We start from the raw sequence: 57,671 nt of genomic DNA, 5'->3' as shown, positions 1-57,671 counted from the left end.
CTCGCTTACGGTGGAGAAGCCGTCCCCGACCTTCATCGAATCCTGCAAAATGCCGATCAGCGCCAGTGCGATCTTCGCGGCATCGCGGCTCCGTTCGGCGTGGGAGAGGTATATAAGCGTATTTAACGTGTTGTAAATAAAATGCGGATTGATCTGCGACAGCAGCAGCTCGATCTGCATCCTTTGCTTCGTTTCCTCGTTCTGCAGCGAGGCCGCCATATGCGCCTTGATCTCCGACACCATTCGGTTAAACCCCCCGCCCAATATTTCGAGCTCGTCGCCGCTGCGGATCGCGATGCTCGTATTGAAATCCCCTACCGACACGCGCTTCATGGCGCTCACCAGCCGGGATATCGGCTTCGTAATGTTGAAAATAACCGGAAGAATAAGGATCAGGGTGAAGACAAGGCTCGAAATAATGATCCAAATGTAATAAACGAGAATCTTGTTGATTTTGTGAAACAGCTTCTCCTTCGAGATGATTGCCGCCTGTTTCCAGCCTTCCTTCATGGAGCGGTTCGTGATGACGATATAGTCGTCATTCTCGGCGTACGGCCGTTCCGGGTCGGCGAGGCCGCCTTGAATGAGCACCGTATGGTCGGCCGCCGTTCTCTCTGGGCTGCTGACGATCGGCGCCCCGTCCTGATTCAGCAGCCGAATCTGCTCGAAATCGCCGCGGCTGTCGTTAAACACGTTCTTCAGCTCCGGATAATAAATGTCGAGCACGAGCGTGTAATGGGGCGACGTCAGGCTCAGCTCGTTGCGGTAATTGACGACGTAGCTGATTCCGGTTTGCATTTTGCTCAAGTGAAACGAATCATGGGGCACCGAGAAGCCCTTCTGGACCCGCTTCTCCTGCAACCCGGTGAACCATGGCTGGCTCAAATACTGCTTGTAATAGTCGTCATAGCCGGAAAAGGCGGAAAAAAATTCGCCGTCCCCGCGCACGATCAGCACGTTCGTGACGGTCGAATTGAGCGCGATGAACCGCTGCAGCTTCTCCTGGATGGCGACCTTCTTGAAATATTCCTGCTCCAGGCTCATGCCCGGCGCCTCGAGCAGCGATTCGTTCAGCTCCGTGTCCGTAATGACGTACTCGGCCGTCTTCGCAACCTGCTCCTGCATTTTCTGGATTTGGGACGAGATTTGCTCCAGCTTCGTCCGGCTGTCCTTGACCGACTGCTCCCGGATGATGCCGATGACGTATTGGTACGTGAACAAGCCGCTTAACAGCAGCGACAGCGAGACGACCAGCGCCGTGCTGGCCACGATTTTCGTCCTTATTTTCATCCGCATCGCCGCTTACCCCCGCCCTTCGACGTAATCGAGCGGATTGACGCCCATTTTTTTGCGAAACACCTGGCTGAAATATTGGCTGCTGCCGTAGCCGACCATTTCGGCGATTTCGTAAATTTTGTGCCTTCCCGCCAGGAGCAACTCGCCCGCCTTCTTCATTCGCACCTCCGTCACGTAGTCGAGGAGCGTCCGGCCGGTCTCTTCCTTGAAGAGATGCCTCAGATGGTCGCCGCTGATCCCGAGCTTCCCGGCGATGCTTTCGGTCGTCAATTCGTCCGAATAATGGTCGTGAATAAACGCAAGCGCTTGACGAATCTTCTTCGAATAGCGGGCGGTGGAATGACGCTCCGCCTCCTCCCGCGCCTCGCGGTACATCGCGGCGAACCAGTCGCGGATGTCGGCAAGCCGGTACCAGCAAGCCGGATCGATCCGGCCATCGGCCATCAGCTTGTCCGTCGCGGCCAGGCCGTGGCTCGCCCTGAATTTGTCCAATACGCGAAGGAGCTCGCGGCAAACGGCCGTCAGCGCTTCATCGCCGGCGGCATGCAGGAACAAGCTTTCCATCGTGGCGCTTACCGACGCGGGATCGCCGCCTTCCAGGCTGGATGCGGCTGCATCCAGCAGGGCGGCGGGAATCGGTTCCGGCTCCTCGCGCGGGGGGAGCGTCTCATCGGAAAACCGGATTTGACTCCGCCCCGTCCGCGGCATCCTTCGCCGCAGCCGCTCCAGCTCCTCGAACGCGTCGCCCAGCTCCGTCAGCCGGGCGAAAGGGCGGGAGAGAACGATCGACGCGGTCTTGCCGTTTTGCGTCTCGAAATTTCCTTGAATGGACCGGCATGCCCCGGTCAGCCCCTCCCTCAGCTCCCGCCGGCTCGGCATTCGCTTCACGGCCAGCAAGACGGCGAACTCTCCCGCCTTAAGCGGCATTAGTTCCACCGCCGCAACGGTCGGATGAGGCAGAGGGAGCAGCCGCAGCTTCGCCGGAGCCGATCCTCCCGCCTCCTCCATGATCGGCAGCACGGGAAAGGGCCGATCCTCCTTCAGAAGCAGCAGAAGCAGCTCGTCGCCGAGGCTCTTCGCGAACTGCGTCAGCCGCTCGATCTGATGATCGGCCGGGACGCGACCGGCGAGCATATCGGCTAACAGCTGGCGCCGGATCATCCCTTCGCGCTGCCGCTCATGCTCAAGCTCCTGCCTGATCCGGTCCAGCTCCTCGGTCAGGCTCTCCGCCTGCACGTCATGCTTCAGCATATAGTTAACGACGCCAAGCTTCACCGCCTCGCGCGCGTATTCGAATTCCTTGTAGGACGTCAACAGGACGACCTTGACCGGAAAGCCCGCTTCGAGCAGCCTTCGGGTGAAATCCAGCCCGTTCATGACGGGCATCCGGATGTCGACGAACACGAGATCCGGCTTCAGCTTATGGCATAGCTCCAGCGCCTTGGCGGGATTGGCGGATTCGCCGGCAACCTCGAAGCCATGCGCCTGCCAATCGATCAACTGCTTCAAATGCCGTATCGCCAAAATTTCGTCGTCGACGATCACGACCTTATAAGGGTTCAACGCCGATCATCTCCTTCATGTTAAGTTCCGGCGGCCCGCACCCGCGCCTAAGATAGCGTTTACATTTTCGCGCGCCGACTCCTGTCGCTGCGGGACTCACGCCGCCCTCCCCTGGGAGGCCGGCAAGGTATTGCTATTCTAACATCCCGTCCGGGCGGAAGAAACAGCAAATTCATGGATCGGCGCACAGCCGATTCCGCACAGCCGTTGCGCGCGAAGTCGAAGCGGCTGCTTCAGCTTCTCCATCGCTTTGGAGAGGCTGCTCCATGTATTTTCGGGCCGAAAAATGGGTTCCGCCGCTCACACTCGCCGCCCCGGGCCGGAATATGCTTGTGTAAGCCAAAATCATTGCTTGTATAGAAGCCTATATGAAGGATGTGGATGTGAGCTATGAAACCGAATTCACCCGGCTATTCCGGCCTATTGCGCCGCAGCTCCCGGCAGGCGCACCGTTTCATCCGAAAGCTCGGCTGCAAGGAGAACGAGCGGCTCCATTTTATTTTGGTCCACGACGCCATTGGCGCAAGCGGCCGCAGCCATTCCGCCTCCCGCAAGCCGGCGTTCGCCCTGAATAAGGAACTCGGAGCGATCGAACCGCAAGTGTCGCAAATGAAGCTCGTTACAGGCACTGGCCAGCCGGTGCACGTGTTCAGCGCGAACGCGAAAGGTTACGCGGTATTCATGGAAATTAACCGGAGGGAGGAGAAGAGCGGCGAAATCAACGGCATCCGGGCGCAGTTTATCGACGTGGACCTGAATAAGATCGCCGCGGAGGCGGACACGATGGAGCAAGCGAAGCGGATAGCGGAGCGGCTGCGAGCGGATCGCGCGGAGAAGCTCGCCTCCGTCGAGATCACCCGGTCGAAGCGAGGAAAGTACCGGATCGTTGCCCGGCGGACGAAGGCGAGGGTGGGCCGGCTGAAGACCGCGTTTCTGAATCGGTACCGCGACCGCTTCAAGGACGCGATGATCGTCGAGACGGGCAACGGCTTCCACGTTTATTGGGCGATCGAGGGCGGCAGCCTCGCGAAGTTCGTCCCCCTTCAGCAGGCGCTGGCGGCGAGGTTCGGGGGCGACCCGCTCATTACGAACCTGAAGAGGGTCATGCGCATTCCCGGCTTCTACCATATGAAGGACCCGAAGGCGCCTTACCTGGTCCGGGTCGTCCATTGGGGGAGGAAGAAGCCGTTTACGCAGGAGGAATTGGCGAAGAGGTTTGCTTTAAATACTGGCCGCTGACGGCTTCAACCCCGTTTGATGGGAAACGGAGGCGGCAGGTCTAAATTTTAGATCTGATTGCGGAAAATAGGTGGTTTTAGGGCAATCAGGTCTATTTTTTAGACCTGATTTCGTTATAATGGTGCGGAAGACGCCTGTTGGGCGGGAAACGAAGGCATCAGGTCTAAATTTTAGACCTGATTGCGGAAAATTGGTGGTTTTAGGGCAATCAGGTCTAATTTTTAGACCTGATTTCGTCAATATGGCGCGATAGCGGCCTGTTGGGCGGGAAACGGGGGGCCTTTTGATAACTAGCGCCTTCGCTCATTAACCTAAATACAAGAAAAAGACGACTCCAAGCCGCGTGAGCCTGAAGTCGTCTCCTCTTCTATTTCCAAATCCGGTACCGGCCGCTTAACGCGAGCAGGGCGAACAGGTACAAGCAGTTGTCGTAATACCGCCTGACCCCGGTCCGGACGGGCGTCCGCCAGAACAGCCGGACGGCGTCCTCCGCATGCGGCCCCGCCGCGGCGAGCGAGGCCATCGCGTTCGCGGCCAGCAGGCCGACCGGATGAAGCGACTTCTCCTCGAACGGCTCGCCGTCGATACGGTACCTCCGATAGTCCTCCGGGCTCTTGTCCGCGAAGAACGCCTGGATGCGGTTCACGATCCCGACGAGCCGCTCATCGGCCCCGAACCATGCGCCGTCCAGCCCGATGTTGGCCGCCACGCGGTAAGAATCGCTGAAGAAATGGCCGTAGCCCTTGTCGTTGTTCGGCGTGCCGTCGTAATGGGCGTACTCGGGCGCCAGCCCGGTCTCCGGATGGCAGGCGATTTGCAGGTAGGACCTGCTCGCTTCCGCCGCCTCCTTCCAGAAATCGCGATCCTCCGGATACGCCCACAAGGCGAACAGCTCGTAAAAATGCGGCAGGTGGTACGACGGGTCGGAATATTCGCAGTCGGGTATGAATTTGATCAGTTTATTTTGCGGATTCCACATCGGGTATCCTTCGCCGTCCTCCCCTCTGTGGAGGCAGGTGCGCAGCAAATCCCGCGCCTGCTTGCCGTAATCGAACGGCGCGGGTCCGTCTCCCCATCGATGGGAGGCGAAGAACAGCGCCATGGCGAAATATTCCTCGCCGTCCGGCGCCGGACCGTTCGACCGCCGGGAGCCGTCCGGATTGCACGACCACGCGAAGTAGCCGGCATGGAGACCCTCCGTCATGTACATGTACGTATGCGTCCAGTTCCAGAGCCGGTCGAACACGTCCTTCCGGCCATACTGAACGGCCATCATCATGCCGTAGGACATGCCCTCCGAACGGACGTCGAGATTGCCGGTGTCGAGCATATAGCCCAAGTCGTCGCCGACCGGATAGTATATGCGGGTATCCTCGTCCCCTTCGAACAGCGCTTCCCATACGTCCTCCAGCCTGCGGGCGATCTCCTCCTCCGGAATGCCGAGCTCCGCAAGCGCGTTGCGGTATCGCCCCGTATAATAAGCACCTTCCGTTGCAACAGCCATGTTATCCCCTCCGTGTTATCGATAGCGGCCGGTGAATTCCCTATTCAATTCATTACTAGCCGTTACTAGCCTTTGTTAGCCTTGTTAACCTCCTTGTTAGCCCCGTTAACCTTTAACGCCGCCAACCGTCATGCCCTTCACGAAATATTTCTGCAGAAACGGGTACACCATAATGATCGGCAACGATGCGGCGATCGTCATCGTCGCCCGGATCGAGAACGGCGTGACCGCGTTCGCGTCCTGGCTGCCGGCGCTTGCGAACGCGTCGCCCGCCGACTTGGCGGACATGGACGCATTGGAGTTTTGCAATATTTTCTGCAGCTCGTACTGCAGCGTGCTCAGATCGATGTTCGAGGAGTTGTACAAGAACACGTCGAACCATTGGTTCCATTGATACACTCCGGTAAAGAGCGCGACCGTCGCGAGCACCGGCGTGCAGAGCGGGAGCACGATGTGGAAAAAGTTCCGGTACTCCCCGGCGCCGTCGATGCGGGCCGACTCCAGGATGCTCTCCGGCAGCCCTTCGATGAACGACCGGATAATGATCAGGTTGAACACGCCGATCAAGCCCGGCCATATATACACCCAGAAGCTGTCGATCAAGCCCAGATCCCGGATCAATAGAAAGTTGGGAATAAGGCCGCCGTTAATGTACATCGTCAGAATAAAGGCCACCGTCACGAACTTCCGCAGGACGAATTCCTGCCTGCTGATCGTATAGGCGACCATTGCCGAGCAGAATACGGTCGCCACCGTGCCGATCACGGTCCGCAGCACCGAGATCATCGTCGCGTGGAAGATCGTCGCCTCGGCCAGTACGTACTTGTAGTTGTCGAGCGTCCATTCCCTCGGCCATACGTAGATGCCGCCTTTGATCGAATCGTTGGCGTCGTTCAGCGAGACGGCCAGCGTGTTCAGGAACGGGTACAAGGTCACCACCATAAGCAGCGTCAGAAACGTATAGTTCGCGTAATCGAACAGCCGGTCGCCAAGCGCCATGGGCCTGCGTTTTTTGTTTTTCCCCGCTACTTCCGCCATCGTAAGCCTCCTCTCTAGTACAGCCTCGCTTCGCCGAGACGCTTCGAGACGTTGTTCGCGACGAACAGCAAAATAAAGCTGACCACCGTCTTGAACATGCCCGCCGCGATCGACAGCGAGAAATTGCTTTGCGCGATGCCGTATTTCAATACGAATATGTCAAGATTCTCGGAATAATCGACGTTCATCCCGTTGCCAAGCAGGTATTGCGGCTCGAATCCCGATTCCATCAAATAGCCGATATTCATAATGAGAAGCACGACGATAACGGGCTTGATCCCCGGCAGCGTAATATGCCACATCCGTTTGAACCGCCCAGCCCCGTCCATCTCCGCCGCCTCGTATTGCGCGGGATCGATCATCGTCATGGCCGCCAAATAGACGATCGTGTTCCAGCCTACGTCCTTCCATACCGTCCCGGCTCCGAAGATGGTCCAGAAATATTCCGGAATGCCGAGGAACAAGACGCCTTCCTTAATAAAGCCTGCCTTCATCAGCAATTCGTTTATGATGCCGTCCGGCGACAGCGTGCTTTGAATAATGCCCGCCGCCACGACCCAGGAGATGAAATGCGGCAAGTAGCTGACGGTCTGCACGACCCGTTTGAACATAACCTTCCTGACCTCGTTAAGCAGCAAAGCCAGCGCGATGGCGGTGACGAAGCCAAGCACCAGGTTAATCCCGCTCATTGCGAGCGTATTGCGCAATACCCGAATAAACCGTTCATCCTCGAACAAAAAGCGGAAATGCGTAAGGCCCGCCCACTCCTGCTCCCAGAAGCCGAGCGCCGGCTTATATTTCTGAAACGCGATCGTCCAACCCCACATCGGCATGTATTTGAATATAAACAGCCAGATCAGGAAGGGGACGCTCATAACGACCAGCGCCCGCTGCTGGAGCAGCAGCTTGAAAAACCTGGCCATGCCTGCCGGTTTTTTCGCGATCGCACCGGTGGCTGGTATGCCCGCCGTGTTATTCTCCATCGTTCTCTTTCTCCTTCCAGCGCGAAATCGGAGCAACTCGGGCAGAAGAAAGGCCGGCCCATCGCGCGATGAGCGAGAAGCCGGCCTCTCCTCTATTCGTTACTTGGCTTGCTCGACGAGCTTCTTGATTTCGTCCGTCATGAACTTCTCGTAGCCGGCCGTGTCCAGCTTGCCGAACTCGCCCATATATTCGGCCCATACGCTTTCGAATTCCGCCGGGCTTGCGAGCACCAGCTTAGGGAAATATTTTCTCGTAAGCTCGGTTTTCTTCGTTTCGTACATTTGCGGCTCCGAGCCCTGCTCCTTCGGAATGCCCCATGCCGGGAACCACGGACGCTCATCCGGCGCCGCGAACAGCTCGGCATACGTCCTTACGCCGTATTTGTCCAAAATCGTCTTGTCGGCCTCGGTGAGGCTCATCTGGAAAACTTCCGGCTGCAGGCCCGGCGCGTACGCGTTGCCGTCCGCAAGCGTGGAGTTGGTGCCGTAGTTCGGCCAGTTCCAATCGTAATATTTGAAGCCGAATTCCTCGCGGAACGCTTCGTCGATCTTCGCGATTTGCTCGGCCGTGCGGTAGAAGCGGCCGTTCTCGTCGACCTCGTACGTCTCGCCCTTGATGCCCCAGCTCTTGAGAATCTGGTTCTCTTCCTTCAGCAGGTTATCGAAGTATTGGACGATCCGCGCCGGATCCTTGGCGCTTACGGTAATGCCGATGCCGCGGTTCTTGACGAAGCCGGGAGGATCGAGGTATTGGTCCTTCTCGCCGTCGAACGTGACCGGCAGCGGGAAGTAGACGAAATCGTCCTTGGCCGGATCCTTCTTCGCCGCGTCCTTCAGCACGTTCTGCGCGTTGCCGATCTGCCAGCCGTAATCGAAGAAGCCCAGCACCTTGCCGGAGGTCAGCTTCGCCAAGTATTGGTCGTAGTTGTCGACGAACGAGGCTTTGTCGAACAAGCCTTTCGCGTTGAGCTCGCTCAGCTTCTGCAGCCAGCGCTTCGTCGCGTCGCTTGCGGAATACGTCTTCGCTTCGAACGTATTCATGTCGACGGTCACTTCGCCGTCGTTCGGATAGCCCATCAGATGCATCGGCGGATTCGTCGTCGCGAAGAAGCGCCAGTCGTGCGTCAGCGAGACGAACCCGGTCAAATCCTCGTCCGGATGCTTCGCGACGTAATCTTCGATCAGCTTGAAGTATTCATCCATCGTTTTGATTTGCGGATAGCCGGCTTCCTTCAGCACCCGGCGCTGCACCCAGAACGCGCCCTGGTTAATGTTCGGGTCCGGGTTGTATTCGCCGACGACGTTGGAGAACGGAAGGAAGTAGATTTTGCCGTCCTCCGCCTTCATCTGGTTGAAATACGGCCCGTATACCCGCTTGATGTTCGGCCCGTGCTGCTCGATCAAATCCGTCAGGTCGATGAACGCCCCGGCGCCCAGCACCTCGTCGATCGCGGCGTCCGGATATTTGTTGGACGCGATCATCGTGCCGATCTTCGTATTCAGGTCTCCGACCAGATTTTCGAGCTTGAAGTTCACGCCCGTCTGGTCTTCGAGCAGCTTGCCGATCGTCGTTTCGTTCGTGTTGACGTCCTTGGCCGCTCCCGCGCCGTTAAAGATCGTGAACGTCGCTTTTTCCTGCGTTTTCTCTTCGCCGCCTGCCGCGTTGTTCGCGCCGCCGCTTGCGCCGCTGCCCGCGTTACCGCCTTCCGTATTGCCGCCGTTCCCGCTCGAGCATGCCGCCGCAACGACGGAGAACAGCATCATGACGGTTACGACGAGCACCATCGATTTCTTTTTCAAGGTAGGTCAGCCCCCAGTTCTTCGTATTTGAAAGCACTTTCATTGTATGATCCGGAGCAGACTTTGTTTACCCTATAAACTAAAGGATTTATTACAGAAATTATAGTTCATGCCCGCCGGCCTCTACGGGAATGGCGATTTGGACGCTCGTTCCGCGGCCCGGCTCGCTCTCCAGATCGAAGCGGAACCGGTGGCCGTAGATCATTTTCAGCCGGTAAATGACGTTCTGCACGCCGATCCGCTCGCCCAGCTCCTCGTCCTTCTCCATGTAACGATGGAATTTGCGGACTTGCTCCGCCTGCATGCCGATGCCGTTGTCCCGAATGGCGAAGACGAGAAAATCCCCTTCCCTCCCGATCCGCAGATCGACGTCGCCTCCCTGCTTGAGCTGCTCGATGCCGTGCATGCACGCGTTCTCGACGAAGGGCAGGAAGACGAGCTTCGGAATGAGGCAGGCGCCGGCGTCCGGACGGATGCTCACCTCGTAATTCAACCGGTCGCCGAACCGGTATTTCTGGATTTCCAGGAAGCAGTTGATGAAATCGGCCTCCTCGTTCACCGTTACCTTGTCCTTGTTCCAGGTGAGCGAGCTGCGGAACAGCTTGGCCATGTTCTGAATGATTTTGGCCGTCTCGGTCTCCTTCTTGATGACGCTGCGCATCCGGATCGTTTCGAGCGCGTTGAACAGGAAATGGGGGTTGATCTGGCTTTGCAGCGCGTTCAGCTGCGCCTTCTGGCGCTCGAGCTCGAGGCTCTTCTTCTGGATGTCCGCCACGTACACGTCGTTGATCAGGCTCTCGATTTGCAGCGTCATCCGGTTGAATTCGCCGGTCAGCTGCCCGATCTCGTCCCGGGTAACCTCCTGCGGAATCGTATCGAAATGCTGATTCTTCACCCGCTTCATATGCTTTAGAATCGTCCCCAGCCGCGCGGTAAGCGACCTCGATATCCAAACGATGATGGAGGTGGACGCGAGCAGGTTGATCGCCGCCAGCCAGATGACGAACTCCCTCGAACGCCGGACCTCCCGGAACACCTCGTCCTCCGACACCCGCCCGACGATCTGCCACCCGTCAAGATAGCTGCTGACGGGAAAGGCGGTCCGAAATTCCAGCGTGCCCGCCGGGAGATCGACGGACGCGTAATCGACCGGCTTCCCCGGCCGTTCGACGGTATCGTCCGTCGCATACTCGATCGTCCCTTGCCCGTTCAATAAATAAACCGTCCCCCCGACGTTCAAATTCGCGAAGATGTGCCGGACCGAGTCCATTTTGAGCTCGATCTTCAGCACCTTCTCCCACTTGTTCGACGAGTCGAAATAATTCATGCGGCGAACGATGCTGAAGGCGGCGAGGCTATTCTCCTCCCCGTCCCGGACAAGCAGGTCCTCCCTCGGCGACTTGACGAGCAGCGGCCGGTTGGCCGAACGGTCCCCGAGGCTCTTGTACCAATCCAGCTCCTTGACCTCGTCCGATAAATAGCCGATCCCCCCGGAGTGCAGCAGCGTCGGGTTGTCCAAATAAATTTTGATGTTCTGGACGGATGTATACACGGGCGTATAGCTGTTCAGGATGCGCCGGAAATACGAGTCGTACGCCTCGATGTAGCTCGCGGGATTGTCGTATTCCGCCTCCAAAATTTCATTCAAATTATTGTCCGTAAAAAAAACCGATGAAACGTTCACCGCATCATCGATTTCCGCCCGGAATTCGTTATTCATCTGCTCCAAGGCCCGCGAAATGTCCTGCATTTTTTGCTTCTTCACGTTTTCGCTCGTCACCTGGTAGAATACTACGTTGGTCAGCACCACCGGCAAAAACACGCACAGGATGTAGACGATCATCATTTTGTTCCGCAGCCGGATATGGTTTAAATTGAACAATCGCTTCACTTCGGTCCCCCGCCCTCGCTTATCGCCACTTGTTCCGGTACTCGGTCGGCGTCGTGCTTTCGATTTTTTCAAACTGGGTGACGAAATACTCCGCGTTATTGAACCCGACCTTCTCCGCGATTTCGTAGATGCGCAGATCCGTCTGGCGGATCAACCGCTTCGCTTCCTCGATCCGGAGCCGGAGCAAATAATCGTTGAAGTAGACGCCGTACGCTTTCTTGAACAATTGCCCGAGGTAGACGGGATTCATATAAAACCGGCCCGCGATCGACTTCAAGCTCATATTGCTCGCGTAGTTGGCGTCAATATAGGCTTTGATCTTCTGTATGCCGCCCCTCAGCGCCTCCTTCCGCCGGCCGGCCATCCATTGCGAGCATTCCGTTACAAAATCCGCGAACAGCCGCTTCAGCTCGCGCATCGAAATGTTCAGGTCCTGCCAGGCGATGATCGGCGCAAGCGTGCGGAGCGACCGCTTGTCCGCTTCCATCCGCGCCAGCATCTCCAGAATGCCGGACACGCACCGGTGAATGCTCGCCTTCACGGCCTCCGGCGCGAGCAGCCGGTTCCGGAATTCGCCGAAAATTCGGTCGACCGCGCGGGCCATGGCCGCTTCGTCCTTCTCTTCCATCGCCTCGTTCAGCTGCTGGCAGAAGGAGCCGTCCAGCACGACGTAATTCAAGGAACTGCGCCGCACGTTCTCGTAAATAAATACCGTCTGCTCCTCGTCGGTAAATTTATAGAGCAGCGCGTCCTTGGCGCTTTCGTACGCGTCTCTCAGGCGCGCCAGGCCGTCTGCCGCTTGGCCGGCATAGATGAACACGGGCAGGCCCGTCGCCCCGGCCAGCCGCTTCTGCAGCGCCGAAGCGAACTGCCCGATATCGCGCCCCGCAGGCAAATGCGCCGCCGGAATCGCGAGGCCAAGCCGGTCCCGGTGCTCGTGCACATGCGCGCCGACCACGGCGGGACAGAGGCGGGCGACGGCATGCCGCACCTCCTCGATCATCCTCTCATTCGTTACGTCCCGCGCCCGATCGTTCCACGGATGCGCGTCGTTGACCTCGACGAATACGTAATAGACGGGGCTGCCCGGCGGAATGCCGAGCCAGCTTCCCCACTCCGGAACTTGACGCTCGTCGTACTCCCCTTTGATCAGCAGCGAGACGGCCTCGCTCTTCCTCAGCTGATCGCTTTGCCGGTGCAGGACGGCCTCTCGCCTCAGCTTATCGCGCAAGGCAATCAGCGCTTCCTGCAGAGCGGCCTCGTCGATGGGCTTAAGCAAAAAATCGCATACGCCGAACTTGACCGCCTGCTGGGCGTAAGTAAATTCGTTGTAACCGCTTACAACAATAAAGCAGGTAGACAGCCGCTCTTCCTGCACAACTTTGCGAATCAGCCCTAAGCCGTCCAGCACGGGCATCCGGATATCCGTAATGACGAGCTCCGGCTTCTCCCGCCGGATGATCTCCAGCGCGTCCTCCCCGTTGCCCGCCTCGTCCATGACCTCAAACCCGCAAGCCGGCCAGTCGATCAGCTCCTTCAGCCCTTGCCGGACAAACTCCTCGTCGTCTACCAGCAGAACGCGATACATGGGCGGCTCCTCCTCGTTTCCGAATTCTTCGGCTCAATCCATCGATTTCATTCTATCATCGCGTCTTTTTGTTTGCTATACTCGAATAAATGACGAGAAAGTAGAAATAATGGAAAAAAAAGAATAGAAAAGGTTGGGGACAATGGAAACGGCTAACGAACATGCCATGAACAATTGGAAACGAAATATTGTGCTTTTCTTAAGCGGCCAGACGATATCGCTCTTCGGCTCGTCGCTCGTTCAGTATGCAATCATGTGGTATATTACGCTGACGACGCAGTCTGGCCTTATGATGACGTTGTTTATTATTTGCGGCTTCCTCCCTACCTTCTTCCTCTCCCCCGTCGCGGGGGTATGGGCGGACCGTTATAATCGGAAAATGCTCATTATCGCGGCGGATGCGATGATTGCGGCCGCGACGCTGATCCTAGCCCTCGTCTTTCTCTCGGGCTACGACGAGAATTGGCTGCTGTTCGTCATGGCCGCCGTGCGCGCCCTCGGGACGGGCATCCAAACCCCGGCCGTCGGCGCCATATTGCCGCAGATCGTGCCGGCGGACCAATTGACGAGGGTGAACGGCGTCAACGGGACGCTGCAGGCGGTCATGATGTTCGTCGCGCCAATGGTCAGCGCGGCGCTGCTCACGATGGCTTCCATCGAGGCGATCTTTTTTATCGACGTGGTCACCGCGGCGCTCGCGATCGCGACGCTGCTGCTCTTCTTCAAAATCCCGGTGCACAAGAAGGCGGCCGAGAAGCAGACGACCAGCTACTTCGGCGATTTCAAGGAAGGCTTGGTCTATATTAAGAACCACGCCTTCCTGAAAACGTTCTTTCTGTTCTTCGCCGTGTTTTTCGTGTTGATGGCGCCCGCCGCCTTCTTGACGCCTCTGCAGGTTACGCGCAGCTTCGGCGACGACGTCTGGCGGCTGACCGCCATCGAAATCGCGTTCTCGGTCGGCATGATGGCCGGCGGCGCCATCATCGCCTCGTGGGGAGGCTTCCGCAACAAAGCGTATACGATGACGTTCGCCAGCCTGATCATGGGCGTCTGCACGTTTGCCCTCGGCGTCGTGCCCGTTTTCTGGATCTACCTGATCTTCATGGCCGTGTTCGGCGTGGCGATGCCGATATTCAATACCCCGACGACGGTGCTCATCCAGGAGAAGGTCGAAGAAAACTATTTGGGACGCATATTCGGCGTATTCGGGATGATTTCGACGTCGATGATGCCGATCGGGATGCTCATTTTCGGTCCGATAGCGGACGTCATCAAGATCGAATGGCTGCTGATCGGAACGGGGCTGCTCATCCTGATCCTGACGGCCTTCCTCGGCCGCAACAAGGTGATGGTCGAATCCGGGAAGCCGGCTTCGGAGGAAGCTAACGCATAGCAGGAGCCATAAGAAAACCCCGTACACTCGTACAAATCGAGGATACGGGGCTTTCTTTATCTGCAGCGGCGCGAATCAGACGTTCAATTGGACATCGATTCACTCTCTTCTGACGCTTCCATTTCCTCTTGACTCTTAAAAAGATGAAGGAGTTCCTTTATTTTTATTGAACGCTCGGGCAGACCATGATCCGCTAGCTGTTGGAGTGATTTCAAAAACCCCTCACTCCATATTTCATTCTTTTTGTTCAACATTTCCTCAAGACGTTCTTCGGCGTAATCGTAACTTCTATAGTGCGCTTTGATCAGAATTTCCCGGTAACGACTCGTTGTATCGAAAGATAACAGGCTGCTTTCCGAATCGTTCCTATCGTTTTTAATCTTCTCTATATCTCGCTCGATATAATCCACAGGTATGTAAGTAATTAAACTGGCGTATTGCCGTAATTGCATTAATTCATCCTCAAGCGGGTTGCCCATCAGAAAGGCCGAGATTCGCCAAATAGGTTTATCTTTAAACCACTTTTCGATCCTTTTTCTTAACTCCTTCCTCTCTTCTCCATCCTTGAGAATGTCCGTGACCGCTTTGGCCTGCTCATCGTGCATGTTAAACCATGCGTCGGCTGTTAGGTTTTCGCGAACATATTGCTTGATATCATTTTTGAAACCCGGGTCGCCAGAAGCTCTAATCCCGTAGGCTTCGGCCGCAAGGGTCAACCGATCCGGATGATTTATGATTAAGGAGTACACTTTCTTTGCAGATTCGCCTTCAAGCAGTATCCGCATTAAATCGTCCCGAAGATCCTTGACCGAAGAATGAGCGCGAGACGTTCCGTAGCGATTAAGGAAAAAAGACAATAGCTTGATGTTAAGCTCGTCCCGCTCACGGTCCAGATTCCATTTGATCTTATTATTCGTTTCTTCGAGGTTGCTCTCGACAACCATTGCCTCGTAAAGATCCGCGGCCGCTTCCTGATTGCCTGTAATAAGGATCTCGTAAAAGGCGTTTAATTTCCTCTGCGATATTTTGCGATTGGACACGGAATACATAAAGTAGGTTTCAAAATGCACATAGGAGCCTATGCGTTTCAGCTTATGTTCCCCTTCAACCGTCTCTTTGTTCAGCAAAGCGGGAAACATGCGTTCCAGCCAAGGCGAATAACTATCGAATTGCTTCTTTACTTTCTCCAAAGCCGCTTGTTTTTCCTGATTTTTTGCATTTAAAGCTCCTGTGAACAAGCTCCTGTGGCTATAAATGCAGGCGAACAACTCCGGATTATCGATTTTAATAGCCAGCAGACTAACCAGATCCTCTACATATACCTCCTCCTTAAGCAGAGGAAGATGGACCTGTACGATATTAACCAGCCGTTCGATATTTCTTGGCGTGAAGCTAAACTGCACGTGCAGGTCCCATAAGTATCCTTCGTCAAGCTTGGCTCCGTTCATCGCAAGAATAGGCTTAAGCTTTCTTAGCAGCAATCCGAAAAGGAGAACCGGGTCGGCTCGCGGCAAATAAAGCGGAACATGGATGAACTTTTCAAGATATTTTAGTCCGGTCCTTGTTTCGTAATCTTTGGAGTAGAGCTGAGACAAGGACTTTGCCACAACCTCTTCATCCATCGCGATGACAAAGGTCGTGTTAGGAAAATCGGCAATTAATCTCACAAGCTTAAAAATCATTTGAATTTCTTTATTATCCAGACGATCAATATCGTCAATGAACACAAGCAGAGGAATACTTCGCCTCTTCAGCGTTTCAATAATGCTCTCCCTCATCGATTGCGCATCGATATAGTCTTTTGAAAATTCGGGATTGCTCGTAAACTCCTTAAAATTGACGATCATCCCGGGCGGTCTTACGCTGAGCGGCGTAAGATATTTCATGTAATCCGAAAGCAAGCGGAGCAAAGTCGTTTCATGGCTATATTCGCTGCTTAATTTATTGATCAGTACTTTCAAAAACTCGGGAATGATATTGTTTTGATCCTTTCCCATATACCATGGGTGGAATCTTATAATCGTCACCTTGCTTTGATCCATGTAGTGATTTTCAATAAGATCGAATACCGAAGACTTGCCTGTCCCCCACGGCCCGTACAACCCAATCGTCAATGCATGGTTTGTTGGACGGGCTAATCGTTTGTTCAGCATACCGGCCATATGGCGCGCAAACTCGTCCCGATTCAGCTCATCCTGATCGTTGCCGAGCGACGGTCTAGCATGAAAACGATCTTCTTCCTTTTTCTCTTGATCGGAACTTTTATTTTCGTTTTTGGTTCCGTCGTATGATACGCTTATTAGAAAAAAGAGCGATAGATAGTACATCATAAATAAGATGATGGTTGAGTCGTATAGATCCGACCAAAAGCTCCCTGAGAACCATCGGTATTGGTCGTTAATAACGTAGTCGGTTATCATTCCAACAATAAACGCCGGAAACAGGCACTTCAATAGTATCGTTCTATGCTTCAGTCTACGCAGTAATTGCCGGAACCCCCACCCGATCGCGGCAAACAGCAGCACATAGAGTATAAGCACGAACTGCGTTTGATAATCGTTCAATTCGGTTATCAGCAATGGATGCAAGGTGATTCGTAAAAAGATGCAAATGAAATAACTTATTAAAATAGCGAATATCGAAAGCATAAATAACCTTTTTTTGCTTCTGTTCAACTTAACGCCCACTCCCGCAATGATTTGTTGTTAAATGACAGGACAATTCTTCCGCAATCCCAAATACATGGTAGCATGGCCAAAGAAAATCGGGAAGATCAGTCTGAATCAACGCCTGTACCAAAATCGAGCGAGAGCCGCTTAAAGGGCTTACTCGAGTAAAGGAGTCATTCCAAGCATGAACGAAACCCAAATCGACCGAATCGCTTCCTTGTTCCCTTGCTTCGCCGGCGTCCCGGGCGACGGCTGGGCCTCCGCCGAAATCGTGACCGCCGGTCCCGGCACCCCGCATGCCGTCCGGGAAGGCCGCATGCTGCGGCATGCGATGTTTATGATGAGCGGCGCGATTCGGGTGTATAAAATCAGTCCGGCGGGCAGGGAGATCACGTTGTACCGCGTGCGGGGCGGCCAATGCTGCGTGCTGATGATGGCCAGCATTCTCGGCGAAACCGAATACGAGGCGTCGGTATCGGTCGAGGCCGACACCGACGTGCTGCTGCTGCCCGTCCCGTTGTTCCGGAGCTGGATTGACCTATACAAGCCGGTCAGGCAGTACGTCTACAAGCAAATCGTCGAGCGGATGACGAACGTCACGAAGCTGCTCGAGGACATCGCGTTCCGCCCCGTCCCCAGCCGCCTGGCCGAATATTTGCTCGAAGCGTCGGCGGATCCTCGCCTTCCCTCCTTGCCGGTCACGCACGAGATGCTCGCCATCGAGCTCGGAACGGCCCGCGAGGTCGTCAGCCGGATCTTGAAGGACTTTGCAACCCAAGGCGCGATCGCGCTCGGCAGGGGCAGGATTACCGTAACGGACCGCGGCATCCTGATCGCGATAGCGGAGCATGCCGTGTGACTTGTGACTTTATCACGGAAGACTTCGCCGTAATCCCCTAAGATCGGTATAGATCCATTAAACCGAACTTAGGGAGGCTATCCGATGAACCCATATTACGACCGCTCCAATCTGAGCCGCATTCCCGATCTCATGGCGTTGTCCCCGCGTGCCGCCGCGGCCTACTTGTCCTTCGAGAAGGAAATCTATCAAAGTTCCGAAGTGCTGCCGCCGCTAACGAAAGAACTGATCGCCGTCGCGGTCGCTCACGTAACGGGCTGCCCCTATTGCATCGACGTCCACGTCCAAAAAGGCAAGGCGCTCGGAGGCACCCGGGAGGAAATATTCGAGGCGGTCCTCGTCGCCGCTTCGACGCGGGCCGGGGCCGTTCTCAGCCACGCCACGCATGCGCTGTCCGCGTTCGAGGAGCCGGAGGATCCACCGTCTCCGAAGCCGTCCGGCGGGCAATCCCCGCCCGATTGTTTCTGTTAAGCGGCGGATAATCCTGGAACCAAAGCCAGTAACGAAGAACGACCCCGCGGGGTCGTTTTTTTATTTTTTTATGCTGCCCGAGTCTATCAATTTAGCCATATACAGTTAGTCCCAATCCGCTAAAATTGATATACTGGTAGTGATGCAGATGAATAGGCTGCCTGAAACAGGCTTTCGAGGAGATTGGAGGTTACCGGGTTGGGAAAAGAAGATTCGTTGCAGCAGAAGAAGAAAAACGAAGCGCATCTTAGCCAATTGGCTTCCGTTGGACAAATCGCCGCCGGAATCGCGCACGAGGTCAAAAATCCGCTGACGGCGGTAAAAGGTTTTTTGCAGCTGTTAAAGGAAAAAAACGAAGAGCGTTACATCACCATCGCCGAGGCCGAGCTCAATAACGCGCTTGCCATCCTGCAAAATCTGCTCCAGGTGTCGAAGCCCGACATGGACGAGGAACCGTTCGAGCGGCTCGATTTGACCGTTGAGCTGAATTCGGTCATCCAATTGTTCCAGGACCAATTCTACCGGGTTACCGTCATCAAAAACCTGGAGAACCCCGGCACGTACATAAACGGGAAGAAGAACCAGCTGAAGAGGGCATTCTTCAATCTGCTGAAAAACGCGTTCGAAGCCATCGAAGGCAAAGGAACGATCGTCATCGGGCACGAAGCTTCCGAAGACACGGTTACGGTGACCATCCAGGACAGCGGAAGCGGCATTCCGAAGGAGAAGCTGAATTTGCTGGGAACCCCGTTCTACACGACGAAGCAGAACGGCACCGGCATGGGCCTGACCTTCGTTTTTTCCGTCATCTATCAGAACAACGGGTTCATTGAAGTGGAGAGCGAAGAGGAGAGCGGGACCGTCTTCAAAATTTCGTTCGCCAGGGATAACGGTTCGGCGGAAACGAAAGAGAAGCCTCGGTTGACGCTTCAGAAAACAACGGAATTAAAAGATTTTTTTACCGTCAACCGGGATAAATTCGAAGAGCAATTGCTGCTCGAAGCCGTGAACGTCCGGGACAAAATCGACGAGATTATGGGGATCGGCAATATCAACCTGTTGGAAAACGCCCACAAGCTCGTGCTCTACGTCGTGGAAGGCCGGGAGCACGAGGTCGTCCATTTCGCCAAGACGGAAGGCATTATGTGGGCCAAGCATTCCCTTACGCTCGCCTTTAAGCTGGAATGGATTCAAGCGGTCCGGCGCGTCATGTGGGATTTCCTCTTCCATTTCAATCGCGGGAAAGAGGAGCTTCAAGCCAAAGAGCATTTTTTCGCGCTTGAGAAACGGATCAACGAGCTGATCGATCAATTTCTGAATCATCTCTTCATGAGCTACTCGCAGTTCAAGGACGATTTGATCCGGACGCAGCGCGAGATGGTGGAGGATCTGTCGGTTCCGATCATCCCGTTGACGCAGCACACGTCAATCCTGCCGCTCATCGGCCCGATCGACGCCACGCGGTCCATTACGATCGAGGAGAAAGTCATTAACGAAATCGGCGCGAACCGCATCAAGACGCTGATCATCGATCTGTCGGGCGCCGTTCATATGGCTCCGGAAGTCATTCACAAGCTGATGAACGTCATTGACGGCGTGAAGATGATGGGCTGCGAAGTCATCATTACCGGGCTGCGAGCGGAAGTCGTCCGGTTAATTATCGGGCTGGGCCTTACGTTCGAGAATAAAGCGATCACGAAGGGCACGCTGCAGCAAGCATTGGAGGATCATTTATCTTGAAACGGCCGACGCAAAAAGGATCAAGAGGCATCAAGCCGCAATCGGCGATGCCTCTTGAATCGTATCTTGGGCCGCTTGCGCCTAGCGGCCGCCCCTCATCCCTCCGCCTCGGCCTCCCGCCGGCGCGCTCGTGACGCCCGATTGGTTCATATACGTCACGGGATCCGCAACGGTCACGCTGACGATTGGATCCCCTTGTTCATACTCGCCTTCCGAATAGAGCCCCTCCGATTCGCTGCCTGTCGAAGCTCCCCCCGCATACAACGTATAGGTCGCACCATCTAACAGATCAGGTGACGAGATCACGACGGTCTCGTACGGCTTGCTTGGCGCGAAGGTCGCGATCGTCTTCCCGTTCCCGTCCTGCAAATGGACGAGCTTGCCCGCTTGCTGCACCGAAGAATACTGCATCATGACCGAATGCTGCGCCGATTGCTCCGAAGGCGCCTGCGACATGCCCGCGCTGCCGGCCGCGATCAGCAGTCCGCCGCTTATTTCGAAGGTGCCGTCGTAATCAATCGCGCCGTTATTGCTTGCCGTCGGCCCGTTCACGATCACCGTTCCGCCTGTCATGGCGATGGAGCCGTTCGAATCGAGGCCGTCTCCGTCCGAGTCGACGGCAACGAATCCGCCTTCGATTCGCAGCGCGTTATTCCCGTCCGCGCTGAAGCTGTTCTGTCCGGGACGGCCGCCCACGGACGAGCCGTCGTTGCCGCCGCCGATATTGATGCCGTCGTCGCTGGCCTTCACGCGCGTGTCGCCTCCGGTTATCGTAATCAACGCGCTCTCGACGCCTTCGTAGCTTTGGCTGATCGCCGTCCGGCCTCCGCTGATCGTGATGGAGGCGTCGGCGTGCATGCCGTCGTCCCCGGAGGCAATCGACAGCTGCCCGCCCGACAAGGTCAGGCTGCCGTTGCTGTGAACCGCATCGTCGGCCGAATCGATGTCGATTGTGCCGCCGCTGACGGCGATGGCCGCGGCCGCCTTCAGCCCTTTGGCGCTTTGCGAATCGCTCACGCCGCTGCCGGAGCCGCCGCCCGTGGTAATCGTATATTGGCCGCCGGCGATGGCGAGCGACGTCTGCGCCTGCATGCCGTCGGCGCCCGCCTCGATCGCGTAGCTGCCGCCCTCCAGGACGATATAGCCTTTCTCGGCGTCGGTGTCGTTGGTCGTCTTGATGCCGTCGCCGCCCGCGCTCACGGTAATCGTGCCATCCTTCACCGCGACCATGTCGCGGCCCGCGATGCCGTCGTCCGCGGCGCGAACGGTAATCGCTCCGCCGGTAATGACCAGCTCGTCCTTGCTCATCATGCCGTTATTGTAATTGCCGTATACGGTTAACGCGCCCGTTCCGTTGATCGTCAGATCGTCCTTGCTGAAAATCGCGGCATTCGGCTCGTCCTCGTCCGCGTTCGCGTTCGCGTAGCTTTCGCCGTCCTCGACGACGTTGTCCGTTCCTTCCGCCAGCGAGATGACCGTTTTGTACGCCTGCTTCACGTAGATCGGCGCATTGTCCGAGCTGCGGATCTCCGCCCCGTTCAAGACGAGCCGGACCGTTCCTTCCCGCTCCAGCTCGACGAGGATCTGGCCGTCGTCCAGCTTGCCGCTGACCACGTAGACGCCGGGCATCGCGATCTTGATTTGACTGCCGACGACGGCCGCCCCGGTGCCGGTGACGCTGGCCGAGTCGCCGTTCAGCTCGATGTAGTTCGGATTCCCGCTCTCCCAATCCGTATATTCGTCATCCGCGTCGTAAGCGACCGCGCTTACCGCCGCGGCCGCCGTCTGGACGCCGCTTGCGGCGGTAGCCGATTCCGTACTTGCCGGCGCCGTCGTCGCCGCCGCCGTATCTGCCGGAACGGCCGCGTTGCCGCTGCAGGAAGCCAATAATATCGCGCCAACGAGCGCCGCCGCGAGCTTGACCGCATTCTTGTTCCTATTCATGCCGTATCTCTCCTTATCCTGACGCATTCGTCCTGTCTTCCCGTCCTTCGGAAGATGGTTATAAGGTAACAAACGAAGCTGAACCATCCCTGAAGCGTAACTGAAAGCTTACTGAATGCGGCAAGGCGCGCTTGGATGCGGAAGAGACTGCGGCGGCAAATGCCGCTTTAATTTCCTTTTAGCAGAAACGCGTTGCCGTCCTCGTCGTAAAACTGGGCGAAGCTGCCCCACTGCATCTTTTGCGGCTCGCTCTCGAAATTTACGCCGCCCGCTTTCATCCGCTCGTACGTCGCGTTGATGTCGTCGCACTCGAAGACGATGGACGCTTTCATCGACTCCCAGCCCTTCATCATTGCCCGGGGATACAGGACCAACGCCGATTCCGCTCCCTCCGGAGCGACCTCGATCCAGGCGCCGCCGGGGCCCATCGGCGTTTCGCGGACAAGCTTGAAGCCGGCCTTCTCCGTCCAGAACGCTTTGGCCTTCTGCTGGTCTTCGTTATATACGGCTGTCGTTGCGATTTTTTTGATCATTTTAAGCTCCTCCTTGTTTGGCTTCGATCGGGTTACATTTGCCACTGTAGCACGGCCGCTTACCGCTCGTCTTGTAAAAAAACGACATCGCCGGAATCGTGAAACCTGGCCGCGCTGCGGCGCACCCAGTTCTTGTACTGAACCGGCGTAATGCCGAGGCACTGCTTGAAGTCTTTGGAAAAATGGGAATAGTCGTAGTATCCGAACTCCAGCATGCATTCATGCAAATCGAGCTCCGGATCGAACAATAGCCGGAGCCTCGCCTGATTAAAGCGCGCGATCTTGTTCAGCTTCTTGGGCGCCAGGCCGGTCAGCTCCGCGCACCTCCGCTCGAACTGCCGCTGCGAGTAGCCGCTGTCCTTCGCGATGATCGCGACGTCGCTTGCGACCGGCTCGCGGTACAGCCGGTTCAGGGGGCGGATCATTCGCTCGTCCGACCGATCGGGCGCGAGCGTCCCGAGCAGGAACGATTCGAGCAGCCGCTGGGCGGCGTCCAGGTCCGTCGCGTCCTCCAGCTCGCGTTCAAGCTCGCTCAGCAGCGCGGCCTGTCTTGACGATAGCGCGTCCCCAAGCGGAACGAATCGGTCGTTAAAGCCGCGGACCGGCTTGTCCGACAGCGCGGCCAGTCCCCAAGGGAGCAGCCGGACGCCGAACAGCCGGACTTCGCCCTCCGCGTACAGATGATGGTACCGCGACAGCATGCCGATAAAAAAAGCGCGGGGAAGCGGCCGCCCCTGCACCGAATAAGAGGCTCCGTAATGAAAAATCATTTCCTGGCAGCCGTCGGGCCATAGCACCTCCCCGACTTCGTTCGCGCGGTAGGCCCGGTTTAACCGCCAGACGCATTTGATATGCGGGGCCAGAGCATCCGCCGGCCGCCGTTCTTCGTAATTCATGAACGTTCCTCCCTGATGTCGCTCGGCTTGGCGGAAGATTTGCGGGTCCACCGCCGATACCCTGCCAGCGTAATCGCCAGAAACGCGCCGTAGATGAGCGCGGCGGCCGCGATATTCCCCGGCTCCAGCATCAGGCTGTCGCCGATGACGGCGAAGAGCAGCGCGGCCGGCACTTTCCCGAGCGAAGAAGCAAGGGCATATATGGCAAAGGATACCCGGCCGAGCGCCGCGTATACATTGACGGCAATCGAAGGGATGAACGGAAGGAGCCGGGCGAACACTATCATCAGGAAAGCGTTGCGCTCGAACAATTGCGTGAACCGGTCGAGCCGCCCGGAGCGCCGAAGCAGCTTGCGCCCCGCGTCGCGGTAGCCGTACCGGACGAAGCCGAACATGAGCAGCGAAGCCGCCGCGGAGCCGGCCCAAGTGAGCGCGCCCCCGATCCCCGGGCCGTACGCCGCCCCGATGACCGCGCCGACGACGGGATAAGGGATCACCGGGAACAAGGCGGTCAGAACCGCGGCGAGCGCAACGGGAAGGACGGTCTCCCGGCTCCCGATCCACGCCAGTATCCCGTCCCGGTACAAATAAACGCATACGCTTGCAGCCGCGTACAGCAGCGCCGGCGATAACTTCTTCACCATGCGGCGTTATCTCCAATCAACATCCTTTTCTCCTCCAATCGGGATCAACCGCGATTTCCGCGAAGCTTGCTTCGATCCATGGCCTAGATCCGTTCATTCGCACTCGCCCATCCCCTTCTGCCTCACTCTTTTCGAACAAACTAGCTTCTCACAAGAGCATACACAAAATTTGGCCGTCCGAACAAGCCTCTCGCCTCATACGCGAACCAAACTAACTTTGCACCGCAGCCTTCGACGGGCGCGGTTCGCGAGACACATCAAAAAACCGCATCCTTCGAAGGATGCGGTTTACGCTTGCCTCAGGCTGGCTTTAAAAATTGTTGAAGATCGCGTCGGCCGTTACTTTCCCGTTCGCGATATCGCCCGACGTGAAGCCGGACACCCTATTGCCCACTTTAAACTCCTTGCTGACCAGCTGCTCGGAAGGATCCGGGGCGTTCGGGCCCGTAATGCCGTAGGTCGTGTTCTCCGTTACGGTAACCCATAGCTTGCCGATCCGGAAGCTTTGGCCGTCGGCGCTCACTTCTTCGATGACGCCGTCGATGTTCACCCGCTGCTTCGCCGACGTTGCCGGCGGCTTGGCGCCCCCATCCACGACGCCGCCGCCCGGCGCGTTCGTGACCGCCGGGTCGGGAACGGTGCCGCCGCTTCCGGTCTGATTGACCGCATAGATGCCGAGGGTCAATACCGCGCATGCCGCGATGCCCGCCGCCCATGCGACCGCCTTATGTTTCTTTGCCGCTTGATTCGCCGTTTTCATCGAATTCTCCCCTTTTCCATTATCGTTATCGGGTTGTTCCAGCCCTTCCCGGCTCAACCGCTCCAGCGTGCGCTCTTGAAAATCTTCGCTCGTCTTCACTTTGGACATGGCCGACTGGTAATCCGATTTCTTCATCTTCACGTATCGCCTCCTATGATTCCTTTCAGCTGATTTCGCCCGCGCGCCAGCCAAGTCCCTACGGTCGCGGGCTTGGCATGAAGAAGGTTCGCTATTTCATCGAGCGAATAGCCCTCGTAATAATGCAGGTGAATCGGAATCCGGTATTTCTTCTCCAAGGACAATACAGCCTGCAGGACCATGTAATCATCCTTCGGAAGGTAAGACAGGTTGTCCGGCATGGGGCTCCGGGTTCTAAACCAGCCCGTCTTTAGCAGGTTTTTGCATTTATTGATCGTCGTCCGGATCAGCCAGGCTTTCTCGTGCTCGGCGTTCTCAAAGACGGGGGACTTCCGGAGATAGGCGAGGAACGTTTCCTGCGCCACTTCCTCCGCGTCGGCAACGTTTTTGAGATAGGCGAAGGCGATCTTCACCAGGCTGTCGGAGTAGTTGACAACGGCTTTGCGGACGGATTCATTGAGCTCAGATGAATCGTGCACCTTATGTCCCCCTTTCACAAGAAATACAACCGAGCGGGCCGATATTTTTCATGCTGCGCCAAAAAATTCGGGAACTAGGTGTTACCCGGCATTCCCTAACAGTATACCCGCTTCCAGCAGGCGGCAACGGTCTGCCGGAGGCACGGCAAAGCCCCTTGGTCCGCATGGGGCCAAGGGGCTTTAGAAACATTCAGCGTCATTGCCGCGCCGGAGCGTTCATCACGGTTACGAGCTCGTCCAGAGGCCGATCGAGCGTAATCGGGTCGTCATCGTTGAATTTGCTGTTCAGCCAGTAGACGCGGCCTTCCTTAACCGCGGGAATCGACTTCCAAAGCCCGTTGTCCGTCAGCGACGTCTGCCGCTCTGCCGTCTCCTCGGAAGTATCGGTGGCCGCGTTACCGCTCGACGACGTCGCCGTTCCCGCAGCCGACGATCACTTTGCTTGACATTCCAACGAACAGCCCGTTCTCGACGACGCCCGGAATGCCGTTGAGCCGAGTCTCCAGCAGACCGGGGTCATGAATGGCGCCGAACGCGCAGTCCGCGATGTAATTGCCGTTGTCCGTCCGGAACGGCTCGTCCCCTCTCGTCCGCAGCACCGGCTTGCAGCCGAGCTCGCTTACGTGCCGGAGCGTCATTTCGCAGCCGAACGGCACGATTTCGACGGGCAGCGGGAAATCGCCGAGACGGTCGACGAGCTTGCTCTGATCGACGATGACGATCAGCTCGCGGCTCGCCTTCGCGACGATCTTCTCGCGCAGCAGCGCGCCGCCGCCGCCCTTGATCAAATGGTTGTCGGCGTCGACTTCGTCCGCCCCGTCGATGGTCAGGTCGATCTCACCCGCCAGGTCGGCGAACGAGAGAATCGGGATGCCAAGCTCCCTCGCCAGCGCCTCCGATTCGATCGACGTGGCGATCGCCTTCACCCGAAGCCCTTCCTTGACGCGCGCGCCCAGCTTTTGTATGGCCCAATACGCGGTCGAGCCCGTGCCGAGTCCGACGACCATGCCGTCCCCCACGTACTCGACCGCCCGCTCCGCCGCTATCCTTTTCGTTTCCATATGCGACCAACCTCTCCTCTGCTTTTACCGCTATTATACGACAAGCCGGTTCGCAACAAAAACTCAGCGCCTCATGGCGCTGAGTAAGTCAGCCGGCCTATCCTCGCGGTCAGCCAAGTATGAAGCGGCAGGCGTTACTCCCCGCGAATTTGGCGCCACATCGTCACCATGTCGATCCAGCCGCGGTGCTCGGTTATTTTGCCGCCCGCTACCCGGTACTGCCGGTAAAGCGTAACGTCGATCGTACGGCCCGTGGGCGCGGTTCCGAAAAACATCCCGAGATGCGTCCCTTTTACGGTCATTCGAACGAGCACCTTGTCCCCTTGGCCGATCATTTCTTCCACCGTGTAACGTTTGTCGGGAAACGCGCCCAAAATCGTTGCGGCGAATTGCTTCAAGCCTTCCTTGGACTGGTAGCTGAGCTCCGCGTAATCGTCCGACAGGAAGCGGTCCGCGCAGTCCAGATCGCTGTCGTTCCAGAACGCCTCGATAAATGCGGCAACCGTCTCCTTATTGTCCTTCTCCGCCGTTTGCATCATCCATCCTCGCCTTTCTTCGGTTATTTGGTTTGGAGCTGCGGCAGCAGCGTGCCCGTATCGAACCAGCCCGAGTTCCGGATCATTTCGCCGTCCGCCATTTGAAACTCGCGGAAGTGGGTGACCGTCACGGTTCTTCCCGTCGGCGCGTGGCCCGCGAATTCGCCCGTATGCTTGCCGGTAATCAAGATTCTGGCGACGACCTTCTCCCCTTGGGCAAACAGGTCGTCTACCGCATAGACCCGGTCCGTGAACGCCTCCGCGATTTGCGGGGCAAAAAATTGATCGGTGCGGTGCAGCTCGCCGGTTTGGGACGCCCGTTCCATGTACGCGGATACGGCCTCCGCGTTTTTTCGTTCCGTCGCGTTCATTCGTTAACAGCTCCTTTTCGTTGTTTCGTTATTGCCATTAAGTAATACACGTTACCTTTAGGTCACATATCGACGAAAAAAATAAGCTTCGTTTACCGTCAGTTCGCCGTCGCGGCTGTGGCCTTCAGCTTCTGAACCAACTCCGCGAAATTCGCGACCGCGCCCTCGATCCGGCTTCGCAAGCCCTCGTCCAGCGGCGCGCCGTCCGGACCGAAGCCGTTCGTCCCGTAGCCCGCCGATATCCACTCCGGACAATTAATGCCGTGAAGATTGCGCACGATCGCCTGCAGGTGCCCGAGCGAGCTTACGCCTACCGGACCGCCCGCGGCGCTGACGGAAAGGACCGGCTTGCCGGCGACTTGGCCCGCATTGATATAATCCAGCGCGTTCTTCAGCGCGCCCGACACGGAGCCGTGGTATTCCGGGGTGGCGAGGACGAGGCCGTCGCTGTCCGCGACCGATTCCGCGACGAGCCGGGCGTTCGGGTGAAGCTCCTCGCTGTCGGGCGAGTACAGCGGCAAAGTCAATTGCCGTAAATCCAGGAAATTTGTTTGCAGCCCGCGGGCCTTCAACAGAGTCTCGACGTACCGAAGAAGCTGCGTACTGGCTGCGTTTGTGCGGTTGCTGCCCGCGATCAATGTTATTTTCATATTCGATCTCACCTTTCGTTATCAATAAGAATCATTGCATACTCGGGTCTGCCTGCCGCCGGCTGACAAACAGACTTGGCTGTGGTAACATGTGACTATATAGTCACTTTTGTTACCTTGATGATACGTTACCATTTGGTAACATGTCAAGAGGGGCAAAGCATCTTTTATTCGGGCTGCCCGATTGGAGGCGTTCGCGATTGAACAACGACATATTCAAGGCGCTTGCGGATCCGAGCCGCCGCACGCTCCTCGATCAGCTTCACGCTTCGGACGGGCGGTCGCTTAGCGAGCTTTGCGCCCCGCTCGACCTGTCGAGATTCGGCGTCATGAAGCATCTGAACATCCTGGAGGAGGCCGGTCTCATCACGACGAGAAAAGTTGGCCGGGAGAAGCTGCATTATTTGAACGCGGTGCCCATCCGCCAAATTTACGACCGGTGGGTGAGCAAGTACGCGGAGCCATGGGCGATCGGACTGACCGCCCTTCAAAACGAATTGGAGCGTGAGACGCATATGGACAACAAACCCCGCCATGTGAACCGGATTGCCATCAAAGCCAGACCTGAGCAAGTATGGGAGGCGCTTACCGACCCGGCCAAGACGTCGAAGTTTTGGTTCGACTGCGCCATCCGTTCCGCCTGGGAGGCCGAATCCCCCTTCGAGCTGTGGAACGGCGAGGAGAAGAAGGCGGAAGGGACGATTCTCGCCATCGATCCGCCGCGCAGGCTCGTCTTGAGCTGGCGCTTCGTTTCGCTGCCGGGAACGGAGAACGACGCCCCTTCTCGCATGACGTGGGAGATCGACCCGCATGCCGAGCTTCCCGGCGTGACCCTCGTCACCGTCGTGCACGACGAATTCGAACGGGCGGCGGCCACCGCGGGCATTCTCGAGAACGGCGTGCCGATCGTGCTCTCGGGCATGAAGACGTTCCTCGAAACCGGGACGACGCTCGGCGGCTGAATGGGATAACCGGCGTAGATGTCCAAAGAAAATAAAGGATTGGACTGGACAAAAAATAAACAGCAGCGGACTAAGACATGGAATAATAGAGTCTTAGACTGCTGCTGTTGGCATTGAATCGTTTAGCTTAATGAGTCATGTGGAATCCATCATTCACAGTTTCTTTCTTTAGAAGATGACTTAAATTCCCGGCTTGCTAACGGGCGCCTTGGCTTCCCTTTCCAGCAACTCCAGCATCTGCGCAAGCAGAGCGATGCCTTCCGTCTCCGCGTTCTTCGCTTCCTTCAGCAGTTCGATCGACCGGGTCGCCGCAGCTTCGTCCCCAGGAACACCGCCGTGCGGGAACGGGAACATGTCACGCATAATTGACAGGTTGCCGGCGACGATGGCATACTGCGCTGCCGCCTGGCGAGCCAATTGGCGCAGCGACTCTTCGCCCGGCTCCGTTCCGTTGTCCGCCAACTCTTGCAAGAACTGTACGGCAAATTCGCGCGCATCACAAACTTTGCCCGTATTGACGGCATTGCCGAACGGATTGGCCATCCTCTGCTCAAAGGCGTGTATCCAGGCATCGAACGCAGCCAGGCCGTTGGCGTGTCCTGCGCTCTCCTCCGCCGGAAACTGCTGTACATGCGCATGCTCAAGCGCAAGCTTCAACGCGCCCCGTAGCATCGTTCGACGATCGACGGGTTTCGAGTCTGTGATCGTCAGCAGATATAGCTCCGTCACCTCGCCGCGGCCCAGCTTCTCATAGGGCATTTCGCTATCGCGGCGAACATCGCGGCATTGCAGCATGCGGGTCTCGTCATCGTAACCGTAGATGACGCCCCATTCCGGGATGAAAAGGTCCCAGCTTAATGCCGGGATGCCTGCGTCCAGACTCGTCTGGATCATCTCCAGTGCCGTCTCGAGCTCCTCCGGTGTCGGCGAAACATGGTTCTGCCTTCCGGTCGTCCGTACGGTAAAACCCAGATTCCGCAGCGCTTCCGCGTGCCGCAGCTGCCAATCGAAAAAGGAATAACTGCCGACCTCAACCTCCTCGCGATCGATGATGATCCGGAACGCATGCGCGGTTAAGCCCATGATGTCCGTGCGGGACAGATCCTTTTTGTCTGTGTACTGTATTAGGCCATAAATGCTCTCGGTATCGGTATTGCGGCTCCATGTAAAATCGTTTCTTGGACTTCCTGCCACTACTCATCACCCTTCCATGCGATCCGAATGCTCGGTGGTGCCAGCAGCTTTCGCTTCGGCTTGCCGAGTTCCCTTCGCTTCTCAATGTACATGCTGACATGGACGCGGAGTCTTTCGTGCTGTACCTTCGTTCGGGCGCGGGAGATGCTGTTGTAGATGCTGGCCACCGAGGTATTGAGCAGCACGGCGATGTCCTGAGGCGGTAGCCGATCCAGGAAAAAACGTTCGAATACGTCTCGCTCGCGGCTCGTCAGACAATGCAGCAGGCTTCGAATGCCGTCAATCAGCTCCTTACGCAACAAGGCTTGCGACGGGTCGGTCGCCTGTTGTGCCGACTCGAGCGCCCTTTGCCCAAGTCGAAACAAAACCTCATCGATGTCCAGCTGTTCCGTTTTCCGCTGTACAAAGCGGACTGCCGTAGCGTCGCTTACAGTGGATGGTGCGGCCCCCCCGCGATGGGAGAATCCCGTCCAAGCCGTGAACGGCCGCTCCTTGCCATGGGGGCCTCCCCGGCGAAGCTTCATGTACGCCTCGTTGCGCACGATCCGCGATAACCACGGGGCGAAGCGCTTCTCGTCCACGAGCGAACCCAGCTTGAGAAAAGCCTTCACCAGCGCTTCCTGCACAATATCCTCGGCCAAATACGTATCCCGGGTCAGCATCTGCGCCACGCCGACCGCCTTCGCCCGATGCCGGCGCACCAACTCGCCGAAGGCATCCGGGTCGCCTGCCCTTGCCCTGGCCACGAGCTCCTGCTCGGAGTTTGGCTGCTTTTCCGCTTGCAACGTTTTCCCTCCTTCGTCCATAGGAGTTAGATGCCGGGGTGATAGGATTTCTAACCGGAAGGTGTTGATATTGTAGTATTTTCCTGTAATTCATTTAGCGCTATATTATCGAACTTTGCTCACAACTGAACTTTTTAAATATTCGTGCATTCATTGAACTATCCTGCCGTTACTGTAATACGCCATTGATCGAAAAAATAAATAAGCTCACCAGCTAGTGGCAAGCTTATCATTACAAAATCGACTTATGGAAATTTCATGATCTCGAAGTTGCTACCGTGGCTGCGTGTGCAGAACGCCGAGGAACATGCTGCCAAGTTGATCGATCGAAACCCCGGTGTTAGTCTTCGATTGCCTGATAGACCATGGTCCAAAAATCGTGGATTAGATGCGCCGAATTCGGGGCGGACATCCCGACCTGGGTGAGCAGGATTCCGGTGAGCTGTTTGTCCGGATCGGCATACGCCGAGGTGCCGCTTCCGCCGTCCCAGCCAAACTGACCGATGGAAGCGTAGTCGCCGCGGTAGGTGCGCACCGCCATCCCGAAGCCCCAGCCGCCGTGCTGCCCTTGGCCATACGACAAATGGACGTTGTTTTTTGCCAAGTCGTCTCGGAATGCTTGTTGCTCGGGCGTGAGGCGGTTCGTGGTCATCAGCTGGACGGCGGGCCGGGACAGGATCCGTTCGGTCCCGTGCATCCCTTGGTTCAGCAGCATCCGTAAAAACGCGTCATAGTCATCGACGGTTGAGAGCAGTCCGCCGCCGCCTGCTTGGAACGCCGGAGGCTTACTGTAGCGTCCGCCTGCGGCCTCGTCCCACACGATGAACCCTCCGGTCTGAGGATCGGGGATGTAGGCGGGCGGCAGCCGGTCAATCTTGCCCTCGGGCACGTAGAAGCCGGTGTCCTTCATCCCCAGCGGATCAAAGATGCGTTCGTTCAGGAACGTCTCGAATGTCTGTCCCGTGACCCTGGCAACGAGTACGCCGAGCACTTCGTTGCTGATGTGGTACTGCCACCTCTCTCCGGGCTGATAGCTCAGCGGGAGTGTACCCAGGCGGCGCATCCACTCATCCGGCTCGGGCAATACCTCTTGCGGCGTGTCGTAAATCCCCACCTCGAAGATCGCGTTCTGGATCGGGGAGCCCATCAACGTCAGATCCACTCCGATTCCGAACGTAGAGGTCAACAGGTCCCGCACGGTGATCGGCCGCCGCGCCGGCACGGTTTCGTCCAGCGGGCCGTCAGGTCGTTTCAGCACCTGCCGGTTGGCGAGTTCGGGAAGCCATTTGTCTACTGGGTCGTCCAGATGCAGCTTGCAATCGTCGAGCAGGATCATCACTGCCGCGGCCCCGACCATCTTGGAAGTGGACGCCATCCGGAAGATCGTGTCCCTTCGGATCGGCGCGCCGTCATCATGGCGCATCGTGCCGATCGCTTCGACGTGCGTCTCGCCGTTCCGGCTGACTAGGGCGACGAGCCCTGGAATCTTCCCGGAATCGACATGTCTTGCCAGCACGTCGCGCATTCTGCGCAGCCCTGTTTCGGAGAAGCCGCTGTTCTTTTGCTCCATCATCTTTTTCATTTTGTTTCCCTCTCTTTACTTTATTATTAGCCCTATTGTTTTAAACCATTTACATACCAACCAATGGTATGTAAATGTTGAAAAATAAGCTGCCTTTCGGCAGTTTAGTTATCTATGTTGACTTCTCTAGCTGACAAACGAAACAGTTCCTCGAATCGTTGAAACATTTGCTCATCGAACATCTCAAGCCCCAGGCCTTTCAATATTTCATCGAAAAACCTTACCTTGCGCAACATTTTCTCGGGCGACGTTTCGATGACTGCCGGGTTCAGCCACAGGTTGGTGAGAATCAACAACACTTCGCTAAGCTCCCTTGGATAGTCGGTTCGGATCGAGCCGTCTCGCATACCTTGTTCGATAATGGGCTGGATATAGACAGGTACGGCTATTTCGACGATGTGCTCGATCTGGGCCGCCAGCAGCTTCGGATTGCGCAAAAGGTTCGGCGTCGCCGATGCCACTTCGTTTTGGGCGGGATTGTTGAGGGAGACGCGGGAAATTTTGCGGAGCTTCTCCAGGCCGTTTAGCTCCTTGTCGTCCCGGACGCCGGACAACATCTCGTCAACGCCCTTGAACAAATGGTCGGTAACGGCCTGCATGATCTCTTCCTTCGACTTGAAGTGATGATAAATAGCCCCTTTTGTCAGCCCGCCCAGTTCGTTGATGATATCCTGAATGGAGGTCTGCTCGTATCCTTTTTGGATGAACAGGTTAAGCGCCACGGTCACGATTTGGTTGATCGTTTCTTCCGGATATTTATTTCTTGCCATTCGCCCTCTCCTTTCATACATTCGGTTGGTATGTAACAAGTTTATCCGGTCTTCCTTTTAATGTCAACCCCCAAAAATCAAATCAAAAAAAAGCCGGGGATTCGGCTTCCCCGGCAAGTCCGTCACTTCGCTTCCTATTTACGGCGTCGTCGGCGAAACTACGGCTCCTTTCGCCATGCCGTCAATGCCGAATTGGCCGTTGGTAAGCTCATTTCCGGAATCGGAATAGTTATTTGCGGCCGGCTTGGAAATCGTATAACTTTGACCAAGTACCAGGTTACTAAGGCCCCAACCATCAGACCAGGCGTGAATGAGAACTTGTGCGTAGGAATCAAGCACCGATACTGCCGAGGCAGAAATCAACCCTTGCGCTTGGACGGCCGGGTCATGAATGTGCGCGAGAAAATCCTGCATATACGTTACGGCATCCTTCGGCTTGTTTTCATCCAGAAGACGATTGATGATCTGCAATCGATACGACAACTCTTTGCCAAAAGCCGGCTTGATTTCTTTCGACGCGACATAACGCCGTACAAGCTCCGTCATCGTCTCTGGCGCCGGGCTGCTGTTGATGGCGTACGTTCCGTTCAAATACTGGTACAGCCAGTCATACATTAAACGCAAGCTCGGATCCTTGCTTACCCCCAAGTTGTACACTGCATTATTACCTTGATAGTAAGCTCTGAAACCATTTTTCATCAGGCCAGTTCTAACGCCGCTGTCCAAGTATTCGATAAACCGCTCGCGGAGTACGCGATCTGTCAGCATCCCGTCATCAAATTCGATTTCATTTCCCATCCCGTACCGCTTTGCATTATTCGCAGCATCTTCCAGACGGTCGGAATCCATTCCGCCAAAGAAGTAATTCGGCTGGTAGGCGGCAGCGTCCACCCCGACGTCTTTCCACATAAACATTTTGTAAGCCCAGGAGTGTGGAATCCAGAAAACCTTATCATTCATGGCATGCACTTATTCCGTCACCATGCGAACCATGTCCGGTCCCGATTCGGATACGTCGATTTGTTCCGGCATCCAGTATATGCCGACAAGCTCAAGATTGGAGTAGCGGGCAGCCTTCCATCTTTGCTGGACCTGATCCAGCCACCACTACACCGCTTTTTTCCTGTTTTCAAACGCTTTTTCTTTGCCTGCGACAGAGTCGTTGAAATTTAAGGAACCGCTGCCGTCAATATCGCCAAAATCGGTTAAGGAGTCCCCAATTTTTCTTATCGTTGGAAACATACATCGATACCGACAGCGGCACGAGGATCGAGTTCGTAGGATAATCTTGAAAAAAATGAGCGGTTATCCTCCATATCGACTTTTTCTTCCTTAGATCGAATACGACTTCGCGCGTTTTTCCGCGCAGATGCCCTACCCATGCCGGGTCATTCCTATCCAATGCGCCGTATTTTCCGTCCGTAAGCTTGTAGCCGGGAGGCCTGCCGCGAGATTGCGGAAATTCGATATCGATTTTTCGAACCGGGTATGGATCAAGAAAGCGTCTTCAATATACGGTTCGGTCGACAAATATTTCGTCAGCGCCCGGAGCGCTTCCGCATACATGTTCAAGCTGTACGATTTCAGCTTCGAAAGCACGAATTCCGTCCGCTCCACCGACTTGCGGATCGCTTCCCGGTTGAACGCCCCGATCTGCTCGTACGCGTAATCCGAAAAGCGGTTCGCCAAAAAGAGCGAAAACGGAACGATCACGATCGAAAAGCAAATGCAGCTCAACAAAAAAATGCGTACGTATGTCGCTCTGAACGAAATCCGAATGATGCCCACCGCCTTTAGTTCATCGATGCCGTCGCTGCCGCCGACGATAGACTTCCGGGGAACTCTCCGCTCCCGGAAAACAATATTAAATAAGAATTCGTTTCCAATTGGCAGTATCCTGCCAAAAACGAATCTTGTGCCAATATGAACTCGTCCACAATTATTCTCCCGGTCAAATACATAGCCGGGCCAAAAAATCCATGCTCGCCTTGCGGCAGATGTACAAGCCGCCTGCTATCGCCTCGGAATACGATACTCTATCAACCATTGCGAGGTGAAGACATGAGAAAGTTTACGGCAATTTTAAGAGGAAAGAACGAGGTGCCGCCGGTCAGGACCAACGCGACGGGAAGCACGCTGTTTCAGCTGAACCGCGCGGGCGACGCGTTGTTCTTCAAGCTGACGGTCCGCGACATTCGAAGGGTCACGGCCGCCCACATCCATCTTGGGCCGAAAGGGGTGAACGGCCCCGTCGTCGCCTTCCTGTTCGGCGACTCGCCCTTCGGCATCACCGTACGGAAAGGCGTCGTTACGGGCCGATTAACCGCAGCCAACCTGATGGGGCCGCTCAGCGGCAGAACGATTGCCGACTTGGTCCGCGAAATCAAAAACAACAACGCCTATGTCAACGTGCATACGGAACAAAATCCGAACGGCGAAATTCGTGGCCAAATCTTTAAAAACCCTTGCTGAACGTAAAACGAAAAGCCCGGCCGCGCGGCCGGGCTTCTTCTATGGCGGCTTCTCGCCCATCTCGATTTACGCGTTCCACAGCCGAATAAGCGTCTGGGCATCCGTATTCAGAGCGGCTTTCCCGACATCGGTCACATGGCGGCTCATCGTTTTGTTATTCAAGTGCTTGACGAAGCTGCCCATGTGCTTGGCCGCTTCTTTGGGCTTTCCTTTCCCGAGATGATGCCCAGCCTGCTTCAGCGCGTTCGCGAGCTGGTTCACGAGGGGACCCTTTACGTCCCCCGAAGCCTTGTAACGCTTGAGCAATCGCTCCATCGCGCCTACGCTCGTCGTGACCTCAAAGCGGATCGTCTCCGTAAGCTTATTGCCCGCCCGGTCCTCGATCGCAACGGTCGCCGACTTCTCGCCGAGTTTACCGGCCATGTCGATTTGCAGATGATCGCCCGCAGCTGGATCGAGACCGTATGTCTTGCCGTCAATGGCGATCGTTGCCGAGGCGATTCCGGACGAAGAGGCCCCCACGTCAAAGGCCAGGTACGCGTCGTCCTCGAACGAGTCCCCATCCCGCAGCCGTTTCCCAGCCGCAGTGAGCGTATAAGTTGGGAGATCCTCTTCTCCCACGAGAATCCCTTGCGACGCGTTGCCCGATTCATCGACGTTTCGAATGAAAAGGGAATACGACACGCCTTGCTCGATGCCCGAAATGACCGCGGTTTGCACGCCTCTGTTCACTTCGGCGACGCTCCCGACCGGCTGCCCTTCGCGAAGCAGCGTAATTTGCGTTTTGGCGGCATCTCGATCATAAGGACCGTCCCAGCTCAGCTTGAGGGCATCGTCCCCGCGGATAACGCGGACATGGTCCACCTCACCGGGAGGATCGTTATCGTCCTCCGGTTCTGTCGTAGGGGGCGGCGCCGTGAAGACGGCCGGATCCCCGAACGTGAATTTGTCCAGGTTATACAGCCAGTCGCCGCCTTTGAACAGCAGGAAGACGATTTGCTTGCCCGTTACGGGAACGGTCACGTCCGCCGAGAACAGCTGGAAGTTCTGCCAGCCGCCGGTGCCGGATACGGCAGCCGTCGCGATAATCGGCCCCTTCATGCTGCCGATTCTAACCTCGATCGTCCCTCCGCCCGTGGCGCTTGCGGCTTGCACGTGGAATTCGGACGGGCTCGCGCTGCCGAAATCGACGTAGTTGTACATGGCGTACGGATTATTCGGACCGTACAGGCCCGCCAAATACGTTTGCCCGCCGCCGCTTTCCCTGCCAAAGCCCGCGCCGTTCGTCGCGTCTTCCGCCTCCAGCTTGCCGTAGGCGTCTCTATCCTTGCCACGCGCCGACGTGAACGCGAACCAGTCCAGGTTGCACGGGAAGTCGCTCCCGTCCTTGCCGCGGAAGACCAAATACAAGTCGCGGACGCCCGTCGCCGCCGAATGATCGATCGGGGCCATTACGTCCACCCACTCGTTCCAATTGCCAAGCGCCGGAATCTCGATGACGCCTGCCGTCGGCCCGTCCGGCCCGTCCAGCCTCACCTCGATCGTGCCGCCTTGGTTGCCGCTCGCCGCGCGGAGCGTAATGCCGCCAGCGCCGGAGCCGAAGTCGAGGTCCGAATAGGAAGCATAGGCGCCGTTGTGAATGGCGTCCAGATAGCCCCCTTCCTCGTTCTTGCCAAGGCCCTCGCTGCCGTCGTAGCGCTCGGCCTGCAGCTTCGAGTAAGGATGGGTGTCGGTCGGATCCGAGGCGGTGAATCGGAACCAGTTCAAGTTGAATAAATAGTCGTCGTTCGTTTTCTTGAACACCAGGTAAACATCGTGGGTGCCGGTCACGGCAATCGGATTTCCTTGCTCGTCCTGCAATGGGGCGACCGCATCCATGAAATAGTTCCAGCCGCCCGTTCCTTCCACGTTCAAGGTGCCGACCTTGTCGCCCTGCAACGAATCGAGCCGGATTTCGATTTGGCCGCCGCCCGTTCCGCTGGACGCCCGGGCGATGAACCCCATCGCCCCGCCGTCGCCGAAATTCACGTTTTTGTACGCGGCGTAGTGGCCGGGCTGAATGCCTCCGAGCTGCGACGTGCCGTCGGCGGAACCTTCCATCACGAAGCCGGTTCCGATGTTATAGGCTTCCGCTTCGATTCGGCTATGGGCGTTTTTGACCGCGTATTGCAGCTCGACGTCCATCGGCTCGACGACCGTCAGCGCTTCGACGGCGCCGGAGGACGACCACGATTCGTACGTTCCGGCAAGCAGCTGGCCCGCCCAGTTGCCGTCGACGATATTGGCGGCGTTCCGGTGGCTCCAGGCCATCTCGGCATTGAAGGCAAGCCAGTAATCGAACTCTTCCTCGAACGCCTCATGCGTCCCGCCGGCTTCCGCATTCAGCGCTTTCTGCAAAAAGCCCAGATTGCGCATCAGGATCGTTTTGCCGCCCTTCAAATCCCCGTTCGGGCCCTCGTAGTACAGCAGTCCGTTGGCATCGACCATATGGTTCATCGTATGACTCGCCGCTTTCACGGCATCGTCCAAATAAGCCGCGATGCCGGTTGCCTGATAGAGACCGACGGCCGCCCCTATGTACGTGCCTTGATTGTAATGAGTCGCCCCGCCCTGAACGCCGCTTGCGACCTCGATCCGGTCATAGATTAATCCGTTTCCGTTCGAAAGTCTCGTTTTGCCCCAGCTGAAAATACGGACGGCCGCATCCAAATAATGCTCGTCCTGCGTAATATTGTACATATAGACGGCCGCTTGCGCCGCGGGGAAGTTGATGCATGAATTTTTGGTCGTATGCTCCGAATTGAGCCACCAAATGCCGCCCCCGGCAAACTCGTCGTCCCACTGGGTATCGTACACGAAATCGAAATAATATTTGGCTTTGTCCAAATACCGTTGTTCCCCGGTTAATTGGTAAGCTCTGGCCGATCCCATCGCCCACCACATAATGTCGTCGTTGAACGGATTGTTCGTCCAATCCTCGCCGTGAATGGCGACCGCGCCATCGAATATATCGTCGATCTGGGTTCTAAGTTCGGCTTTCAAATCCGGATCCGACGTACGGACATAGGCGTCCATCACCATTTCCCAGAGCTCCGCCTCGACCCAGAAGCCTTGATGGCTGTTGCGATTCGAATTAGCCCAAAAAGTGTTCGCGGCCGGATCCCAGAACATGTCGTTGAACGCCTTGATCGCCGTGTCCGCGTCGGATGCGTCGAACGCGTGAACTCGTTCCGCCCCTAGCGGGGACAGGGACGAACAAATGAGAGAAAGGATTGCGGAAAGCACGATCAAGGGGGACAGCATTTTCTTCTTCAACCTCATGACCTCAATAGCCTCCATTCCAATAGTAGATTCACCCATATTTAAAAGCGCTTACATTACCAATTTAATGTCATGTCATCTGAATGTCAATATATCATTTAAATAAATAATAGTAAGTCATTATATTATCTATAAAAATTTGCTGCGCTACGAAAAAAGACGACGAAGGGAGCCAACCCCTAACGTCCCCATTTTTTTCCTAGCGCACCTCGTTGCTCTTCGGCAATACCCTATCGGCAAGAAATGAATATTTCATTAAATAATAACAATAATGAGAAGGAGTTCGAAGACATAAAGACAATCTTTTAAGTATGAAAGTCAAACCTAAGGAGGAAATCATGGGTAGATTGGTGCATTTCGAAATTCACGTGGATGATATGGATCGCGCGAAACGGTTTTATGGAGAAGCATTCGGCTGGACGTTCGAGGATTGGAGCAGCTATGCCGGCATGCCTTATTTTGGCGCTGTGACGGGCGACGCCAAGGAAATGGGGATTAACGGCGCCTTGATGCAGCGTCAAGGACCCTCCCCGGAACCGGGCAGTGCAATGAATGGCTATGCCTGCACTATGGGTGTGGAGGACTACGATGCTGCGGAAGCCAAAATTCTTGCCCTCGGCGGCAAGGTCGCATTGCCCAAGTATGCGCTGCCCGGAATGGCGTGGCAAGGGTATTACATCGACACGGAAGGCAATATTTTCGGCATTCATCAGCCGGACGAGAACGCGAAGTAGAAATTTTGCCAAGTCGTCATTTTCGCGCATAGCAAAACCCCGACCTCATGCGGTCGGGGTTTTCGTAATGGAGGCGAATCGTGGATATGCAAAACCAGAATACGCCGGAGTGTACTCATTAGTAATCTGGGAAACGCAGGACAATCCCATCAGCAACAGAACTTCAGCTTATTAAATTAGGCTAGTTTAATAGTAAATATAGGTGTACATACTAAGTGTAATTGAATATACTCTAACTAAACAAAAACCATTGATGTATTTGTATTTTCAAGTGTAAAAGGTGGTGTAATAAATGACTTACGTTTTTACTTATGAGCACTTTGATACTTCGGAAGGACGCTTAGTCTTTATCCCCAAGCTAAATCCCTATGACTATGAAATACAACAACTTATCCTAGAAGCAGAGCGGAATATAGGGGCATTAGCTAGATTGGGATTAAAGAGCCATCCGCTAAAACCTACAATTCTTCGTAACTCTCTCGTTAGAACCGCGCATTTTACAACTAAAATTGAACAGAATAAACTGGATTTCAAAGAAGTCGAGCAGCTTTATCAAAACTACAAGAAAAATCCGCTTACCATAAAACAAAAGGCACAATTGGAAGTTAAGAACGTTTTTGACACCTATGAATATCTTTATCGTTTAGAGCCTAACAAGGATTTTTCCGACATGGATGAACCTGTGCTAAAAAAAATTCAACATACTTTAATGAAAGACTTAACGGGTTATCCGGACGGTTATAGAAATATATCGGTGGCACTTCAAGATGGCGATGGTCATATCAGTTATCAACCTCCTCCATTTAATGAAGTCCCGCGTCTTATGCAAGCTTATTTCTCTTGGTTATACACGAGTGTCACCGGATTTGCGAATCCCTATGAAACGGAAAAAATAGATCACGAAAAGAAAGTTCATCCGTTGATTATTTCCGGGATCACCCATCATTTAATAGGCTATATACACCCATTTCCTGACGGCAACGGGAGAACGGCCCGGGCTTTTTCAACTTTGGTTGGCCTCATTCATACCGACCTCGCTACAATTAAGGATGCATTTAGTGTTGAAGAATTTTTCGATAAAAGAATCGAGGATTATTACGACACCCTTACGACTGCAACCCAAGGCAACCTAAAACCTTTCATCCTATTTTACCTTGATTGCGTTAATGCATCGCTTACCAAAGTTCTTAAAGAGCTTCAACGTTACGATCGAATAAAGCATATTCGTGAATTATTGGGAAAAGGGCATGTTAGAACCATGTTCGAGTTGATCTGCAGAATGGAAGACGGGGAGGTATTTCATCGACAATTGTTTGACGATACCTTAGAAGCTTCACCTTCGAGTATTGCAAAAAACATTGCCAGATTGAAGGATCTGGGCGTCATACAATCAGGAAGCAGCCGTGGAGAATATATCGTTTGCATCGCGGATTAATTCAATGATCCAATCTTCATATTTTGAGCACTGCTCCTCCTCCGTGGGCAGTGCTCATAATACATTAACGCCCAGTCTGTTCCCCATAACGCTCCAAATCTTGAAGCAGCTCAGCGATCCACAATTCCTGATGAAGCTTTATCCCCTTGTCATTCATAGCTGCGGCTAGCGCCGCATCCCAATCGTATCGGCCTTCCAACAGGCGCAGCCGCTCATTTTCGCTCATCGGCATCCCTCTGTCGGCATATCGTAGATATTGAGCGGTATCCATACGCCAAGCATGGAACGAGTCCGGATAGCGAAGCTGCAAGCCGCAGGCAATGCCCAACCCCGCAGGATCAAGGTCCCCTGAATAATACAAATCGATCCTCACCGGTTGACTGAGCAATGCATCCAGTAATTTAATTACAGCTGTCGTGGGCTGGCCATTCCCGCAAACGAGAATAGGAGGAACAATATGGCTCGCTCTTGTTCCATTAAGCTTTTGAGCATCCGCATCCATCAGCTCGGCAAATACAGACGGGTTCTCGACCATGTGAATGCGCCGATAATGCAGCTTCCCGCCTCTCTCCAAGGACAACTGCTCCACTTGCCTGAGCGTTAATAGGCGCTCCTCCCTATTCCCAAAAAGCTCCGGGGCGTAAAGCATAACCTGAGAGGAGAGATCATCGTCGGCAACGCCGCCGCGGCGGTACCCTTCACGGATCAAGATCGCTTGCGAATTGTCTGCAGGGGGAGTATCCGTAAAATCAAGTTGGTTGTCTTCCGACAAAGCGGCAAACGACTGTTCCTGAATGGCCGTCAGCCCCCACCAAAACAAGCGTCCCAGCGGGTTTCTCCAATCCATTGCGTGCGCGTCGCCCGTAATTTCCGCCGCCAGAACGGGAAGCCGTACAGGCTTGTTGCCTTGTGCCGTAATGATTCGGTTTAATGCAGCCAAACAATGCTTCAGACAATGCCGCGCATCCTCCGGCGACTTGGCGAACACGATCCTCAAGGTTCGGAAACCGGGCGAGGACTCTTCCATGAGCCCCTCTGCCCAGCGTACCGCAGCTTTATCGGCTGCGCCCGATTCTGCAATAGCGGCTTGGATAACCCCTCTCCATTCCGCGTTCATCCGTTCGGTCTGCTCGCGGCGCGTAAGAACAGGCTCGCCGTTTAACAGCTCGAGCAGCTTCGGGATCGTAAGCTCGAACCTGCTCTCCTTCAGCAGCCGATCGAACTTCTTAAGCGAGTATCGCTTCGTGTCCCCTTTTACCGGAGGGCTGTACGTCCTATAGAACCCATCAAGCGCATGACGTTCGACATCGCTAATGTTCGTGAGCGTCACATACCCTCTCGCCCCCTCCTTGGAGGCCGTGTACTGTCGTTCGACCAGCTTCAAAAAACGCTCAAACCCGGGCTTTCCGAAATAATTTCGAATCGCTTCCTCTTCCTTCATGACTCCAAATCGCCCCCGTGAGCGGCAATCGGTTCAAGGCGCCGTCCATCCCAGCGGTAGCGGAGAACCGTTACGTAATTGGCATCCTTGGGTCTGTAGATCTCGCAAATGCCAAGTTTGGGAACCGTATCGTAACAGCCCCACAGCACCTGAGAAGTCATCATATAATCGAATTCCATCTCTGTCAGCAGCCCGAACAAATCGCGAATGTTCTCATCGTCGACGCCAGCGAACGCTTCGTCAAGGGAAATGATTTTGGGCGCATCGGGGCTCGCATCCGCATAACGCGAATAGGTAGCGGCAAACAGCGGAATGTACATCGACATCGCCTTCTCCCCGCCGCTCAGCACGTTGAATCTTGCATCCGTCAGCTCACGGTACTGCGCTTCATCGCCTTTCTTGTATCGAAGAGCGAACTGGAACCATGAGCGATAATCAAGCATCTCGTAAATATGCTTGCGCAGCGCTTCCCTCTCCTCGGCCGCTCCTTGCTTGGCCCATTGGACGCGGGATCGAAAATGTCCGACGAGCCGCTCAACCTCATCGTCCCGAAGCAGATGCGCGTCCCGGCGGAGCAGCTCCACCAGTTCGTCGCTGTTCATTTCAGACTCCGACTGCGCCGCTTTCGGCACCCATTGCAGCTGCAGCTTCAGACCGCTCGACGTGTCGCGTTCCGCCATCAGCCTGTTCATCGTTCTAAGCCATAGCTCGGCGCGTTGAATGCGCTGGCGAATCGACTTGCCCACGCTGCGCAAAATGATTTCCTCAAACAACTCCCGGTCCTTCTCGCTAAGCAGATTTTCCTGCTCCGTCAGCATATCCCCCATCTCCGCGAGCAGCGCTGCGGGCTTCTGCGGACGGGTCCGGTCCCTCATCGATAACAGCGTAATGCGCCCCGTCTCGCTAATGTCGGCTTCCAGAATGTATTCGGCCAGCAGATGCTTCGAGGCGTTGAAATGATCCTGCAGCACACCGCTCAGCCTCTCCTTGTTCGATCGGGATACGGCGGGTTCAAGCTCGGCGACGATCGATCTGCATGCCGCCAGCCAGTCCGCTGCCGCATCGCCGTCCAGTTCCGAATCCGCAGCTTCCGGAACGAGACGCAGCCGCCACTCGGCGAGGAAGTAAGTTTTTCTCTTCTCCAAATTGTCATCGGCCGCCTGCTCCCGCTCTGCCAGCCCCGACCGCCTCTCTTGCAGCACCGCGATGCGCGACGCACTGGCCACGATTGCCTCCCCAAGCTGCTCGCGCTCCTTGGCAAGCTCTTGACGCCTCGTCTTCAAGGCGCTGATACGACCATACAAATCGCTGATTCCGAGCTCGTCCATCAGCTTGCGCAGCTGCTCCACCCTCACGCGAAGCGCATATTGCTTATCGAACAGCTCGTCCCTCAGCTCCTCTTCCGTCTCGGCTATTTCCGCTTGCTCTCTCGCATCCGCTTCGTACCGTATCGCTTCCTCGCTCCGCTGCCTGTATTCCCGCCAATCGGATTGCAATTGAGAGATTCCTTCGACATATCCGCCGACGGCTTGGCTGGCCTCTTGAAGGTCTCGGAGCGATTTGAGTCGCGTCCACCCGGCAGTCAACGCAATGAACGCTTGCTTCAATTCCGCCCATAATTGCTGCTTGATCCGCAGTTGATCAGCCAGCTTATTCTCTTGTTCCAGCAGCAGCCGGAAACGCGTCGAGGCTTCATATTGCTCGGACCACGCCCGCCGAAGCGCCGCGAAGGATTCATCCTGACTCGGGAAACGCGACAGCTCTTGCTGAAGAGTCTGTATGGCAGCTTCCAGCCCGGCGATCCGTTGGCGCAGCTCGGCTAAGGCGCCCTCGCGAATCGCAATCTCCTGGTTTAACCGGGAAATCTCGGATTGCTTGTACTGTTTACGAGCTTCTTTGCCAATATACTGCGCCCGATGCGAGCTCGGGTCAACCTTGCCGACGATCGAACCAAACTGGTAATAGTCTCTGCCGACGACTAGCGTCGACTGTTCTCCCGAAAGCAAATCCGGATCAAATCCTTCGCCCCATGCGAACGAACGCAGCGCCGCTTCGATCTGTTGCTCGGTCAGTCCGGATTCAGCGGACGGCATCGGCTTCAGCACATCCGCGAGCGTATAACCCCATTCAATCGGCTGCGGAACGATCCATACCTCTTCATCCTTGTCGCCGACCGTGCCGATTTGGCCGTCAGGCCGTATCCAGGCATCCAGCAGCCCGCTGCCCAGAAGGGCCAGCTCAACGCTTGCCCGTTGCTCGGCGCCGATATGTGCATGAAAATCGCATACTTCATAAAGCGGCGCTCCAAATCCCGCGCCATACCCGCTTCGCGTTAGCGATCGCGCACGGCTGCGCGCAGGCTCGGGCTCGCGAGTCTGCTCCCAGGCCAGCTTCTCTGCGGCAAGCGCTTCCCGCTCCGCTTCCAGCTGCTTCACCCGCTGCTCCTGCTCCAGCTTGTCCGCCATAATCTCCTGCCGATTGCGGTCGACCTCGCTGCGCACGGGCTCCAGCACCGCCTCTACGCTCTGCCGCTCGTAAGATAATTCACTGCTCGCGGCGAACATCGCCTGTGTCGCAGCCTCGTTCAATTGCAGTTGCAGCAGCGATTGCTTCCAGGCCAGCAAGCACTCCTTCCAATGATACAGCGCCGACTCGGATGCATCCTCCGCTCGGCGCATCGCGTGCTCCGCTTGATCGCGCTCGGAACGCATCGCGCCAAGCTGTTTATCATACTCAGCGACCAATTGCCCGGCTTCGCGTTCTTGATCGGCAAGCCGAATCGCTTCTCCAATCGCATTGCGATGCGCTTCTACATCTCTCCTCCATGCGGTTAGGAATGAAGCCTCATCCGGCGGTTCGGGACTCCAATACCTCGCATACACCCCATGATGAGCAAATTCCATATCTCCGGCCAGCTGTTCCAGCTCCGAGAGCCCCTCTTGCTGCAACCCCAACAGCTCTTCTTGAAGCTTTCTCGCCTTATCCGCCGCAAGCTCCGCCGTCTCGCGGACCCGCAGCGCAGCCGTCAGCCGTTTCTGCGCCTGCTCGGTATAAAGAGCCGTATCCTTCAGCGACTGCTCCGCTTGATCAAGCTCATGCTGCTTCTCCATAGCCTCGCTGCGTCCGAGCAGCTCCAGCTCCGTATCCGCCGCAACCGTCTGCTCCTGGTTGCTTGCCTGCGCCTTCTCGGTATCCGACTTTTCTTGCACGGCGATTTGCAGCTCTTTGGACAATCCGGACAATTGCCTCTTGACCTCTTGCCATTCGTCATTTGACGCCAGCAGCCGCTCGCCGCTCTGATAGAGCAGGTAACGGTTATACTGTTCATAGCTGCGATTAAGCTTTTCCAGCTCCGTTCGATGCAGCTTTAGCTCTTCTAATCGGTCGGCTAACTGATCCATGTCCTCCATCACTTCAGACAGCGGACGCAGTTCCTCCTCATGCAGCGGCGGCAGCGCGCGTACCAAAACTTCGTAAATCGCGGTCGGCTTCACATCTTTGGACAGCTTCGGACTGCGGAGCTGAATGAGCAGGTTCAGCAGATCGATATAAGCTTCCTTGTCGTGAAAGCCGAACAAGGAACGGTTCACGAGATCGCGATAGCCTCTCTGTTCCTGAACGACCTGCCCTCCTGCGCCGATCGCTCCTTCCAGCCCTTTGCGATCCAGCGGATACTTTCCCTGGCCTTCCGACTGCAGCACCCGGTCATACAGCCAGAAATCATGATTGATACGGCGGCCGTCCTCCAGTACAAACCCCCAGAAGCCGAGCTGAGACGCCCCGCGCCGCGCCCGCAAGCCGATGCCTATCGTCTTGTATATATTTTTTGCCGGATGATAAAATTCGACCCACAAATAGCCGGTCCGATCCGTATGCTCCTCTTTGTCGCCGAGTAGATAGTATTCGATCTTGCGGTCCTTCGAGCCAAAAGGATCGAGCCGGTTCGGGTGCTTATCCCCGTCCAGTACAAGCGGAATGAAGCTTTGCATCGTCACCGACTTGCCAGCGCCGTTCGTCCCGCGAAGTACGAGCCGCCCATCCTCCAGCTCGAATTCTTCGTCTTCATAAAACCAAAAATTAAGGATGCCCGCCCTGTTCATCTGCCAGCGGTCACGCCTTTCTCTCTCAACAAGCCCGTCTGTCATGCCGTTCCTTCCTCTCCTTCATCCCATGAATAATCCGCGGTCCAGCGCGAGACGACCGCCGATACGACAAAACGTTCGCCGCTTTCTCCTTCTACCCATTTCCCCAGGCTCCATTCCGTCATGTGCGCAGTCAGTACCTCCGCTAGCTCTCCCAGACTAAGCCCCCGATGTTCCTTGCTCCAATATTCCTCATATTTCTGCTTCAATTGGAATAACAGCCCTTCAACATCCGTTCGTGTCAGCTCCACCGTCCCTTGCTCCGTCACATACCAATCGCGGCTGCCCAGCCTTCTTCTAAGCTCTCCCGCGAACAGAAGCACAAGATCCGATACGCCTGCCGCCGTAGGGAACAAGCTGCAATCGCCGCTTAGCTCCGGATGGAAGAAAAACAATCCTTCCCGGTACCGGCTTCCCTCCAAGCCGAACATAAACTGCATCTGATCCATCAATGTACGCCGCTGCGTCTGTACATAGTAAAGCTCATCCGGGCTCCATTCTTGATCCGAGACTGCCGGCTCCAGGAGCAAGCGCCTATATATGCGATGACGACGCTTGCGCAGGTCGCCGTCCATCGTCTCGGGGTATACGATCTGTTCATTGAAATCGTCCAGACTGTCATAAGCCTTCAGTTCTTTCGGAAAATGGCGCAGCACGAACCTGGCGGAAGGCGAGCATTCGTACAGCACGTTTTTCGTACGATTGTCGTGTGCCCAATCCGTCTCCTCGCCGTCAATATGGCGAAGAACGCCGAGCTGCCGAAGCTTCTTGAGCGCACGCACCATGGATAGCCTATGCTGGTAATTTTCCCAGTCCATCATCAGGCCTGACGCGCCGAGCTGCTCGCTGACTTGCTCGACGATATCGGTCAGCACGAATTGATCCAGCTCCGTCTTGGATTCCAGAAACCATAACGAATAAGTGAATAAGGCATAATCCCGCGACTCCCGAAATTCAGGGAACCCCATCCACGGCGCTGCAATGACCGGCGCTTTATCCAGCTTGGCCATCGTTCGCGTCAGAACAAGCAAGAAGCCCGTAAACTCGGCGAACCAGTCCCGCAGCTCCGTATACTGATCCCGAATCGCATAGAACAGATCCGGGTCTTCCTCTTTCGTAATCCAATGCCGGTTCAAGAGCGCATGCGCGCAAGCCCGGCGGCGCTCATTCCAATGCTCCGCGTCCGCTTTCCGATTCGCTCGCATGCGGCGAAGCGCATAGGAAGTCGTCCCCCCTCTAGCCATGTGCCGCCTCTCCTCCCGCTACTTCGATCGTATAGTTTCGCATCATAAGATTGCCGTCTTCGCTGCGAAGGATGGCATCCTCTTCCGCTTCGTCGCCGGGAATCACTAACGAGATGCGGTACCCGTCAGCGGTTATGAACGCCTTTGAAGCGGTTGCCGTACAGCGGCCGATCCATTGAAGCAGCCGCATCCGTTCCTTTGATTTCAGAAGCGGCATGTCGGAGATCCGCACCTTGCCTAATTCTCTCATCTGTTCGACGAAAGCCCGCTCCTCCTCCAGCTGCTGAAGCAGTTGCTCCCGATACGACTCCCGTTTAGCCGCGTAATTTCGCATTGGCTCGGCAGACGATCGATTGGAACGTTTACGGCTTCGCGTCCGGATGAGGCGCACATTCGGCATCTCGTCCCAGGTCGAGGCATCCGTCCGTTCCGTACCGCGTTCATCCAGACCTTGCAAATGGCGGCTTGGAAATAGACCAAATACGTAAGCGGCAAGCTTATGCGCTTCTTCCAAGCTATCCAGCTGTGCAAATTTGCGGCCAAGACTTTCCAGATCGTTACGCCTGCTCATGCCTCCGCGCCTCCGTTCCTGCAGCCGAACCGCGCTGCGAACAACCTTGGCAATCGCTTCCTTCGTCGCCCTCTCAAGCAGCGTCAATTCGCTGAGCTCCTGCTCGTCGCCGATAAACCACCGCTTCAAATTGTCCCAGCCCTGTTGAAGCTCCACTCGCAGCTCATCCGGCGATTTCCCTTCTTCCAGTCGCGGCTTTCCAAGCTCATCCGCAAGCACCTTCTCCAGATAGGCATCTCTCAAGCCGTCTCCAATCCGCTGTAACTGACCTTCGATCTTATAAGCGCCGTTCTGCAGCCCTTTAACAAAATGCTGCAAATAATTCACCAGGTTATCTTTTAATGCTAGAAAGCCTTCGGTGGCCATCATTTCTTCGGCCTGTATGGAATGGATGCTGGCAATGAAGTCCGCCGCATTCTCGTGCATCGTTTTGAACGCTTCATAGAGCTTCTCCCAATTCCGCAGCGCCTCGCCCGTTTCAAATTCCATCGCGCTTAATCGAATCTCGTGAATGCATGCCGTAATCGTATCGAAATACGTCGTCTCCAGAGAGCCCCCGTAACCTTTCACCTTCTCCAGCGCTTCCAGCATCCGTTCAATCTCGATCGCGTAGGGCGTCAGCAAATATTGACTCTTCTTCCTCATATACTCTTCTACCGACAGCGCTCGTCCTCCGTCGTGACGGGAGGCCAGGTTGCCCCAAGCCTTCAAGCTCTCAAGGTCGGACAAGCATTGCTCCTGCGTATAGCCTTCCAGAACCCCCCAGGCTTGCACGCCCTCATAGATTTCCTCCGGCCTCAGCCAATATTTCAAACGCTGATATTCCATATAGATAAATTTCATAATCGCCCGGTAACGAGCAACGTTAATCGCGGTCAAATAACTAAGCTCCGGAACCGCTCGCAGCCCTGCCGGAGTTAACATCGGATCCAATGCGTCCACCTCTCCTTTTTGATTGTTAATTAATTGTAGCATATATTAAGTTGGTTAAGAGAATCCTCAGATTTTACCGCTTTCGTCTAGCAACCATTAGCCTGCTCTCTATTGTTACGATCCGCTTCGAATACGAAACGCAAACAAGCGACCTGGCACAGTCGCTTTCTGAACATATTGTTAGAGGCGAACGGTGGCTGTGCAGCACCACAATTCGCAGGAACGCGATGATTCGAATGTTCGTGGAAGTCGTCCCCGGACATAGCAAAACCCCGACCTCATGCGGTCGGGGTTCATGTTGGAAAGATCACACCTGCTTTTTATACACCCTTATGGCAAAGAAATAGGCTACGAGCAAAATCCCGACGCACCAAGCAAGCGCGACCCCTATATCATTGCCCACCGGCTGGCCTGCCAGCAGCGCGCGGATAGCTTCCACGATCGAGGTCACCGGCTGGTTCTCGGCAAAGACGCGAACGACAGTCGGCATCGAATCGGTCGGCACGAACGCCGAGCTGATAAACGGAAGGAAGATGATCGGGTAGGAAAAGGCGCTTGCGCCGTCCACCGATTTGGCGGACAGTCCGGCAATTGCCGCGACCCAAGTTAACGCCAGCGTAAACAGCGCGAGTATGCCGGTTACCGCAAGCCACGGCAGGATCCCCGCCGACGAACGAAAGCCCATAACGAACGCTACGAGAATGATGACGACAACCGATACGGCGTTGGACACCAGCGAGGTCAACACATGCCCCCACAGTAAAGTGGAACGTGAAATCGGCATGGAGTGAAACCGCTCGAAGATGCCCCGCTGCTTATCCAAAAACAGGCGGTAAGACGTATAGGCTACGCCGCTGGCAATCGCAATAAGCAGGATGCCGGGCAACAGGTAGTTCACATAATTATCCGTACCGGTTTGAATTGCGCCGCCGAACACATAGACGAACAGCAGCATCATCGCAATCGGGGTGATGCACACCGTGAAGATCGTGTCCATACTGCGGAAAATATGGCGCATGGAGCGTCCAAGCATAACGCCCATATCGCTGAAAAAGTGTTTCTTTACCGTCTCCATTTACTTTGCCTCCTTCTTGCCGACGATTGCGAGGAAGATCTCCTCTAATGACGGCTGTTTTTCAACATACTCCACCTTTGCGGACGGGAACAGCTTCTTCAGCTCCGCGAGCGTGCCGCCAGCAATAATCTTGCCCTCGTGCAAAATGGCGATCCGGTCGGCAAGCTGCTCGGCTTCCTCCAAATACTGCGTGGTCAGGAGGATCGTCGTGCCGCCGTCCGCGAGTTCCTTGACGATCTTCCAAACCTCGATGCGCGCCTCGGGGTCAAGCCCGGTCGTCGGCTCGTCGAGGAAAATGATCTGCGGATTTCCCACAAGGCTCAAGGCGATGTCGAGCCTGCGGCGCATACCGCCCGAATAAGTTGACGCCTTGCGGTCGGCGGCGTCCGTCAGGCCGAAGCGCTTCAGCATGTCATCCGCCACCTGACGCGGGTTCTTGAGGTAGCGCAGCTTGGCGATCATAATCAGATTTTCCCGTCCGGTCAATATTTCGTCCACGGCGGCGAATTGCCCGGTCAAGCCGATCGCCTGCCGCACTTGATCGGGTTTTGACGCCACATCGAATCCGCCTACGGCGACGGTTCCTCCGTCTTGTTTGAGCAGCGTCGTGAGGATTTTGACAACCGTTGTCTTGCCCGCCCCGTTGGAGCCGAGCAGGGCGAAAATACTGCCCTTCTCCACCTCGAAATCGACACCCTTCAGCACTTGGAGCTGCTTGTAGGATTTTTGCAGTCCTTTTACTTGAATGGACTTGGTTTGCACGGTTTGCATCGGAACCCCTCCCTTAAATTAAATGACGGTAACCTTAGACAAATTGGCTTCCATGCCTTTGAGCAGAGCAAAGGTCAGTTTATCCATCGTTGCGCCGTCGAAGCAGACGGTTTTGATGGCACGGTAATATTTCTTGGAGAAGGAGCCCCCTTGGAAAGACACATTTTTGAAGGTAGCGCCCTTGAACGAAACGCCGTTTAATCCCGCTCTGTCAAACTTAACGCCGATAAACGTCTGTCCGTCCAAGCGCTGCCCGCTCAGATCGGAGTACTTGAAGTCGACCCCGTCAAATAAACAACCTTCAAAAATCGTTTTTCTAAGATCGGTCGTCGACAGCGCCACGTCGGTCAGTCTTACTCCTGTGAATTTGGCTCCGTCAAGCCCCGACTTGCTGAAATTGGTTCGTACGAGGATCGATTTATTAAAGCTCGCATTCGTCAGGTCAAGGGCGGAAAAGGTGCAGTCGGTCAGGTTTGCGCCGTCAAAATTGGCTTCACGAACATCGCTGCCCGCAAATGAGCTGCCGGTCAAATCTGCGCCCGCAAAGTCGGAGCCTCGCAATGCGCTGCCTTTAAACTGTCCCTTATGAGCCTTAACGCCTGCAAAGTCGCTATTCGCCAGGTTGCCGCCGCTAAAGTTCGTCACTACCTGCCGCTCCAGCGAGCGGGAGAGGTTGGCAACCTCCCGTACCGTTTGCTCAATGTCGCCGATGCTATCAACGGTCATTTCAAAAGCGGTTTCGTCGTCCTTGCCCTCGGCTTTGAGTTCGCGGAACCGCTCCTGCAAATCGGAAAGCAGGTCGGCCTTTAATTCGGTGACGCTCTTCACCCCATCGTACGGTGCGAAAACACTGTTCAAATAGTTGGTCAACTTCTCGTTCATAACTTCAACACTCCTTATAATAAGTTTTCAAGCACGTGCTTCGCGTACTCCCAGTTGCTTTTGTTGCGGTCGTAAGTGGCCTTGCCCTTTTCGGTAATCCGAAAATATTTACGCCGTCCGCCCTGAGACTCATCGCCCCAGTACCACTCAATATCGCCGTCCGCTTCAAGCCGCCGGACGCTGGAGTACATCGTGGCTTCCTTTAATTCATACTCGCCGCCCGAGCGTTCGGCGATCAGCTTCACAATCTCGTACCCGTAGCGGTCAGCTTCGGACAAGAGCCGCAAAATCATCGTATCGGTATGTCCGCGCAACAGGTCGGATGTTATTTTGTTCTCGCTCATATCATCACCCCGCATTTGTATAATACGACACATTACCATTACTGTCAAGGTAGTATTTTAAATAAAATACCTTGTTGAAAAAACCATTCAAATTCGTCAACGAGAAAGATATAGGGCGGCCATGGATGCGAAAAGAAAAAGACACCTTCCCGAATGAGAAGATGTCTTTCCATCAAAAAATCATTTCTACTGCTTGCCTTGGCGGCAAAGATCCGGTTTAAAGCAAAAACCCGACCTCATGCCCGCCTACGCACCGCAACACTTCTTGTGCTTCTTCCCGCTTCCGCAAGGACAAGGATCGTTGCGTCCAACTTTACTCGGGTTCGTATAAGGTTTGTTCAGGCCACCATGGAAGCCGGCGGTAACAGCCATTCGATTCAATTCCGCCTCACGCCCGGCCAGCCGCGCTTCCTCCTCGTCAAGCTCCTTCTTCCACTGAGATAATGAAGGATGCGGCGTATTCGAGATTACGCAGTAAGCATAGATCGACTCTGTGAGGTTCAAAAGTCCCCGGTCATAATCTCCTTCCACCATCGCCTGGACTAACGGAATGACCTTGCTTGACCCTAACTCGCATAGACCGTTCGCGAGCTTGGTCGCATAGGTAAGATCCTTCTCGTCCGGCAACAGCGTTAGCAACGCCTCTTCCGAGGCGGGCAGCTTGATTTTGCCGAACACATCGGAGGCATATAACCGGAAATATTCCTCGTTCGCAGCAAAATACTGGTTGGCGACCGTCGTTACAACCGAGGTTGTCCCGATTTGAACAAGCGCCTCTCCAGCCTTCTCTGGAAGCCAATCATCCTCCGCTCCCAAAAAGCCGCACAGAAAAGGAATGGCCGCTTCCAGCTTCATTGCGCCCGCAAGCTGAACGAAATAGGGGGTTTCATAGCTCATGTCGTCGGGATGATAAGCGTCCAGCTTCTGAATCACAAGGTCGGGATCGATACACATCCGATGAGATAGTTCATTCACGATTTCGTCTCCGTACGTCGTATCAAACTCATTCACATATAGGCCGGTACTTTGCTCAATAAACAATTGGAAGGTTCTTACCAGTTCCCGATCGTCCATCTTCGCAAGATTGCGCTTTTGCTGCACCCGCTTTTTCCAATGCTGATCCTTCGCGATGTACTCCTCATAAGGAGTCAACGACCGGAGATCACTGTTCCATAACATATTCGCCAAATGAAACTTCGTATTAGGATCGATAGACGGCGACTGACACAAATCCAGCAGCTCGCGGATTGTTTCTTCGGTTTGCGGAAACTTATATCCATAGAACAAGTGAATGGGTCTGGCCTGCTTAGATTGCTTCAGTCTTTCTAACAAAAGCGGCATCAACGTAGTATCATTTTCGTATAGGAAGCTGTCTGCAAAATATCGAAGGGCTTTATTGCTTACAACATGCTCAGGATGCAGAATAAAGCTTTTTACTTGTTCAGTGTGGAACATACACTTCTCCCTTTCTTATTTCGATTCGCTATTTTGCTGCGCTTCTAGGTGATTTTCCCATGCCTCAATAACATATCTAGCCGACTGACAAAGCCCCTCTCCAAGACCAGATCATCGACCGTACGGCGCACCTTTATGCGTAATTCTTGTCTGATTTTGTATTACCTTATTCGACACAGGCGTCTTAAACCCCTTTCTGGCTAAAAAACAGCGATGTAAAACTCCATAATGAGGCAATATAAGAGAAATAACTTTCGTAGCACAGAAAAGTACCGTCAAAAAGCAAAAATCCACAACCTCATGCGGTTGTGGATTTACATGGTGGAGGCGAGGGAAGTTGAACCCACCCTGTCCGAAGATCACGCCACAACCTGCAGACGCACGATGAATCATCTGTCTACAGAATGTTCTTTCAAAATATGCGCAGTAGTCTCCAACGTATGCAATCCTTTTGCAATATCTACGATAAACTCCACGGCATATTTACGTTCCATTCGTAGATGTTGCCCATTTAACATGAGGAATGATTTTGTAACCAGATAGGCTGTCCGCTTATTCCCATTGTGGAAGCAATGATTTTTTACCAGAGATTCCAGTAAGGCCGCGGCTTTGTCAAATAAATTTGGATAAGCATCTTCTTCAAAAATAGTTTGCTGAGGTCTATGTATCGCAGATTCCAGCAGGCCATGATCCTTCACACCTGCTTGCTCTGCATCGTTCATTCTTTTCATCATGAAATAGTGGGCTGAAATAACCTCTTCTTTGGTTAGGAAGATTATCATATCATCGGTCCCTTAAATCCTCAAGGATGCCTTCATCTTCTTCAAACACGTCAAAGAACGCTTCAAGCACTTCCGGCCTTACATTATCTGGAAGTTGACCTTGCCGAGCTTTTTTCAACACCACTTCACCGCGATCATTTTCAATAAATTCGATTTCATCCCCTTGCGTAACATCCAACCTTGCAGCTAAGCCTTTAGGCAAGCTTACTCCCAAGCTATTGCCCATTCGCCCTATTTTGCGGGAATAACGCGTCACATTCGGTTTATTATTTGTCACTTTGACCACACCATCCATGTTTATTTTCCTTTCCAATAGTATGCTCAGCACCTAATAAGTTATAACGTATAAACTGTAATAACTTTTATAATATATGTACATATTATCAAATTTTTCAACAAATATAAAGCAAAAACACCATCCTCATGCGGATGGTGTTCATGATGGTGGAGGCGAGGGGAGTTGAACCCCTGTCCGAAGATCACGCCACGCTTGCTTCTACGGGTGTAGTCACAGATTTGATGTCACCTGAACGGACGCCCTATGACCGGCTTCTATTCAGGTCAGCCTGATTGTCTTCTTCCGTCGACCCCAGGCGGAGACCGATCGGCGTATCCCACTAAAGTTGAGCCCCTATCCTAGCACATGGGCGATGCGAGGTAGAAGCACGCTCACAGGTTATTAAGCTGCGAAAGCGTAGGATTGTTTTTGGTTGCCATTTAATTGGCTTTAGCGTTGATGAAGCAGACGACTCCCTGCTACCCGCTGGCCCGCGCTCGTCCAATCCCCGTCGAATCCATAAACGCCCCCATTCTCGCATAAACGGCCGGCTGCCTTGCGGCACCGACGTTTAGCATGGAATGAAGCCTCTGGATTAACGCCAGCATCGTCTGATCGATGACGCTGCCGATTGTTAAGCACGAATGCTTACTGCTTCCTTGCTACTGCTTTAGTATAACACGAATGAAGCTCCAATGCGCGTATTTGTTTCTGGCAGCGATGGGCGCTTCTATCCATGGAAAACTTGAGGTTAACGAACGACCTTCTGCTTCTCCCGCAGCGCGCGCTGAATATCCCGCTGGGCATCGCGCTTCGCGGCGGTGTCGCGCTTGTCGTACTGCTTCTTGCCTTTGCCGAGCCCAAGCAGCAGCTTCGCGTAGCCGTTGCGCACGTAAATTTTCAGCGGCACGATCGCGTAGCCCTCCTGCTTCGACAAGCCGAGCAGCTTGTGGATCTGTTCCTTGTGCAGCAGCAGCTTGCGCGTCCGCGTCGGATCGGAAGGGTTATGGATGTTGCCTTGCTCGAACGGGCTGATATGCATGTTGTGTATAAAAATCTCGCCGTTTCGGATCGTCGCGAACGCATCGCTTATGTTCGCCCTGCCGTTCCGAAGCGACTTGATTTCCGTTCCCGTGAGCACCATTCCCGCTTCGTACGTATCCTCGATGAAGTAGTCATGGGAAGCTTTTTTGTTTTGGGCAAGCTGCTTGCCGTCGTTTTTCTTCGCCATGCCGGTCACCTCGACTTTACTGCGCTAATTAAGCTTGTTTGCTGCTAGATATACAGGAATTCATTGTAACAACTTTAGGTATGGAAATCAAGAAGGAGGCTTTGTTGCCAAACGCGCCTTCCATCCCCCGCTGCAAACTGGACAAACCGCCGACAAAGTGAAGTAGGCCGGACTTGTCTCAATAATTGAAATTAAACTCATTTTCCGCCCCTTGGGAAACGAGTTAATTTCAAATTTTGATCCTACGTAACGGATACTGGCGTCGTTTTCCCCGAAACTTGCCTTCTAGTTTCAATTCCTGAAACAAAAGTACGACCAGCCTGAATTTACCGGCAATTAGGCTCAATAGTTGAAACTACTCCGCCGCCAAACCGCCCGCAGCAGCCCCCGCCTTCGAAAAAACCGCCCCCGACCCGGAGGTCAGGAGCGGTTTCATCAACGAAGGTAAGCTATTACAGCTTAACTACGTTTTCAGCTTGTGGTCCGCGGTTGCCTTGAACAACGTTGAACTCAACGCGTTGGCCTTCTTCAAGCGTCTTGAAGCCTTCGCCGACGATTGCGGAGAAGTGAACGAATACGTCGTTGCCGCCTTCAACTTCGATGAAGCCGAAACCTTTCTCAGCGTTGAACCATTTAACTGTACCTTGTTGCATGTGTAAAAACCTCCAAAAAATAAAATTAATATGCGCCTGTTTCGTTATTTAAACAAAAAATTCACACATTGGAAAGGGTTTCATGACTATAATGACACCCTTTTCAATATGTGAATTCAGGTTCATATCATCGATTGCCTTGAGTGTACTATACCCGCCGTCAAAAAGCAAGCGACAAGCCTAAATATATTTTCCCATTTCGTCCAGAACGCGGCGGCTCCCGTAGCTTCGCGCCCTAAAAGCCGCCGCGCCGGCCCGCTTACTTTCGTTTCTTTCTCACGAAAGCAGCCGTCGCATTGCCGCCTCCGCCGCCCTTCTTGCGTTTCTTCCGGCTTTGGCCCTGACCGCCGCCCGGCGCCGCGAACACGCCGCTCGGCGTCGCGTTCTTCCGCCTCGACCCGCGGCCCTCGCCTGACCCGCCGCTGCCGCGGATGGGCAGGCCCCACATATCCGTGCGCGGCGCGCCTTCGCCGCCGCGCTGCTGGCGCTCACCGCCCGGCGCGACGCCCATCGCCGCCGCCTCCGTGAGCGCCCCGCGCTCCGCCGACGCGCTGCCGCCGCCGCCGTCG

Annotated in this window: 48 protein-coding genes, 1 other RNA gene and 2 pseudogenes (1 of these 51 running past the window's edge); 9 read left to right on the top strand and 42 right to left on the bottom strand. The window is 55.2% G+C overall.

Annotation, left to right across the window (positions count from 1 at the left end; all coding sequences use genetic code 11):
- Both IDH41_RS19815 and IDH41_RS19810 read right to left on the bottom strand, forming a co-directional pair.
- Positions 1–1,296, bottom strand: the 5' portion of a protein-coding gene (locus IDH41_RS19815; RefSeq protein ID WP_190864092.1) for a sensor histidine kinase. The gene continues 486 nt to the left of window position 1, outside the view; only the first 1,296 of its 1,782 coding nucleotides appear in the window; it begins with the start codon at positions 1,294–1,296; the stop codon falls past the left edge of the window.
- Between the two features lie 6 nt (positions 1,297–1,302).
- Positions 1,303–2,859, bottom strand: coding sequence for a response regulator (locus IDH41_RS19810; RefSeq protein WP_190864090.1), 1,557 nt, complete (start codon positions 2,857–2,859; stop codon positions 1,303–1,305).
- A 390-nt stretch (positions 2,860–3,249) separates the two neighbouring features.
- Here IDH41_RS19810 and IDH41_RS19805 point away from each other — a divergent pair, with 390 nt between their 5' ends.
- Positions 3,250–4,098 (top strand): DNA-primase RepB domain-containing protein, encoded by an 849-nt coding sequence (locus IDH41_RS19805; RefSeq protein WP_190864089.1) that lies wholly within the window; start codon positions 3,250–3,252, stop codon positions 4,096–4,098.
- 367 nt (positions 4,099–4,465) lie between these two features.
- On the opposite strand, the gene IDH41_RS19800 is transcribed toward IDH41_RS19805, so the two are convergent.
- The 6 genes from IDH41_RS19800 to IDH41_RS19775 all read right to left on the bottom strand — a co-directional run bounded on the left by IDH41_RS19800 (position 4,466) and on the right by IDH41_RS19775 (position 12,902).
- On the bottom strand, positions 4,466–5,602 hold the full coding sequence (locus IDH41_RS19800) for a glycosyl hydrolase family 8 (protein ID WP_190864086.1): 1,137 nt from the start codon (positions 5,600–5,602) through the stop codon (positions 4,466–4,468).
- A gap of 105 nt (positions 5,603–5,707) precedes the next feature.
- Complete coding sequence (locus IDH41_RS19795) at positions 5,708–6,640, bottom strand: carbohydrate ABC transporter permease (protein ID WP_190864085.1); 933 nt, start codon at positions 6,638–6,640, stop codon at positions 5,708–5,710.
- A 14-nt stretch (positions 6,641–6,654) separates the two neighbouring features.
- Positions 6,655–7,563: an ABC transporter permease gene (locus tag IDH41_RS19790; protein WP_223829886.1), complete on the bottom strand. Its 909-nt coding sequence runs from the start codon at positions 7,561–7,563 to the stop codon at positions 6,655–6,657.
- Between the two features lie 159 nt (positions 7,564–7,722).
- Positions 7,723–9,423, bottom strand: coding sequence for an ABC transporter substrate-binding protein (locus IDH41_RS19785; RefSeq protein WP_397328271.1), 1,701 nt, complete (start codon positions 9,421–9,423; stop codon positions 7,723–7,725).
- Between the two features lie 100 nt (positions 9,424–9,523).
- Positions 9,524–11,314 (bottom strand): cache domain-containing sensor histidine kinase, encoded by a 1,791-nt coding sequence (locus IDH41_RS19780; RefSeq protein ID WP_190864080.1) that lies wholly within the window; start codon positions 11,312–11,314, stop codon positions 9,524–9,526.
- Positions 11,315–11,333: 19 nt separating this feature from the next.
- The gene (locus tag IDH41_RS19775) at positions 11,334–12,902 is read right to left on the bottom strand and encodes a response regulator transcription factor (protein WP_190864078.1); all 1,569 of its coding nucleotides are present in this window, start codon (positions 12,900–12,902) and stop codon (positions 11,334–11,336) included.
- A gap of 142 nt (positions 12,903–13,044) precedes the next feature.
- Here IDH41_RS19775 and IDH41_RS19770 point away from each other — a divergent pair, with 142 nt between their 5' ends.
- Positions 13,045–14,295, top strand: a complete 1,251-nt coding sequence (locus IDH41_RS19770) for an MFS transporter (protein ID WP_190864076.1) — start codon at positions 13,045–13,047, stop codon at positions 14,293–14,295.
- A gap of 83 nt (positions 14,296–14,378) precedes the next feature.
- Here the strand turns inward: IDH41_RS19770 and IDH41_RS19765 are convergent, their stop codons facing one another.
- Positions 14,379–16,970: a P-loop NTPase fold protein gene (locus tag IDH41_RS19765; RefSeq protein ID WP_190864074.1), complete on the bottom strand. Its 2,592-nt coding sequence runs from the start codon at positions 16,968–16,970 to the stop codon at positions 14,379–14,381.
- 178 nt (positions 16,971–17,148) lie between these two features.
- On the opposite strand from IDH41_RS19765, the gene IDH41_RS19760 reads away from it, so the two are divergent.
- The 3 genes from IDH41_RS19760 (at position 17,149) to IDH41_RS19750 (ending at position 20,034) form a co-directional block, all read left to right on the top strand.
- Entirely contained in the window at positions 17,149–17,823 is a 675-nt protein-coding gene (locus tag IDH41_RS19760) for a Crp/Fnr family transcriptional regulator (RefSeq protein ID WP_190864072.1), read from the top strand.
- Between the two features lie 84 nt (positions 17,824–17,907).
- On the top strand, positions 17,908–18,294 hold the full coding sequence (locus IDH41_RS19755) for a carboxymuconolactone decarboxylase family protein (protein ID WP_190864070.1): 387 nt from the start codon (positions 17,908–17,910) through the stop codon (positions 18,292–18,294).
- Between the two features lie 198 nt (positions 18,295–18,492).
- The gene (locus tag IDH41_RS19750) at positions 18,493–20,034 is read left to right on the top strand and encodes an ATP-binding protein (RefSeq protein WP_190864068.1); all 1,542 of its coding nucleotides are present in this window, start codon (positions 18,493–18,495) and stop codon (positions 20,032–20,034) included.
- 81 nt (positions 20,035–20,115) lie between these two features.
- Here the strand turns inward: IDH41_RS19750 and IDH41_RS19745 are convergent, their stop codons facing one another.
- The 10 genes from IDH41_RS19745 to IDH41_RS19700 all read right to left on the bottom strand — a co-directional run bounded on the left by IDH41_RS19745 (position 20,116) and on the right by IDH41_RS19700 (position 28,046).
- A complete protein-coding gene (locus tag IDH41_RS19745) occupies positions 20,116–21,978 on the bottom strand; it encodes a carbohydrate-binding domain-containing protein (RefSeq protein ID WP_190864066.1) in 1,863 nt (620 codons plus the stop codon).
- A gap of 167 nt (positions 21,979–22,145) precedes the next feature.
- Positions 22,146–22,511, bottom strand: a complete 366-nt coding sequence (locus IDH41_RS19740; protein WP_190864065.1) for a VOC family protein — start codon at positions 22,509–22,511, stop codon at positions 22,146–22,148.
- Positions 22,512–22,570: 59 nt separating this feature from the next.
- Positions 22,571–23,407 carry a helix-turn-helix domain-containing protein gene (locus tag IDH41_RS19735; RefSeq protein WP_190864063.1) on the bottom strand — a complete coding sequence of 279 codons (837 nt, stop codon included), beginning with the start codon at positions 23,405–23,407 and terminating at the stop codon, positions 22,571–22,573.
- A complete protein-coding gene (locus IDH41_RS19730) occupies positions 23,404–24,051 on the bottom strand; it encodes a TVP38/TMEM64 family protein (RefSeq protein WP_190864061.1) in 648 nt (215 codons plus the stop codon). Before IDH41_RS19730 ends, IDH41_RS19735 begins: the two co-directional genes overlap by 4 nt.
- Before the next feature lie 310 nt (positions 24,052–24,361).
- Entirely contained in the window at positions 24,362–24,952 is a 591-nt protein-coding gene (locus tag IDH41_RS19725; RefSeq protein WP_190864059.1) for a hypothetical protein, read from the bottom strand.
- Positions 24,949–25,428: an RNA polymerase sigma factor gene (locus IDH41_RS19720; RefSeq protein WP_190864058.1), complete on the bottom strand. Its 480-nt coding sequence runs from the start codon at positions 25,426–25,428 to the stop codon at positions 24,949–24,951. Before IDH41_RS19720 ends, IDH41_RS19725 begins: the two co-directional genes overlap by 4 nt.
- A 395-nt stretch (positions 25,429–25,823) precedes the next feature.
- Positions 25,824–26,489 carry a ribose-5-phosphate isomerase RpiA gene (rpiA, locus tag IDH41_RS19715; protein WP_190864056.1) on the bottom strand — a complete coding sequence of 222 codons (666 nt, stop codon included), beginning with the start codon at positions 26,487–26,489 and terminating at the stop codon, positions 25,824–25,826.
- A 134-nt stretch (positions 26,490–26,623) separates the two neighbouring features.
- Positions 26,624–27,028 carry an ester cyclase gene (locus tag IDH41_RS19710; RefSeq protein WP_223829879.1) on the bottom strand — a complete coding sequence of 135 codons (405 nt, stop codon included), beginning with the start codon at positions 27,026–27,028 and terminating at the stop codon, positions 26,624–26,626.
- A 20-nt stretch (positions 27,029–27,048) separates the two neighbouring features.
- Positions 27,049–27,396 (bottom strand): ester cyclase, encoded by a 348-nt coding sequence (locus IDH41_RS19705; protein ID WP_190864054.1) that lies wholly within the window; start codon positions 27,394–27,396, stop codon positions 27,049–27,051.
- A 98-nt stretch (positions 27,397–27,494) separates the two neighbouring features.
- A complete protein-coding gene (locus IDH41_RS19700) occupies positions 27,495–28,046 on the bottom strand; it encodes an NADPH-dependent FMN reductase (protein WP_190864052.1) in 552 nt (183 codons plus the stop codon).
- Positions 28,047–28,246: 200 nt separating this feature from the next.
- Here IDH41_RS19700 and IDH41_RS19695 point away from each other — a divergent pair, with 200 nt between their 5' ends.
- Positions 28,247–29,008, top strand: a complete 762-nt coding sequence (locus tag IDH41_RS19695) for an ArsR/SmtB family transcription factor (RefSeq protein WP_190864051.1) — start codon at positions 28,247–28,249, stop codon at positions 29,006–29,008.
- Positions 29,009–29,188: 180 nt separating this feature from the next.
- Here the strand turns inward: IDH41_RS19695 and IDH41_RS19690 are convergent, their stop codons facing one another.
- From IDH41_RS19690 to IDH41_RS19665, 7 genes and pseudogenes are all read right to left on the bottom strand, one after another.
- Positions 29,189–30,202 (bottom strand): hypothetical protein, encoded by a 1,014-nt coding sequence (locus IDH41_RS19690; RefSeq protein ID WP_190864049.1) that lies wholly within the window; start codon positions 30,200–30,202, stop codon positions 29,189–29,191.
- On the bottom strand, positions 30,202–30,987 hold the full coding sequence (locus IDH41_RS19685; RefSeq protein WP_190864047.1) for an RNA polymerase sigma factor: 786 nt from the start codon (positions 30,985–30,987) through the stop codon (positions 30,202–30,204). Before IDH41_RS19685 ends, IDH41_RS19690 begins: the two co-directional genes overlap by 1 nt.
- 340 nt (positions 30,988–31,327) lie before the next feature.
- Entirely contained in the window at positions 31,328–32,557 is a 1,230-nt protein-coding gene (locus IDH41_RS19680) for a serine hydrolase domain-containing protein (protein ID WP_190864196.1), read from the bottom strand.
- 116 nt (positions 32,558–32,673) lie between these two features.
- Positions 32,674–33,339, bottom strand: a complete 666-nt coding sequence (locus tag IDH41_RS19675) for a TetR/AcrR family transcriptional regulator (protein WP_190864045.1) — start codon at positions 33,337–33,339, stop codon at positions 32,674–32,676.
- A 138-nt stretch (positions 33,340–33,477) separates the two neighbouring features.
- Positions 33,478–33,885: an FIMAH domain-containing protein gene (locus tag IDH41_RS32175; protein WP_397328290.1), complete on the bottom strand. Its 408-nt coding sequence runs from the start codon at positions 33,883–33,885 to the stop codon at positions 33,478–33,480.
- A gap of 108 nt (positions 33,886–33,993) precedes the next feature.
- Positions 33,994–34,440 (bottom strand): annotated as a pseudogene (locus IDH41_RS32170) (DUF4855 domain-containing protein); the annotation flags it as partial.
- A 273-nt stretch (positions 34,441–34,713) separates the two neighbouring features.
- Positions 34,714–35,028: a hypothetical protein gene (locus tag IDH41_RS19665; RefSeq protein WP_190864043.1), complete on the bottom strand. Its 315-nt coding sequence runs from the start codon at positions 35,026–35,028 to the stop codon at positions 34,714–34,716.
- A 372-nt stretch (positions 35,029–35,400) separates the two neighbouring features.
- Between IDH41_RS19665 and IDH41_RS19660 the strand changes: the two genes are divergently transcribed.
- Positions 35,401–35,811: a CHRD domain-containing protein gene (locus IDH41_RS19660; RefSeq protein WP_190864042.1), complete on the top strand. Its 411-nt coding sequence runs from the start codon at positions 35,401–35,403 to the stop codon at positions 35,809–35,811.
- 66 nt (positions 35,812–35,877) lie between these two features.
- On the opposite strand, the gene IDH41_RS19655 is transcribed toward IDH41_RS19660, so the two are convergent.
- Positions 35,878–39,132, bottom strand: coding sequence for a carbohydrate-binding protein (locus tag IDH41_RS19655; RefSeq protein WP_190864040.1), 3,255 nt, complete (start codon positions 39,130–39,132; stop codon positions 35,878–35,880).
- A gap of 338 nt (positions 39,133–39,470) precedes the next feature.
- Between IDH41_RS19655 and IDH41_RS19650 the strand changes: the two genes are divergently transcribed.
- Together IDH41_RS19650 and IDH41_RS19645 are read left to right on the top strand one after the other, a co-directional pair.
- Complete coding sequence (locus tag IDH41_RS19650; protein WP_190864038.1) at positions 39,471–39,866, top strand: VOC family protein; 396 nt, start codon at positions 39,471–39,473, stop codon at positions 39,864–39,866.
- A gap of 292 nt (positions 39,867–40,158) precedes the next feature.
- Positions 40,159–41,301, top strand: a complete 1,143-nt coding sequence (locus IDH41_RS19645) for a Fic family protein (protein ID WP_190864037.1) — start codon at positions 40,159–40,161, stop codon at positions 41,299–41,301.
- A 64-nt stretch (positions 41,302–41,365) separates the two neighbouring features.
- Here IDH41_RS19645 and IDH41_RS19640 read toward each other — a convergent pair whose 3' ends face one another.
- From IDH41_RS19640 to IDH41_RS19570, 15 genes and pseudogenes are all read right to left on the bottom strand, one after another.
- Positions 41,366–42,685: a TIGR02679 domain-containing protein gene (locus IDH41_RS19640; RefSeq protein WP_190864035.1), complete on the bottom strand. Its 1,320-nt coding sequence runs from the start codon at positions 42,683–42,685 to the stop codon at positions 41,366–41,368.
- Positions 42,686–42,738: 53 nt separating this feature from the next.
- Positions 42,739–46,887, bottom strand: a complete 4,149-nt coding sequence (locus IDH41_RS19635) for a TIGR02680 family protein (RefSeq protein ID WP_190864033.1) — start codon at positions 46,885–46,887, stop codon at positions 42,739–42,741.
- Positions 46,884–48,128 carry a TIGR02678 family protein gene (locus IDH41_RS19630; RefSeq protein WP_190864031.1) on the bottom strand — a complete coding sequence of 415 codons (1,245 nt, stop codon included), beginning with the start codon at positions 48,126–48,128 and terminating at the stop codon, positions 46,884–46,886. Before IDH41_RS19630 ends, IDH41_RS19635 begins: the two co-directional genes overlap by 4 nt.
- A complete protein-coding gene (locus IDH41_RS19625) occupies positions 48,121–49,623 on the bottom strand; it encodes a TIGR02677 family protein (protein WP_223829883.1) in 1,503 nt (500 codons plus the stop codon). Before IDH41_RS19625 ends, IDH41_RS19630 begins: the two co-directional genes overlap by 8 nt.
- A gap of 316 nt (positions 49,624–49,939) precedes the next feature.
- Positions 49,940–50,707 carry an ABC transporter permease gene (locus IDH41_RS19620; RefSeq protein ID WP_190864028.1) on the bottom strand — a complete coding sequence of 256 codons (768 nt, stop codon included), beginning with the start codon at positions 50,705–50,707 and terminating at the stop codon, positions 49,940–49,942.
- Positions 50,708–51,478, bottom strand: coding sequence for an ABC transporter ATP-binding protein (locus IDH41_RS19615; RefSeq protein WP_190864026.1), 771 nt, complete (start codon positions 51,476–51,478; stop codon positions 50,708–50,710).
- Positions 51,479–51,496: 18 nt separating this feature from the next.
- On the bottom strand, positions 51,497–52,360 hold the full coding sequence (locus IDH41_RS19610; protein WP_190864025.1) for a pentapeptide repeat-containing protein: 864 nt from the start codon (positions 52,358–52,360) through the stop codon (positions 51,497–51,499).
- 14 nt (positions 52,361–52,374) lie between these two features.
- Positions 52,375–52,704 carry a PadR family transcriptional regulator gene (locus tag IDH41_RS19605; protein ID WP_190864023.1) on the bottom strand — a complete coding sequence of 110 codons (330 nt, stop codon included), beginning with the start codon at positions 52,702–52,704 and terminating at the stop codon, positions 52,375–52,377.
- Between the two features lie 246 nt (positions 52,705–52,950).
- On the bottom strand, positions 52,951–54,159 hold the full coding sequence (locus IDH41_RS19600; RefSeq protein ID WP_190864021.1) for an SEC-C metal-binding domain-containing protein: 1,209 nt from the start codon (positions 54,157–54,159) through the stop codon (positions 52,951–52,953).
- 389 nt (positions 54,160–54,548) lie between these two features.
- Positions 54,549–54,941, bottom strand: coding sequence for a type II toxin-antitoxin system death-on-curing family toxin (locus IDH41_RS19595; RefSeq protein WP_190864019.1), 393 nt, complete (start codon positions 54,939–54,941; stop codon positions 54,549–54,551).
- A 1-nt stretch (position 54,942) separates the two neighbouring features.
- On the bottom strand, positions 54,943–55,236 hold the full coding sequence (locus tag IDH41_RS19590) for an AbrB/MazE/SpoVT family DNA-binding domain-containing protein (RefSeq protein WP_190864017.1): 294 nt from the start codon (positions 55,234–55,236) through the stop codon (positions 54,943–54,945).
- Between the two features lie 147 nt (positions 55,237–55,383).
- Positions 55,384–55,749: a transfer-messenger RNA gene (ssrA, locus tag IDH41_RS19585) on the bottom strand.
- A 220-nt stretch (positions 55,750–55,969) separates the two neighbouring features.
- Positions 55,970–56,449, bottom strand: a complete 480-nt coding sequence (smpB, locus tag IDH41_RS19580; RefSeq protein WP_190864015.1) for an SsrA-binding protein SmpB — start codon at positions 56,447–56,449, stop codon at positions 55,970–55,972.
- A gap of 452 nt (positions 56,450–56,901) precedes the next feature.
- Positions 56,902–57,102, bottom strand: coding sequence for a cold-shock protein (locus IDH41_RS19575; protein WP_012772186.1), 201 nt, complete (start codon positions 57,100–57,102; stop codon positions 56,902–56,904).
- Positions 57,103–57,361: 259 nt separating this feature from the next.
- Positions 57,362–57,671: pseudogene (locus IDH41_RS19570) on the bottom strand (ribonuclease R); the annotation flags it as partial.

The organism is Paenibacillus arenilitoris (assembly GCF_014705655.1).
GTDB lineage: Bacteria > Bacillota > Bacilli > Paenibacillales > Paenibacillaceae > Pristimantibacillus > Pristimantibacillus arenilitoris.
This window is presented reverse-complemented; position numbering and strand designations above follow the sequence as displayed.

What these genes read in the sequence shown, in the direction of transcription:
- IDH41_RS19575 (WP_012772186.1), bottom strand. Translation starts at nt 57,102, where the DNA reads ATGCAACAAGGTACAGTTAAATGGTTCAACGCTGAGAAAGGTTTCGGC.
- IDH41_RS19645 (WP_190864037.1), top strand. Translation starts at nt 40,159, where the DNA reads ATGACTTACGTTTTTACTTATGAGCACTTTGATACTTCGGAAGGACGC.
- IDH41_RS19615 (WP_190864026.1), bottom strand. Translation starts at nt 51,478, where the DNA reads ATGCAAACCGTGCAAACCAAGTCCATTCAAGTAAAAGGACTGCAAAAA.
- IDH41_RS19610 (WP_190864025.1), bottom strand. Translation starts at nt 52,360, where the DNA reads ATGAACGAGAAGTTGACCAACTATTTGAACAGTGTTTTCGCACCGTAC.
- IDH41_RS19675 (WP_190864045.1), bottom strand. Translation starts at nt 33,339, where the DNA reads ATGGCAAGAAATAAATATCCGGAAGAAACGATCAACCAAATCGTGACC.
- rpiA (WP_190864056.1), bottom strand. Translation starts at nt 26,489, where the DNA reads ATGGAAACGAAAAGGATAGCGGCGGAGCGGGCGGTCGAGTACGTGGGG.
- IDH41_RS19755 (WP_190864070.1), top strand. Translation starts at nt 17,908, where the DNA reads ATGAACCCATATTACGACCGCTCCAATCTGAGCCGCATTCCCGATCTC.
- IDH41_RS19650 (WP_190864038.1), top strand. Translation starts at nt 39,471, where the DNA reads ATGGGTAGATTGGTGCATTTCGAAATTCACGTGGATGATATGGATCGC.
- IDH41_RS32175 (WP_397328290.1), bottom strand. Translation starts at nt 33,885, where the DNA reads ATGACGGAGCTTGTACGGCGTTATGTCGCGTCGAAAGAAATCAAGCCG.
- IDH41_RS19745 (WP_190864066.1), bottom strand. Translation starts at nt 21,978, where the DNA reads ATGAATAGGAACAAGAATGCGGTCAAGCTCGCGGCGGCGCTCGTTGGC.
- IDH41_RS19800 (WP_190864086.1), bottom strand. Translation starts at nt 5,602, where the DNA reads ATGGCTGTTGCAACGGAAGGTGCTTATTATACGGGGCGATACCGCAAC.
- IDH41_RS19790 (WP_223829886.1), bottom strand. Translation starts at nt 7,563, where the DNA reads ATGGCCAGGTTTTTCAAGCTGCTGCTCCAGCAGCGGGCGCTGGTCGTT.
- IDH41_RS19590 (WP_190864017.1), bottom strand. Translation starts at nt 55,236, where the DNA reads ATGGATGGTGTGGTCAAAGTGACAAATAATAAACCGAATGTGACGCGT.
- IDH41_RS19635 (WP_190864033.1), bottom strand. Translation starts at nt 46,887, where the DNA reads ATGACAGACGGGCTTGTTGAGAGAGAAAGGCGTGACCGCTGGCAGATG.
- IDH41_RS19805 (WP_190864089.1), top strand. Translation starts at nt 3,250, where the DNA reads ATGAAACCGAATTCACCCGGCTATTCCGGCCTATTGCGCCGCAGCTCC.
- IDH41_RS19710 (WP_223829879.1), bottom strand. Translation starts at nt 27,028, where the DNA reads ATGATGCAAACGGCGGAGAAGGACAATAAGGAGACGGTTGCCGCATTT.
- IDH41_RS19660 (WP_190864042.1), top strand. Translation starts at nt 35,401, where the DNA reads ATGAGAAAGTTTACGGCAATTTTAAGAGGAAAGAACGAGGTGCCGCCG.
- smpB (WP_190864015.1), bottom strand. Translation starts at nt 56,449, where the DNA reads ATGGCGAAGAAAAACGACGGCAAGCAGCTTGCCCAAAACAAAAAAGCT.
- IDH41_RS19700 (WP_190864052.1), bottom strand. Translation starts at nt 28,046, where the DNA reads ATGAAAATAACATTGATCGCGGGCAGCAACCGCACAAACGCAGCCAGT.
- IDH41_RS19705 (WP_190864054.1), bottom strand. Translation starts at nt 27,396, where the DNA reads ATGAACGCGACGGAACGAAAAAACGCGGAGGCCGTATCCGCGTACATG.
- IDH41_RS19680 (WP_190864196.1), bottom strand. Translation starts at nt 32,557, where the DNA reads ATGGAGCAAAAGAACAGCGGCTTCTCCGAAACAGGGCTGCGCAGAATG.
- IDH41_RS19735 (WP_190864063.1), bottom strand. Translation starts at nt 23,407, where the DNA reads ATGAATTACGAAGAACGGCGGCCGGCGGATGCTCTGGCCCCGCATATC.
- IDH41_RS19600 (WP_190864021.1), bottom strand. Translation starts at nt 54,159, where the DNA reads ATGTTCCACACTGAACAAGTAAAAAGCTTTATTCTGCATCCTGAGCAT.
- IDH41_RS19630 (WP_190864031.1), bottom strand. Translation starts at nt 48,128, where the DNA reads ATGGCTAGAGGGGGGACGACTTCCTATGCGCTTCGCCGCATGCGAGCG.
- IDH41_RS19775 (WP_190864078.1), bottom strand. Translation starts at nt 12,902, where the DNA reads ATGTATCGCGTTCTGCTGGTAGACGACGAGGAGTTTGTCCGGCAAGGG.
- IDH41_RS19620 (WP_190864028.1), bottom strand. Translation starts at nt 50,707, where the DNA reads ATGGAGACGGTAAAGAAACACTTTTTCAGCGATATGGGCGTTATGCTT.
- IDH41_RS19760 (WP_190864072.1), top strand. Translation starts at nt 17,149, where the DNA reads ATGAACGAAACCCAAATCGACCGAATCGCTTCCTTGTTCCCTTGCTTC.
- IDH41_RS19730 (WP_190864061.1), bottom strand. Translation starts at nt 24,051, where the DNA reads ATGGTGAAGAAGTTATCGCCGGCGCTGCTGTACGCGGCTGCAAGCGTA.
- IDH41_RS19795 (WP_190864085.1), bottom strand. Translation starts at nt 6,640, where the DNA reads ATGGCGGAAGTAGCGGGGAAAAACAAAAAACGCAGGCCCATGGCGCTT.
- IDH41_RS19625 (WP_223829883.1), bottom strand. Translation starts at nt 49,623, where the DNA reads ATGTTAACTCCGGCAGGGCTGCGAGCGGTTCCGGAGCTTAGTTATTTG.
- IDH41_RS19655 (WP_190864040.1), bottom strand. Translation starts at nt 39,132, where the DNA reads ATGAGGTTGAAGAAGAAAATGCTGTCCCCCTTGATCGTGCTTTCCGCA.
- IDH41_RS19740 (WP_190864065.1), bottom strand. Translation starts at nt 22,511, where the DNA reads ATGATCAAAAAAATCGCAACGACAGCCGTATATAACGAAGACCAGCAG.
- IDH41_RS19770 (WP_190864076.1), top strand. Translation starts at nt 13,045, where the DNA reads ATGGAAACGGCTAACGAACATGCCATGAACAATTGGAAACGAAATATT.
- IDH41_RS19595 (WP_190864019.1), bottom strand. Translation starts at nt 54,941, where the DNA reads ATGATAATCTTCCTAACCAAAGAAGAGGTTATTTCAGCCCACTATTTC.
- IDH41_RS19605 (WP_190864023.1), bottom strand. Translation starts at nt 52,704, where the DNA reads ATGAGCGAGAACAAAATAACATCCGACCTGTTGCGCGGACATACCGAT.